This window comes from Acinetobacter sp. YH12219 (assembly GCF_013417875.1).
Lineage (GTDB): Bacteria > Pseudomonadota > Gammaproteobacteria > Pseudomonadales > Moraxellaceae > Acinetobacter > Acinetobacter amyesii.
In genome coordinates this window covers 115,123-172,793 of the sequence record NZ_VPDC01000004.1, presented here as the reverse complement: position 1 = coordinate 172,793, position 57,671 = coordinate 115,123, and the positions used below count along the sequence as shown (strand labels likewise).

The 57,671-nt window shown below is 42.0% G+C and carries 50 protein-coding genes and 1 riboswitch (2 of these 51 only partly in view); of the genes, 19 read left to right on the top strand and 31 right to left on the bottom strand.

Annotated elements, in window-relative coordinates:
* From FTV04_RS04215 to FTV04_RS04205, 3 genes are all read right to left on the bottom strand, one after another.
* Nucleotides 1-809 carry the 5' portion of a cyclopropane-fatty-acyl-phospholipid synthase family protein gene (locus tag FTV04_RS04215; protein WP_180088785.1) on the bottom strand. The gene continues 19 nt to the left of window position 1, outside the view, so 809 of the gene's 828 nt are visible here — the first part of the coding sequence; the start codon lies at nucleotides 807-809; its stop codon lies off the left edge, out of view.
* A 1-nt stretch (nucleotide 810) separates the two neighbouring features.
* The gene (locus tag FTV04_RS04210) at nucleotides 811-2,109 is read right to left on the bottom strand and encodes an FAD-dependent oxidoreductase (protein WP_180088783.1); all 1,299 of its coding nucleotides are present in this window, start codon (nucleotides 2,107-2,109) and stop codon (nucleotides 811-813) included.
* 430 nt (nucleotides 2,110-2,539) lie between these two features.
* Entirely contained in the window at nucleotides 2,540-3,418 is an 879-nt protein-coding gene (locus FTV04_RS04205; RefSeq protein WP_180088781.1) for a pirin family protein, read from the bottom strand.
* Nucleotides 3,419-3,740: 322 nt separating this feature from the next.
* On the opposite strand from FTV04_RS04205, the gene ycaC reads away from it, so the two are divergent.
* Together ycaC and FTV04_RS04195 are read left to right on the top strand one after the other, a co-directional pair.
* Nucleotides 3,741-4,373, top strand: a complete 633-nt coding sequence (gene ycaC, locus FTV04_RS04200) for an isochorismate family cysteine hydrolase YcaC (protein WP_180025950.1) — start codon at nucleotides 3,741-3,743, stop codon at nucleotides 4,371-4,373.
* Between the two features lie 107 nt (nucleotides 4,374-4,480).
* On the top strand, nucleotides 4,481-5,404 hold the full coding sequence (locus FTV04_RS04195; RefSeq protein ID WP_180088779.1) for a LysR substrate-binding domain-containing protein: 924 nt from the start codon (nucleotides 4,481-4,483) through the stop codon (nucleotides 5,402-5,404).
* A 67-nt stretch (nucleotides 5,405-5,471) separates the two neighbouring features.
* Here FTV04_RS04195 and ahpC read toward each other — a convergent pair whose 3' ends face one another.
* Nucleotides 5,472-6,035, bottom strand: coding sequence for an alkyl hydroperoxide reductase subunit C (gene ahpC / locus FTV04_RS04190; RefSeq protein ID WP_078190520.1), 564 nt, complete (start codon nucleotides 6,033-6,035; stop codon nucleotides 5,472-5,474).
* Nucleotides 6,036-6,197: 162 nt separating this feature from the next.
* Entirely contained in the window at nucleotides 6,198-6,836 is a 639-nt protein-coding gene (locus FTV04_RS04185; protein ID WP_180088777.1) for a TetR/AcrR family transcriptional regulator, read from the bottom strand.
* Nucleotides 6,837-6,968: 132 nt separating this feature from the next.
* Here FTV04_RS04185 and FTV04_RS04180 point away from each other — a divergent pair, with 132 nt between their 5' ends.
* A complete protein-coding gene (locus FTV04_RS04180; RefSeq protein WP_180088775.1) occupies nucleotides 6,969-7,433 on the top strand; it encodes a hotdog fold domain-containing protein in 465 nt (154 codons plus the stop codon).
* Between the two features lie 123 nt (nucleotides 7,434-7,556).
* Here the strand turns inward: FTV04_RS04180 and ssb are convergent, their stop codons facing one another.
* From ssb to FTV04_RS04165, 3 genes are all read right to left on the bottom strand, one after another.
* Nucleotides 7,557-8,144, bottom strand: a complete 588-nt coding sequence (gene ssb, locus FTV04_RS04175; protein ID WP_078193176.1) for a single-stranded DNA-binding protein — start codon at nucleotides 8,142-8,144, stop codon at nucleotides 7,557-7,559.
* Nucleotides 8,145-8,195: 51 nt separating this feature from the next.
* Nucleotides 8,196-9,560, bottom strand: a complete 1,365-nt coding sequence (locus tag FTV04_RS04170) for an MFS transporter (RefSeq protein ID WP_111884498.1) — start codon at nucleotides 9,558-9,560, stop codon at nucleotides 8,196-8,198.
* Nucleotides 9,561-9,715: 155 nt separating this feature from the next.
* Nucleotides 9,716-10,801 (bottom strand): DUF475 domain-containing protein, encoded by a 1,086-nt coding sequence (locus FTV04_RS04165; RefSeq protein WP_078190525.1) that lies wholly within the window; start codon nucleotides 10,799-10,801, stop codon nucleotides 9,716-9,718.
* Nucleotides 10,802-11,008: 207 nt separating this feature from the next.
* Here FTV04_RS04165 and tenA point away from each other — a divergent pair, with 207 nt between their 5' ends.
* On the top strand, nucleotides 11,009-11,674 hold the full coding sequence (gene tenA / locus FTV04_RS04160; RefSeq protein ID WP_180022380.1) for a thiaminase II: 666 nt from the start codon (nucleotides 11,009-11,011) through the stop codon (nucleotides 11,672-11,674).
* Between the two features lie 111 nt (nucleotides 11,675-11,785).
* Here tenA and FTV04_RS04155 read toward each other — a convergent pair whose 3' ends face one another.
* The 3 genes from FTV04_RS04155 to FTV04_RS04145 all read right to left on the bottom strand — a co-directional run bounded on the left by FTV04_RS04155 (nucleotide 11,786) and on the right by FTV04_RS04145 (nucleotide 13,554).
* Nucleotides 11,786-12,508: a hypothetical protein gene (locus FTV04_RS04155; protein ID WP_180002745.1), complete on the bottom strand. Its 723-nt coding sequence runs from the start codon at nucleotides 12,506-12,508 to the stop codon at nucleotides 11,786-11,788.
* Nucleotides 12,509-12,697: 189 nt separating this feature from the next.
* Nucleotides 12,698-13,036: a GlpM family protein gene (locus tag FTV04_RS04150; protein WP_180002743.1), complete on the bottom strand. Its 339-nt coding sequence runs from the start codon at nucleotides 13,034-13,036 to the stop codon at nucleotides 12,698-12,700.
* 134 nt (nucleotides 13,037-13,170) lie between these two features.
* Complete coding sequence (locus FTV04_RS04145; protein WP_180002741.1) at nucleotides 13,171-13,554, bottom strand: hypothetical protein; 384 nt, start codon at nucleotides 13,552-13,554, stop codon at nucleotides 13,171-13,173.
* Between the two features lie 179 nt (nucleotides 13,555-13,733).
* Between FTV04_RS04145 and uvrA the strand changes: the two genes are divergently transcribed.
* Both uvrA and FTV04_RS04135 read left to right on the top strand, forming a co-directional pair.
* Nucleotides 13,734-16,565 carry an excinuclease ABC subunit UvrA gene (gene uvrA, locus FTV04_RS04140; RefSeq protein WP_180088773.1) on the top strand — a complete coding sequence of 944 codons (2,832 nt, stop codon included), beginning with the start codon at nucleotides 13,734-13,736 and terminating at the stop codon, nucleotides 16,563-16,565.
* Nucleotides 16,566-16,765: 200 nt separating this feature from the next.
* Complete coding sequence (locus FTV04_RS04135; RefSeq protein ID WP_180088771.1) at nucleotides 16,766-17,137, top strand: hypothetical protein; 372 nt, start codon at nucleotides 16,766-16,768, stop codon at nucleotides 17,135-17,137.
* A gap of 245 nt (nucleotides 17,138-17,382) precedes the next feature.
* Here FTV04_RS04135 and blaOXA read toward each other — a convergent pair whose 3' ends face one another.
* Entirely contained in the window at nucleotides 17,383-18,234 is an 852-nt protein-coding gene (gene blaOXA, locus FTV04_RS04130; RefSeq protein ID WP_373683022.1) for a class D beta-lactamase, read from the bottom strand.
* A gap of 201 nt (nucleotides 18,235-18,435) precedes the next feature.
* Here blaOXA and FTV04_RS04125 point away from each other — a divergent pair, with 201 nt between their 5' ends.
* On the top strand, nucleotides 18,436-19,245 hold the full coding sequence (locus tag FTV04_RS04125; protein ID WP_180088769.1) for a toxin-antitoxin system YwqK family antitoxin: 810 nt from the start codon (nucleotides 18,436-18,438) through the stop codon (nucleotides 19,243-19,245).
* A gap of 59 nt (nucleotides 19,246-19,304) precedes the next feature.
* Here the strand turns inward: FTV04_RS04125 and FTV04_RS04120 are convergent, their stop codons facing one another.
* Nucleotides 19,305-21,011 (bottom strand): diguanylate cyclase, encoded by a 1,707-nt coding sequence (locus FTV04_RS04120; protein WP_180088767.1) that lies wholly within the window; start codon nucleotides 21,009-21,011, stop codon nucleotides 19,305-19,307.
* Between the two features lie 1,105 nt (nucleotides 21,012-22,116).
* On the opposite strand from FTV04_RS04120, the gene omp33-36 reads away from it, so the two are divergent.
* Nucleotides 22,117-23,019 carry a porin Omp33-36 gene (omp33-36, locus tag FTV04_RS04115; RefSeq protein ID WP_180088765.1) on the top strand — a complete coding sequence of 301 codons (903 nt, stop codon included), beginning with the start codon at nucleotides 22,117-22,119 and terminating at the stop codon, nucleotides 23,017-23,019.
* A gap of 58 nt (nucleotides 23,020-23,077) precedes the next feature.
* Here the strand turns inward: omp33-36 and FTV04_RS04110 are convergent, their stop codons facing one another.
* The gene (locus FTV04_RS04110; protein ID WP_180008803.1) at nucleotides 23,078-23,773 is read right to left on the bottom strand and encodes an ion channel; all 696 of its coding nucleotides are present in this window, start codon (nucleotides 23,771-23,773) and stop codon (nucleotides 23,078-23,080) included.
* A 251-nt stretch (nucleotides 23,774-24,024) separates the two neighbouring features.
* Here FTV04_RS04110 and FTV04_RS04105 point away from each other — a divergent pair, with 251 nt between their 5' ends.
* Nucleotides 24,025-24,399 (top strand): hypothetical protein, encoded by a 375-nt coding sequence (locus FTV04_RS04105; protein ID WP_180088763.1) that lies wholly within the window; start codon nucleotides 24,025-24,027, stop codon nucleotides 24,397-24,399.
* Between the two features lie 88 nt (nucleotides 24,400-24,487).
* Here FTV04_RS04105 and FTV04_RS04100 read toward each other — a convergent pair whose 3' ends face one another.
* Together FTV04_RS04100 and FTV04_RS04095 are read right to left on the bottom strand one after the other, a co-directional pair.
* Nucleotides 24,488-26,203, bottom strand: a complete 1,716-nt coding sequence (locus FTV04_RS04100; RefSeq protein ID WP_180002715.1) for a cation acetate symporter — start codon at nucleotides 26,201-26,203, stop codon at nucleotides 24,488-24,490.
* A 1-nt stretch (nucleotide 26,204) separates the two neighbouring features.
* Entirely contained in the window at nucleotides 26,205-26,537 is a 333-nt protein-coding gene (locus tag FTV04_RS04095; protein ID WP_078190540.1) for a DUF485 domain-containing protein, read from the bottom strand.
* A gap of 181 nt (nucleotides 26,538-26,718) precedes the next feature.
* Here FTV04_RS04095 and FTV04_RS04090 point away from each other — a divergent pair, with 181 nt between their 5' ends.
* Together FTV04_RS04090 and FTV04_RS04085 are read left to right on the top strand one after the other, a co-directional pair.
* Nucleotides 26,719-30,207, top strand: coding sequence for a PAS domain-containing hybrid sensor histidine kinase/response regulator (locus tag FTV04_RS04090; protein WP_078190541.1), 3,489 nt, complete (start codon nucleotides 26,719-26,721; stop codon nucleotides 30,205-30,207).
* Nucleotides 30,208-30,636: 429 nt separating this feature from the next.
* Nucleotides 30,637-31,404 (top strand): hypothetical protein, encoded by a 768-nt coding sequence (locus FTV04_RS04085; protein ID WP_180088761.1) that lies wholly within the window; start codon nucleotides 30,637-30,639, stop codon nucleotides 31,402-31,404.
* A gap of 425 nt (nucleotides 31,405-31,829) precedes the next feature.
* Here FTV04_RS04085 and FTV04_RS04080 read toward each other — a convergent pair whose 3' ends face one another.
* Complete coding sequence (locus FTV04_RS04080) at nucleotides 31,830-32,480, bottom strand: response regulator transcription factor (protein ID WP_078190543.1); 651 nt, start codon at nucleotides 32,478-32,480, stop codon at nucleotides 31,830-31,832.
* 374 nt (nucleotides 32,481-32,854) lie between these two features.
* On the opposite strand from FTV04_RS04080, the gene msuE reads away from it, so the two are divergent.
* From msuE to FTV04_RS04060, 4 genes are all read left to right on the top strand, one after another.
* A complete protein-coding gene (gene msuE, locus FTV04_RS04075; protein WP_078190544.1) occupies nucleotides 32,855-33,586 on the top strand; it encodes an FMN reductase in 732 nt (243 codons plus the stop codon).
* A gap of 39 nt (nucleotides 33,587-33,625) precedes the next feature.
* A complete protein-coding gene (gene sfnG, locus FTV04_RS04070; RefSeq protein ID WP_180088759.1) occupies nucleotides 33,626-34,732 on the top strand; it encodes a dimethylsulfone monooxygenase SfnG in 1,107 nt (368 codons plus the stop codon).
* Between the two features lie 495 nt (nucleotides 34,733-35,227).
* Nucleotides 35,228-36,646, top strand: coding sequence for a deoxyribodipyrimidine photo-lyase (locus FTV04_RS04065; RefSeq protein ID WP_180088757.1), 1,419 nt, complete (start codon nucleotides 35,228-35,230; stop codon nucleotides 36,644-36,646).
* Between the two features lie 125 nt (nucleotides 36,647-36,771).
* The gene (locus FTV04_RS04060; RefSeq protein WP_180088755.1) at nucleotides 36,772-37,386 is read left to right on the top strand and encodes a riboflavin synthase subunit alpha; all 615 of its coding nucleotides are present in this window, start codon (nucleotides 36,772-36,774) and stop codon (nucleotides 37,384-37,386) included.
* 72 nt (nucleotides 37,387-37,458) lie between these two features.
* Here the strand turns inward: FTV04_RS04060 and FTV04_RS04055 are convergent, their stop codons facing one another.
* Both FTV04_RS04055 and acs read right to left on the bottom strand, forming a co-directional pair.
* A complete protein-coding gene (locus FTV04_RS04055; RefSeq protein WP_180088753.1) occupies nucleotides 37,459-38,637 on the bottom strand; it encodes an acyl-CoA dehydrogenase family protein in 1,179 nt (392 codons plus the stop codon).
* A 305-nt stretch (nucleotides 38,638-38,942) separates the two neighbouring features.
* Nucleotides 38,943-40,886 carry an acetate--CoA ligase gene (acs, locus tag FTV04_RS04050; protein ID WP_180022761.1) on the bottom strand — a complete coding sequence of 648 codons (1,944 nt, stop codon included), beginning with the start codon at nucleotides 40,884-40,886 and terminating at the stop codon, nucleotides 38,943-38,945.
* Nucleotides 40,887-41,170: 284 nt separating this feature from the next.
* On the opposite strand from acs, the gene FTV04_RS04045 reads away from it, so the two are divergent.
* Both FTV04_RS04045 and FTV04_RS04040 read left to right on the top strand, forming a co-directional pair.
* Nucleotides 41,171-41,749: a DUF805 domain-containing protein gene (locus FTV04_RS04045; protein ID WP_180088751.1), complete on the top strand. Its 579-nt coding sequence runs from the start codon at nucleotides 41,171-41,173 to the stop codon at nucleotides 41,747-41,749.
* 123 nt (nucleotides 41,750-41,872) lie between these two features.
* On the top strand, nucleotides 41,873-42,844 hold the full coding sequence (locus FTV04_RS04040) for a mechanosensitive ion channel family protein (RefSeq protein WP_078193200.1): 972 nt from the start codon (nucleotides 41,873-41,875) through the stop codon (nucleotides 42,842-42,844).
* Here FTV04_RS04040 and FTV04_RS04035 read toward each other — a convergent pair.
* The 5 genes from FTV04_RS04035 to prfB form a co-directional block, all read right to left on the bottom strand.
* Entirely contained in the window at nucleotides 42,830-43,540 is a 711-nt protein-coding gene (locus FTV04_RS04035) for a 16S rRNA (uracil(1498)-N(3))-methyltransferase (RefSeq protein WP_180088748.1), read from the bottom strand. The genes FTV04_RS04040 and FTV04_RS04035 overlap by 15 nt on opposite strands.
* A 227-nt stretch (nucleotides 43,541-43,767) precedes the next feature.
* Entirely contained in the window at nucleotides 43,768-45,048 is a 1,281-nt protein-coding gene (locus tag FTV04_RS04030) for a 3-deoxy-D-manno-octulosonic acid transferase (protein WP_180088746.1), read from the bottom strand.
* Nucleotides 45,049-45,135: 87 nt separating this feature from the next.
* Nucleotides 45,136-46,224: an alkene reductase gene (locus tag FTV04_RS04025; protein WP_180088744.1), complete on the bottom strand. Its 1,089-nt coding sequence runs from the start codon at nucleotides 46,222-46,224 to the stop codon at nucleotides 45,136-45,138.
* 37 nt (nucleotides 46,225-46,261) lie between these two features.
* A complete protein-coding gene (locus FTV04_RS04020) occupies nucleotides 46,262-46,561 on the bottom strand; it encodes a helix-turn-helix transcriptional regulator (protein WP_078190555.1) in 300 nt (99 codons plus the stop codon).
* A gap of 154 nt (nucleotides 46,562-46,715) precedes the next feature.
* Nucleotides 46,716-47,811, bottom strand: a protein-coding gene (prfB, locus tag FTV04_RS04015) for a peptide chain release factor 2 (RefSeq protein ID WP_111884474.1) whose coding sequence is annotated in 2 segments (ribosomal slippage) — nucleotides 46,716-47,738 and nucleotides 47,740-47,811 — 1,095 coding nt in all. Because the reading frame shifts where the segments join, the coding sequence is not laid out codon by codon here.
* 181 nt (nucleotides 47,812-47,992) lie between these two features.
* Between prfB and FTV04_RS04010 the strand changes: the two genes are divergently transcribed.
* Nucleotides 47,993-48,841: a putative porin gene (locus FTV04_RS04010; RefSeq protein WP_180054191.1), complete on the top strand. Its 849-nt coding sequence runs from the start codon at nucleotides 47,993-47,995 to the stop codon at nucleotides 48,839-48,841.
* 325 nt (nucleotides 48,842-49,166) lie between these two features.
* Complete coding sequence (locus tag FTV04_RS04005; protein ID WP_180088742.1) at nucleotides 49,167-49,952, top strand: putative porin; 786 nt, start codon at nucleotides 49,167-49,169, stop codon at nucleotides 49,950-49,952.
* Between the two features lie 72 nt (nucleotides 49,953-50,024).
* Here FTV04_RS04005 and recJ read toward each other — a convergent pair whose 3' ends face one another.
* The 7 genes from recJ to FTV04_RS03970 form a co-directional block, all read right to left on the bottom strand.
* Entirely contained in the window at nucleotides 50,025-51,728 is a 1,704-nt protein-coding gene (gene recJ, locus FTV04_RS04000) for a single-stranded-DNA-specific exonuclease RecJ (RefSeq protein ID WP_180088740.1), read from the bottom strand.
* Nucleotides 51,729-52,385 carry a pyridoxamine 5'-phosphate oxidase gene (pdxH, locus tag FTV04_RS03995; protein WP_180088738.1) on the bottom strand — a complete coding sequence of 219 codons (657 nt, stop codon included), beginning with the start codon at nucleotides 52,383-52,385 and terminating at the stop codon, nucleotides 51,729-51,731.
* An 18-nt stretch (nucleotides 52,386-52,403) separates the two neighbouring features.
* The gene (gene glmM / locus FTV04_RS03990) at nucleotides 52,404-53,735 is read right to left on the bottom strand and encodes a phosphoglucosamine mutase (RefSeq protein ID WP_180088736.1); all 1,332 of its coding nucleotides are present in this window, start codon (nucleotides 53,733-53,735) and stop codon (nucleotides 52,404-52,406) included.
* 118 nt (nucleotides 53,736-53,853) lie between these two features.
* A complete protein-coding gene (gene guaB, locus FTV04_RS03985) occupies nucleotides 53,854-55,320 on the bottom strand; it encodes an IMP dehydrogenase (RefSeq protein WP_078190562.1) in 1,467 nt (488 codons plus the stop codon).
* A gap of 219 nt (nucleotides 55,321-55,539) precedes the next feature.
* Nucleotides 55,540-55,905, bottom strand: coding sequence for a YkgJ family cysteine cluster protein (locus FTV04_RS03980; RefSeq protein WP_168379406.1), 366 nt, complete (start codon nucleotides 55,903-55,905; stop codon nucleotides 55,540-55,542).
* Between the two features lie 99 nt (nucleotides 55,906-56,004).
* Nucleotides 56,005-56,802: an MBL fold metallo-hydrolase gene (locus FTV04_RS03975; RefSeq protein ID WP_078190564.1), complete on the bottom strand. Its 798-nt coding sequence runs from the start codon at nucleotides 56,800-56,802 to the stop codon at nucleotides 56,005-56,007.
* Nucleotides 56,803-56,996: 194 nt separating this feature from the next.
* The gene (locus FTV04_RS03970; protein ID WP_180088734.1) at nucleotides 56,997-57,575 is read right to left on the bottom strand and encodes a TMEM165/GDT1 family protein; all 579 of its coding nucleotides are present in this window, start codon (nucleotides 57,573-57,575) and stop codon (nucleotides 56,997-56,999) included.
* Between the two features lie 74 nt (nucleotides 57,576-57,649).
* A riboswitch (yybP-ykoY riboswitch) is annotated at nucleotides 57,650-57,671 on the bottom strand; it runs 121 nt beyond the window's last position.

The window sequence follows — 57,671 nt, the reverse complement described above, 5'->3', positions numbered from 1 at the left end:
ATCTGCACATAACGAATCAGCCCGTCTCGATACAACTTTTCGCACAATTTTGCCGTCATCTTGATTTTGAATTGATCCACATGACTCAGGCTCATCTGACTTTTTTGTTCTTGAATATAATCAGCAAAACCCTGAAATACGAATTCGCTGATATCTTCAATCTGGATATTTTCGAAACCTGCCTGTTGCACTTGGTGTTGTAAATTTTGCTTTGAATTTAAATTTTTCAAATTCACATCTGCTGCTTTCAACAGACTTTGATATTGCAGTCGCTGTAATGAATTTAAATTCAAAAACGTATCGGACAACATTAAATAGTGAAAAGCAAAGCGTCCTTTTGAATTCAAAACATTAACAACTGATAAAAGCAATAAATTCAAATCACTATGATACGCAGCATCAATACACAGCACCGCATCCATACAGTTTTGTGGATAAATATTTTTTAAATTCAAAAATGAATCTTGTTGTATTTTGATTTTTGAATTTAAACTTTTTTGGATTTTTTCCACACATTCGGTTTGCAATTCGACTGCGGATAAGTTTTGAATTTGAAAATGTTCCATCCAAAAAACCAAGCTCGCGCCCTGCCCACAACCAAGGTCTAAAACACGATCTGTAGATTTTAATTGAATGGATTCGGCAAGATGGAAAGCGAGTTTTTGACAGGCCGCAGGATAGGATGATTTTGCATCATCCCAATAGCCCAAATTGCTCCAAGCAAGTTCCGCATCATCTCCGAGTAGTCGACTGTTAATCGCATATTTATGGCTAGGGATGTGCTGACGAATTGCTTGAAGCCATTTCATGTTAGTAACCGAGTTGAGGGGCAACCTCCACTTTAGGTTTTAAACCCACAAACGGCAATGGTGCACCAAAAATTTCTGCAATATGCATAGCAGACGTTACCGCAGACTCTAAAATCGGCAGACCATCGCAAGACCATGAGCCACAAAAGAAGACTTTACGCTCAGGGGATAAATGTCGTTGCTGTAACTCTTTATTCAGCGCCACCGTATGTGAATCCACCACTGCGCGTGTCAAACTGACCGAAGAGATCACTTTTTTAGGATCAATCGGAGTCACTGGCTGCCAGGTTTGGAACACTGGGGTTTTACCCACCAAGCTCGGCTCAATGGAGTTCAGCCACACGGTAAATTGCTGACGGGTAAATTTACGGTCCATCATATAACTTAGTACAGACCAATCTTTACGCTTCGGTGGCATCACGGTTTGATCAGTGTGGATCACCAACTGACCTTGCTCAAATTTAAATTTCTTTAAGAGCTCAATATCGTCAGCAAACTGAGTAGAATCTAAAAATTCTTCCGTTTTGGTGGTTGGTGTCGCGACTACAACACGATCGAATAGATGATGTGTTCCGGCCTCAGTTTCCACCAAGACTTTATCGTCTTGCTCGTGCACTTTGGTAATTGCCGTACCACTTTGAATATTTAAACCTTCAATCAGTTTATCAACCAACGCAGGTGTACCACCTTGGATACGCAGCAAGGCATCGCCATTGGTCAATTGACGCAAGAAAATCAACAGCGGTTTAGCAGGCCATTCGCCAATCGTTTTCGGGTTACAGGTGCAAATGGTATACAACACTGGCATGACCGCACCATGCCAAAATACTTCTTCAATTTCATTTTTATTAATGAACTCGGCAAGCGTGATGTCCTGATTTTTTGATTTAAAAAATCGAGTGATCGCGGCTTTGAGTTGCAACATTCCTTTGACTAAACGCCAGCCATATTGTTGTAAGCCTTTACGGTTATTAATAATTGGGAAATTACCAATACGGCTACGACTGGTGGTCAACCACGTTTCTGTACGATCTTCGAATAGCCAACTGCATGCCATATAGGTACGGACGGGGAAGGTTTTAATCCCTAAATGGGTCGCCAAACTTAAGGTATTTTTCCAGAGGTGTGGATTCATCACACGCAAAGGGGCATCGATCAAGCCGCCTTCAAACTCAGTGCTGTGGCTATCCATACCACGACCAGGCAGAGCTTCGAAAATTGTAATGTTATGCCCTGCGTCTTTAAGAATTCTTGCGGTAGCCAGCCCAGCCATGCCACTACCGATGACTGCAATTTCCAATTTTCTTTTCCATCTATAAAACACAGTTTAAAAGTATGACTGATCAGAAGTTAAAAATAGCTATTAAAAAATACCAGATTCGCATTTTTTGTATGGATTTCAGTACAGCCGTTTTTAAGTTAAATTTACAAATATTTACAGTCAAAAAGCACACAATTTAAGCTTTGTTTTTTAAATATATTTTTCTTTAAAATTTTAATTACTCTATAAAACCAAACAATTAAATTAACCGTTTTTATAACTTTCGGTTTACTTTAAAGCCAAGTACCGCTAAGATGCGCCACATAAGAAAGTGATAAATTCATCACAATTTATAAAAAGTAAAATGATATTTAAATCATGACAACAATAAATACTACAGCGCTCAATAAAAAAGCCTCTGACTGTTCAGAGGCTTTTTTTTCGGCTATTTCAACGGCATGATTTTCACTTAAGCTTCATGCGCCACTGCAATTTCACCAAATTTTCCGTTATTGAAATCATCAAAGGCTTGAATGATTTCAGCTTTGCTATTCATCACAAATGGGCCATAACCTTGAATCGGCTCATTTAGTGGCTCACCGCTAAGTAACAGAAATTGTGTGTCCTGCAACGCTTGTAGCTGAATGGCGATATCATCTTTGGCAAACATGACCATCGAACTGTCTTGAACTTTATGGCTTTCATTCACCACAACCTCACCCTTCAAGACCACCAAAATGGTGTTATGCCCTTCAGGTACATGTAAGGTGGTTTCATATTGAGCTTTTAACTCACCATCCCAGACATTCACTGGACTAAAGGTTTGTGCAGGCCCAAGGTGACCACCCATTTCACCAGCAATCACCCGAATATGCCCTGCACCTTCATCCATGTCTATGCGAGGAATATCTTGGCGTGTGATCGCTTGATAACGAGGCTGGGTCATTTTGTCTTTTGCCGGTAAATTCACCCACAATTGAACCATCTCAAAAAGACCACCTGCTTGAGCAAATTCAGGCGAATGAAATTCTTCATGTACCAGACCCGACCCTGCGGTCATCCATTGCACATCGCCTGTTTGAATTGTGCCGCCACCACCACTTGAGTCCTTATGAGTCACTTCACCGCTGTAGGCGATAGTCACCGTTTCAAAACCACGATGTGGATGTGAACCTACACCATGCCGTGCAGTGGTGGGATCGAACTGATAAGGTGCCGCATAATCCAAAAGCAAAAATGGGCTAATCGCCTGACCTAGACGATCATAGGAAAATAAGCTTTTGACTGGAAAACCATCGCCCACCCAGTGCATTTGCTGATTACGATAAACACCAATTACTTTTTTCATTTCTTAGCTCCTATATTCATACGATAGGATGAACATAGCGCTTATTTTAAGCTTTGAAATACTTACTGACCATCTTCCAGATAGCATTCTATATCTCAAAATTAGAACAATACTCAGACATAAAATCTGCACCTCACTCAAAACCAAGCATTAATTTCGAAATTCTAAGGTTTAAGACATATACAACGATGAATTATCCCAATTTTATGATTGAGCTTCTCATTTAAACCCATTTCATTGTCTCATTTTTACAACTATTCTAAATCTAGTTAACACGCAGATTTCATCTGATCCTGCGTAGTTGCAAACAGGAAAGAGGACAATAAAATGGGGCAAACCTTACGTTCGTTTAGACAAAGATAATGCCGCGGTACTTTTAGTTGACCATCAAACAGGTCTACTTTCATTGGTTCGCGACATTGATCCAGATAAATTTAAAAATAATGTGCTCGCACTGGCTGCAGCTGCAAAATATTTTAATCTTCCAACGATTCTCACCACCAGTTTTGAACAAGGTCCAAACGGTCCATTGGTTCCAGAACTAAAAGAGATGTTCCCTGACGCACCTTATATTGCACGCCCAGGTCAAATTAATGCTTGGGACAATGAAGACTTTGTGAAAGCCGTCAAAGCAACAGGCAAAAAGCAATTGATTATTGCCGGTGTAGTGACTGAGGTTTGTGTTGCATTTCCAACCTTGTCTGCTTTAGAAGAAGACTTTGACGTCTTTGTGGTGACCGATGCTTCAGGTACATTCAACCATTTAACCCGTGACTCAGCTTGGCAACGTATGACGCAAGCGGGTGCGCAGCTTATGACGTGGTTTGGTACCGCGTGTGAATTACACCGCGACTGGCGTAATGATATTGAAGGTTTAGGTGCGCTTTTCGGCAACCATATTCCAGACTACCGCAACCTCATCAACAGCTATACGCAAAATACTGAAAAGAAATAATCCTTCAGTAGTAAAAAGCGGCTCCGAGCCGCTTTTTTTATACCTGATATATAAATTGACGTATGATAATTTGAATTGAAATAATTTTTCACTGCATAAGGTGATCCATGCATTCATTTGATGACTATTACTACTTTTACTTGGTGGTGAAACATGGCGGTTTTAGCGCTGCAAGTGAAGCATCGAATATTACAAAATCAAAATTAAGCCGACGCATTTTAGATCTCGAAGCCAAATATAATGTCACCCTTATTCAGCGTTCTACCCGACACTTTAAGGTCACGACATTAGGCCAAGAATTGTATGAAGAATGCATAAAAGTAATCGAACAAGTCGAATGTGCGCATCAGGTACTCCTGAAGCAAAAAAGTGAACTTGAAGGCTTGGTTAAAATTAGCTGTCCACCGGTCATGATGGAACATCAAATTCGCCCCTTGTTAAATCAATTTTTAAAAGATCATCCCAAAGTTCAGGTTGAACTCGAGCTGTCCAGCCGCCGTGTAGATGTCTTGCATGACGACATTGATTTAGCGATTCGTACCAATTTTAGTAAGAATGAAGACTCGAGCATTATTGTACGTGACGTGATTAAAACCGTGCATTGCTTAGTGATTAGTCCTGAACTTTTACAAGGGCGCGAGTTAAAGCATATTACGGAATTAACAGAATTTCCGAGTATCGTTTTAGGTACACAGAAAAACCGCTATCAATGGCATTTGCATCATACCGGACAGCAAGAGCAGATTGAAATTGCCTTACAACCTCGGATTAAAAGCAATGACTTAGCCGGTGCTTATTATGCAGCACTCGATGGTTTAGGCATTGCAGACTTACCCTATTTAACCGTGCAAGCAGATATTGAGGCAGGTCGTTTAATTCACCTCTTCCCCGAATGGTGCTCAAATGTCGGTACGGTGCAATTGGTATATGCTTCGCGCAAAGGTCAACGCCTAGTCATGGAAAGATTAATTGACTATTTAGTCGATGGAGTTCGTGGCTATGCTCCAGAACATGATGGCTATTTAGTCTAATGATCTAAACCACAAAAAAGCCAGAACTGAGTTCTGGCTTTTTTAAATCTACGGTTGGATCACCAAATTAGATTTTACCCACTAGGTCGATCGATGGTGCAAGCGTCGCTTCACCTTCTTTCCATTTTGCAGGACATACTTCACCTGGGTGTGCATGTACATATTGAGCAGCTTTTACTTTACGCATCAATTCAGAAGCATCACGACCAATACCACCTGCATTGATTTCAACGATTTGGATTTTACCTTCAGGGTCAATTACGAAAGTACCACGGTCAGCAAGACCATCCGCTTCAATTAAAACATCAAAGTTTTTCGCAAGTGTCCAAGTTGGATCGCCAACCATTGGGTATTCGATTTTCTTAATTTCTTCAGAAGAATCGTGCCAAGCTTTATGCGTAAAGTGTGTATCAGTAGATACTGAATAAATTTCTACGCCCATTTTTTTGAATTCAGCATAGTGATCAGCAAGATCGCCTAATTCTGTTGGACATACAAAAGTAAAGTCAGCAGGATAGAAAAACACCACAGACCATTTACCGTAGAAGTCTTTTTCTGAAACTTCAATAAATTGACCGTCTTGGTAAGCGGTAGCGTTAAATGGTTTTACTTCAGTATTAATTAAACTCATTTGATATTCCTCTAACTCATTTCAGGGATTGCTTATCTGTTGAAGCTAGAATACGACTTATCAAATCATAGGTAAAACCGAACTTTTTTATAAAAACTATCGGATTTTTAGATTTATTATTTAAATCAATCTTTGCCTTTCCATCGAGCAAACCAATCAATTTCAATGAGAGCAAGGCTTTATATCCATACAGAGGGCCTGCCAAGCAGCCTGTATAAACTGTTGTTTATAGTGTGATGGTGGCGTTTTGACTTTATGCGATAACCATGCCCGACAATAATTTTCCGTTGCCCCTAAGACCAAAGACATCATTAATTCTTTGGGTAAATGCTCGATCAAATGCCAATCGGATTGTGCGGTCAACCAATCCAGCAGCGCGGTATTGCGTTGTAGATTATGTTGTTTTAACTCGGCTTGTAGCGTTTCCTTACGCATACTAAACCCTGCAGCATATAAGAATTCTGCAAAATCAGGATAGGCTTCGACCCAGTCTATATACGAGCACAAAATGGCTTGAATGCCTTCCTGCAGCGATTGGGCCTGTGTCAAGGCGTCTGCCCTTTTCGCAAATTGATCTTGCAACGCCGCAAAATACAATGCCGCCACTAAACCATCTTTATTTTTAAAATGATGGTAAATCGCACCAACACTGGTCTCTGCACGGTCTCTCACATGTTCAATCGTCGTCGTTTCAATCCCTTGCTCTAAAAAACATGCAAGGGCTTCTCCTAAGATCTGCCGTTTAAGTTCCGCTCGGCGACCACTGTAAATTCGTTGCAATAATGCTTGATTTGACGACATCGATACTTTCCTTTGCTCGGGTCATTTTAAAACAATGTTGGCTTTTTTTAATAGCTGTGACGTCATTTACGCCATTAACAGAATATTATTCCGTATTAGAATTATATTCTGAATAATGAAGGATAATTAAGCATGAGCCAAGCATTAAAATTATGGAAGGCCTTCCAAAACAAACCCGCAGGGAAATGGACTTTTTCAAAATTGCTGTGTTTGAAAGCACCGTATTTCAGCAGTATTTCGCCTGTTTTTGATGAATTAAAGCCCCAATACTGTGAACTACATATAAAAAAACAGCGCAGCGTGCTGAATCATATTGGCACTGTCCACGCGATTGCCATGTGTAATATGGCTGAATTGGCTGGCGGAACCATGACCGATGTGACCGTTCCGAGCAGCCATCGTTGGATTCCCAAAGGCATGACTGTGGAATATTTGAAAAAAGCCGATACAGATTTAACGGCCATTGCCACGCCTGTCGATGTTAATTTTACGTGGAATGCAGGGTGTGATTATTTGGTGAATGTCGTGGTGAACAACACACGTAATGAAGTGGTTTTTAAAGCCGTAATTACCATGTGGGTATCAGCAAAAAAATAAGTCATCGACTCAATTGCAGCATGAAACTGATCTTTCAAAATAAGCCATGCATAAAAAAGCCCTCAAGATTGAGGGCTTTTTTTGATGATGATCTACCGTTTTAAACGCTGTGTTTAAGGTTTATTAAAACGGTAAGTCGTCATCTAAATCTGCTGCAGCTGGAGCCGGTGTCGGTGCAGGCTGTTGTTTGGGTGCAAAACCACCTGGGTTGTTATTGCCATAGCTATTGCCTTGAGCCGGTTGGTTATTGCCATAACCGCCTTGGTTTGAGCTATTACCGTAGCCACCTTGGTTTTGGTTATTGTTATAACCACCTTGTTGATTATTAAAACGAGGCTGACCAAAATCACCGCCTTGACCTTGTTCGCCTTGTTGGCGATTATTGTCAAGCATTTGCATTTGTTCACCACGAATTTCAGTCGTATAACGCTCTTGACCGCCTTGATCTGTCCACTGACGAGTACGTAATGAACCTTCAATATAAACTTTAGAACCTTTGCGCAAATATTGCTGTGCAATTTCACCTAAGCGGTTATGTAACACAATACGGTGCCATTCTGTTTGCTCTTTACGTTCACCTGTATTTTTATCTGTCCATGAATCACTCGTTGCAATTGAGAACTGAGTGAGAGAACCACCATTTGGGAAAGTTTTTGTTTCAGGGTCACGACCCAAAGTACCAACTAAAATGACCTTATTTACACCACGCATCAGACGTATTCTTCCTATTTGTTTCTATTATTTACTTTATAAGAGTTATGCTTAAATGGCTACCTCTTTCCCTAACAAGTGCGTTAAATGTTGTCGCGCAGATTCATCCATCTGCTGCTTATCCACTTTTACATAAGCCACTTGCTGGTCAGACATCACCACAACTTCTTCAATACCACGAATTGCTAAAAGCTGAGAAGTCCATTCATCCGTTTCTTTATCTTCAGGCAAACTAAACACCATAGACGATAAATAACGCGGCTGAGCCAATCCAAAACTAATGATCAACCATAAAATAGCTAGACCTGTCAGGATGCCCCATCCCATTGCCGTATCATTTAGCAACAATAGTTGCCCGCCAATCATACCACCAAAAAATGCCCCCAGAAACTGACTGCTGGCGTTCACCCCCATGGCAGTCGCTTTGGATTGAATTGGAGCTGCTTTCGATAACCATGACGGTAATAATGCCTCCATCACATTAAATGCGATAAAGAATAAACCTAAGCCTGTCAGCAAAATATATTTTGATTCGAAACCAAAAATTAAGATGCCCAATCCTAAAATAATGCCACCAATGGCGGTCAAGAAAATGCCGCGCATTTTGCGATATTTTTCCGCCAAAATAATACTTGGAAATGCAAAAAACAGGCTCACGACCAAAAGCGGCAAATATACCAGACCATGTGAATGTAATGGAATATTGGCAAAGTCAATCAACTGAGACGGCACATAGATAAACATCGCGGTGAGCAGTAAATGCAATGAAAAGACTGAAACATGTAAACGATTTAGATCAGGCATTTTCAGTACTTGCTTTAACTGCGTCAGATAACCTTGTTGAAAATTTTTATGATGACGCGTTACTTTCGGTACCAATAGCAACATCGCAATCGCGGCAAGTCCCATGATGGTGGTCACCCAGAATAAACCCGAGATACCGACTAAACCTGTGAGCCAAGGTCCAAGGCTAAATGCCACCACAAAGGACAGACCGATACTCATCCCCATCATCGCCATGGCTTTAGTGCGCTGTTCTTCACGTGTGACATCGGCTAGCAAAGCCATCACTACCGCAGACACAGCGCCACCACCGGCTATCGCACGCCCGATAATTACGCCATAGATACTATCGGACATCGCCGCAATTGCACCGCCTAAAGCGAATAAAAGTAGCCCGATCACCACCAACGGTTTACGGCTATAACGGTCTGCAATCAGACTAAACGGGATCTGTAAAATCGCTTGGGTCAACCCATAAACACCCACCGCCAAACCAATGAGTGCCGGTGTTGCCCCTGCATATTGCTGACCTGCCACAGAGAAAACAGGAATAATCATGAACAGCCCCAGCATACGTAAGGCGAAAATACTACTCAAAGCAAAAGTTGAGCGTCGTTCAAGAGCATTCATCATAGCTGGTTAAAAATTCATTAATCTTGGAATGGGATTATAGGACATTCAGCTTAAAGCGAAGCAGGATTTTTATTGATTTTAAATATCCTGATGATTGGACAAATAAAAAGCGCAGCTGATGCTGCGCTTTTTGGGAGATATTAGGCAAATTTAAATTAGCCTAGACTTTCTTGGCGCTTTTTATATTGAATTGAGGCAATCACCGCCCAAACAATAAATGCCACACCAATTAGACCCGTTACCACTTCAGGGACATGCAGACCCGTGCCACTCGCCAACATAATGAAGGCCAAAGCACCAATCGCATAATGCGCACCATGTTCAAGGAAGATATAAGCATCTAAGGTGCCTTTATCTACTAAGTAAATGGTCATCGAACGCACGAACATTGCACCAATAGCAAGACCGAGCATAATGATCACGACATCAGAGGTAATCGCAAATGCACCAATCACTCCATCAAAACTGAATGAGGCATCGAGTACTTCAAGGTAAAGGAAACCACCAAAACCTGCTTTGATCACGCCTGTCGGTACGCCATTTGCATCATGTCCAACCGCATTACCGTTTTCATCGACTTCAGGTTCGCCACCCAATAAATGACTCAGTACTTGGACACCGATATACACCACGATCCCCCAAATACCCGCCATGACTACCGCTAGACGAGAGGCTTCAGCCACGTTTGCCGCCATCACCAATAACGCAATTAGGGCAATAAACACGGACATCGCAGGAACGTTTGCAAGATTGGCCAAACGACGCTCTAACCAACGGAACCAATGGGTATCTTTCCCTTCATCTAAGAAGAAGTTCAGGAACACCAATAATAAGAAAGCACCACCAAAGGCCGCAATTTCTGCATGATGTGCCATCAATTTAGCTGAATACTGAATTGGATCATTCAACGCCATTTGAACCACTTCCATTGCACCCATGTCTGCAGTTACAGCCACGATCACAATTGGGAAAATCAGACGCATACCAAAGACAGCAATCACGATCCCGACAGTTAAGAAAATCATTTTCCAAAAATGGTCCCAACCACGGAGTACCGATGCATTGACAACGGCATTGTCAAAAGACAAAGACACTTCCATCACCGCTAAAATGGCAGTAATGGTCAGTGCTGTCAGCATGGCTTGCACGCCTGCATTTGGGCCATGATTCAGACCCCAATATGCAGAAATAGCAAGACACACGATCGTAAATACGATTGAGAAACCAAAATGTTTCATCATGAGAGATCGACCTATTCATTCAATAAGATTTCAAAATGAGGGAATACCCAGTTTGAAGCTAAGTTTATGGCGCAATTATGCCGCTTTTCAGGATTGAAACCAAAAATTATTCGTTACATTTTGAATAAACACTCTAAGATGGAGGCTCTCAATTACATCGCATCATGGTGTAGACCCGTCTTTCATTTTTAACGACAGGAATGTTCAATGCGTTTTTCTGAAGAAGTTTGGCAACGTAATACCGCGTTATATCAGCAGATTCTCCATCTACCGTTTAATCAGGAATTGGCTCAGGGCAGTTTAAGCCGCGACGCCTTTTGCCACTATGTCATTCAGGATGCCCATTATTTATTGGCCTATGGTCGTGCGCTTGCGGTGTGTGCAGCCAAGGCGTTTGATGCCGACGATGTGATTCAGTTTTCTGAAGCCGCAAAAATTGCCATCGTGGTGGAACGCAGTCTGCACAATGACTTTATGCAAGGTTTCAACATCAGCAAAGAACAGTTTGAAAATACCCCACTGACCCTTGCCTGCCATCATTACACTTCGTTTCTAACAGCGACAGCATGGTCAGAAAGTTACCCTGTGGTCCTTGCCTCACTCCTGCCTTGCTTTTGGATCTATGCGGAAGTCGGCAAAGCCATTGTCAGCCAATCTGTGCCGAATAACCCTTACCAAGCATGGATCGACACCTACTCAGGTCAAGACTTCAACAGCGCTGTACAAAATGTGATTCAAACCATTGATCGAGTGGCGGCTCGCTGTGATGCAGATACACGTGAAAAAATGCATGCGGCTTACACGAACGGCGCAAAATTAGAATGGATGTTCTGGGACAGCGCGTATCAACAGCGGACTTGGCCCATTGAATAAACCTGTGATTTAAGCTGTATAAAAAACTAAGGATCTAAAATTGCTTTTAGATCCTTTTTTAATATGGTTAGATTCGGTTTTTAGAATGACCATGCACGATCATTTCAGGCATTAGCGTTTAAAACGATACCATCCGAGAAAAATCCCCATCGCGATAATCACCAAAAAAATCGCAAAACGTGCTTCACGCAACTCACTGCGTGCTGCTTTGCGTTCCTGCATCTCTTCTGAATGAAATTGTGATTTGACCATCGGATCTAGTTGAGCAATAGCCAATAAATCTTTGGGCTTTTCACCTTTGCCTAAAATGAAATAAAGCCCTTTGACTTGCATTTCATTGAGTTTTCCCAGTTCAATATTCAGTTGAGTAGCTTGTGCATTATAGTCAGGCACCCAATCTTCTACGCGGGCATATACATGGGCACGACTAATATCAAAGATTGATGCATCCTGCACTTTCTTGCCAGTTTGATCTTCCAGTTGTTCACTCAAATCTGAGAATTGGGACAGTACATAGTCTTTTTTCTGTGCCAACTGTACACCATCAAAAGCATACTCTTGTATTTTTTGTGCAGGATTATTTTTCAACAATAAACCTTGCGGAACGACTTTAAAGTCCAGAACAGTATTGTCAGGGACTTGGTTGGTTTGCAGTACCATATAGACCACAGACCATAGCTGTTCATTTTGCCCGACCGCAGGCACGCTCACGCTATAACGCTGCTCGGCTACCGGGTCAATAAACTGTTCAAACGCGAGGATTTGACTGTCTTCAGCCCACAGGATTTGACTTGAAAACATGAGGCAGATGATCACCCAAAATTGTTTTAACATTATTTGCTCTTATCATGATTATTTTCTGTTCTGGCAGAATTATAATTAATTATTCAAATACTTACATTTTAAATCACACATTTAGTGATTGGAAATTCATCATAATTTAATACAAATCTATTGTTTTATAAATGATCTAGAACCGATAAAAAGTTAATCTGAAACAGCATCGATATAGGCTTTTGATGCTTACTGAAAACTCTGCCATGCATAAATCAAAACAGCCGCAGCAAGCACCCAACTCAAAGTTGCTACACTCAAACATGCCGTTAAGCTCAAACGTGTTGCGAGCAGGTACACCATCAATAAATAAATGAAATATGGGATGAGAGACCAGAGTCCAAACAGCGCAGTTTTTTGTAATGCGGCTGCACCCTGATCATTTGCCACAATTACATGAGCAATCAACGCAAAAGTCGGAAACAATGGAACCAAACCTGCAATATAAAACACCTTACTTTTAGACAGCAAAGCAATTAATACCACAACAAAGGCACCCATTAAGCTTTTGAGAAATAAGGACAACATGGCATTCTATGGTTTCGATAAAACTGCATTTTACGCCTTTTCTGCGATAGTCCTGAGATTTTCTAATGCATTTTTATGCGCATAGCACAGGAGATTTAAACGATGAACTTAAAACAGTCATAGTGCCGTGATCTTTATGCACCTTTACACCATAGGCTAGATGTAAAGCGCGCTTTTTGTTGCTCAGCCATTTGCTTAAACTGCGCTTGAACTTTTAAATCTTCAGCACTCATCAAATGTTGATTGTTTTCAACAATTGCCAAAACCAAATCAAACTGTTGAGGAATTTTTTCGCAAGCCAGATGCTTTTTTTCAGCTTCTGTTTTGGCTTGACCTAATTTCGCAATATACAGATCAATTTTTTCACTTTCGGTATTCAGCGCCAAAGTTGCTTGTTCTAAGCTGTCATAATTTTGCGCTTTCGGTGTTTGGTTCGGGGTACATGCACTCAAAAACACACTACACATCAATAAACCCATCACACCTAATGTTGGATTGAGATGAAGTTGCCATTTCATGTTAAAAGTCCTAGATTGCTGATTTGCGGATGTTTTAGGGCATCGGCACAGACAGCTATATTTTGATTCGGCCATTTTTCTCACAAAGTCACGCATAAATCTAGGTTTAAATTACACTTGAACATTTTTCATGCGCTATCATATATAGGTTTTTCGATGAATCTTTTAGGACCCCTTGCATGAGCCAAAGCCATATCCGTATTCGAGGCGCACGTACCCATAACTTAAAAAATGTGTCACTCGATATTCCACGCGACAAGTTTGTGGTCATTACGGGTCTTTCTGGTTCAGGGAAGTCCTCTTTGGCTTTTGATACCTTGTATGCTGAAGGTCAACGTCGCTATGTTGAGTCCTTATCTGCCTATGCACGCCAATTCCTTTCGCAAATGGAAAAGCCCGAAGTTGACTCGATTGAAGGCTTGAGTCCCGCGATTGCCATTGAACAAAAATCAACTAGCCATAACCCACGCTCGACGGTGGGGACAATCACCGAAATTTACGATTATTTACGTCTGCTCTATGCCCGTGTCGGCACGCCATACTGTCCTGAACATGATCTACCGATGGTGGCTCAGACTGTGTCTGAAATGGTCGATACCGTCAAAGGTCTAGAAGAAGGTACGGCGCTTATGTTGCTTGCCCCTGTGGTCCGTGACCGTAAGGGTGAATACACCAACTTATTTGAACAATTACAAGGTCAGGGTTTTGTCCGTGCCCGTGTCGATGGTGAAGTCATTGATATCGACACACCACCCGAATTAGACAAAAAGAAAAAGCACACCATTGAAGTAGTGGTCGACCGTTTTAAAGTACGTGATGACCTCGGTAACCGTATTGCAGAAAGCTTTGAAACTGCACTACGTATGGGTGGCGATATTGCCATTTTGTCGTGGATGAAAGGCGAACAAGAAGATCGCGTATTTTCTGCGAAACACTCTTGCCCTGAATGTGAACGTGCCGTTGGTGAACTTGAACCACGGCTATTTTCCTTCAACAATCCATTCGGTGCATGCCCTGTTTGTGATGGTTTAGGCACACGCAGCCATTTTAGTGCTGACAAATTGATTCCCAATAATGAAGTTTCGATTAGCCAAGGGGCAATCCGTGGTTGGGACCGTCAACGTCCGTATTACTACAGCATGATCCAAAAAGTTGCCGATCATTTTGGTTATTCTCTAGACACACCGTGGAATGAACTCGATGCCGACACCAAAAAGAAATTCCTTTATGGTACAGGCAAGGAAAAAGTTGACCTGAGTTATATCGATGAACGTGGTCGTTCGCACAAACGTGTGCAAGCCTTTGAAGGGATTCTACCTCACCTAGAACGTCGCTACCGTGAAACGGAGTCGAACTATGTGCGTGAGGATTTAGCACAGTATTTATCCAATGCCGCATGTGATGCTTGCGGTGGCTCACGTCTCAATGAAATTTCACGTCATGTCCGAGTTAAAGATAAAACCATCGCGCAAATCACCAAGATGTCGATTGGCGATGCTGAAAGCTATTATCAAGACCTCAACTTAAGCGGTGCCAAAGGCGAAATTGCTGACAAGATTTTCAAAGAGATTCGTGAACGTTTGCACTTCCTAGTCTCTGTCGGTTTGAACTATTTAAGTTTATCGCGTTCGGCAGAAACACTGTCGGGTGGTGAAGCTCAGCGTATTCGTTTGGCTTCGCAAATTGGCGCGGGCCTGATGGGCGTAATGTACGTGCTGGATGAACCCTCTATTGGTTTGCATCAGCGTGATAATGACCGCCTATTGGAAACCCTAGTACGTTTGCGTGACTTAGGTAATACCGTATTAGTTGTAGAACATGATGAAGATGCGATCCGTGCCGCCGACCATATTATTGATATTGGCCCCGGTGCAGGTGTGCATGGCGGTCATGTGATTGCCGAAGGGACGTATGATGAAATTTTGGCAAATCCAGATTCATTAACTGGTCAATATCTATCAGGAAAGCTCAGTATTGATGTGCCGAAAACACGCACACAACCGCCAAAACCTGAAGAGCAAATTAAGTTAATGGGCGCTGCGGGTCATAACCTGAAAAATGTCGATTTGACTATTCCTTTAGGTGTGATGACCTGTGTGACAGGTGTATCAGGTTCAGGTAAATCGACGCTGATTAACCGGACATTATTGCCGCTTGCAGCGACTCAATTGAATGGTGCAACCACATTAACGGCTGAGAAATTTGATTCGATTGATGGCTTACAGTTCCTCGATAAAGTCGTTGATATTGACCAAAGCCCAATCGGTCGTACACCACGTTCAAACCCTGCAACATATACCGGTTTGTTTACCCCTATTCGTGAACTGTTTGCGCAAACCCCTGAAGCCAAAGCACGTGGCTATGCTGCAGGTCGATTCTCGTTTAACGTGAAAGGCGGTCGCTGTGAGGCCTGTGAAGGCGACGGTATGATTAAGGTTGCAATGCACTTCTTACCTGATATGTATGTGCCTTGTGATGCCTGCCACGGCAAGCGCTATAACCGCGAAACGTTAGAAGTTGGCTATAAAGGTCGTAACATTTCTGATGTCTTAGAAATGACGGTTGAAGATGCGATGCATTTCTTCGATGCCATTCCTGTGATCCACCGTCGTTTGGAAACCTTGAACCAAGTGGGCTTGGGCTATATCCGTTTGGGTCAGTCTGCAACCACACTTTCAGGTGGTGAAGCGCAGCGTGTCAAATTGGCTCGTGAGTTGGCGAAGCGCGATACAGGCAAAACCTTGTATGTGCTTGATGAACCAACAACTGGTCTACACTTCCATGATATTGCCAAATTGCTCGACATCCTGCATGAGCTGCGTAATAAGGGTAATACCATCGTGGTGATTGAGCATAATTTGGATGTGATTAAAACTGCGGATTGGATTGTGGATTTAGGTCCTGAAGGTGGTGCAGGTGGCGGTATGATTATTGCTGAAGGTACACCTGAAGTTGTTGCGAAGAATAAAGTGTCGCATACAGCGAAATTTTTAAAGCCGATGTTGAAATAAGATTCTCTTTCCTTTAAGTGCATGATAAAACGGTGATTCATTCACCGTTTTTTATTTATATGACTTTATTAGAGATAATTGATACAGCCGTAAAAATTGGTTAAGGAGCACTGCTAACTGGCGTAATTACCTACTTAAATCAAAAGGCAAATATTTCAGCATCAGTTGCAAAAGATAACCTTCTATATAATCGTAATTTATTGACCAATATTTCCAAAGATCTCGAGGAAATAAATCATCTCGTTTTAAAAATTTGGGCAATTTTTGAATTTGAAACTAAACAATCTCAACTAGCTCTTAATGAGATTTCAGACAGACTTAAACCTCTAAGAGACGCACTTTTTAATGACTTTAATTTGCTTAGCAAAAATGAAGGTTTACTTCTTTTACATGGATATATTGAACAACAAGAAAAGCTAAGAATTTATGGCGAATTACTCGGAAAATTTAACGCTTATACACTTTGTAAAAATGGAGCTATCAATGTTGAAACAACTGCTCAATATAGAGTTGAAATTTTAGAAGCTAGAAAATCACTTTATACGAGCTTAAACAAAGCCATTTCTAAATAAATTCTTGTACTTCACTACATTCAATCACATGACGGCGACATGGATGTCGCCTGTTTGACTGGGGCAGCACGGATGTACCCTCAGTCAAACAAAAGCATTTTGCTTACTTCTGTGCTTTCAAAAATAGGAATCTCCCACGTAATGGAAACTCAAACCCAATCTACAGTGAAGACATGCAAATTCAAAATTCAAAATTCAAAATTCAAAATTCAAAATTCAAAATTCAAAATTCAAAATTCAAAAAATTAACGTAAATAATGAAATACACCTAACTTATCTAACACATCCAACGTCAACTGCTTACGCTCCGCCACATCATCCCCTGCTGCCATCTGCATATTCAAACTAAACGCTGTAATCTTGCCATGACCATCATCTACCCAACCGGTATACCACCCAACTTGCGGCTCTACATCCATACCCCAACCACTCTTGGCATATAACTTCGCATCCCCACGGCTTTCAATATAAAGCATGTCTTTGACTTGCTTTTGTACCGCGACATCAAACGGTAATTTCTCTGTCGCAAGCTGATACGCAAATTTGACTTCTTGTTCAGGCGTAATCTTTAAGGGCCCTACCAACCAAAAATTATCCACCTGTTTGCCAATATTGGCATTGCCAAAACCGACCCGTTTGACTTCTTGTTGCATTAACGCCAAACCTATTCGCCTTGCCAGTTCCTGATATACAGGAACTGCAGATGCTTGCATGGCTTCACCCAAAGTCAGGTCTTTTTCCCATGACGGAAAAGCACGTTTTTCACCTTTCCATTTAAAAACTTCAGTGGTTGTCGCCTTCTGATGCTGCAAACCAATTAAAGCATTTAACATTTTAAAGGTAGATGCAGGAATGTATGCTGTCTGGGCGCGCTGTAAGTCATTGCCATAATGGCTCAAACGCTGACCATCAAATGTGACAAATACCGCCTGTGTCTGTGCTTGATTAAATAGACACGGAATTTCACTCACCCGTGAATTTTCTAAATTGGCTTGAGTGGTTTGTTTTAAGTGTTGAGATGAATCCAACATGCCTTCGTTTGTTGTACATGCTGTCAAACTGAGGACAGTCATCAAAGATAGATATATTTTTTTCATTGCACTATTTTTATGGTGTTTAAAATCCATAGTATAAGATGAAGTTCAAATCTGAATTGTTTACTTTTCAACAGTCTTCTATCTGTTGCAAACTTAGCGCATCCACTATTTATTTTTAAACAAAACATCCTTATGATGACGCCTATCGTGGACTCAACAACGAATAATTTTTAATTTTTTAAATATAAAAGCATACTAACAATGAATAAATTTATCTTAAGTTTCAGCCTCTTATTATGTCCAATATATAGCTTTGCCGATGGCTATCTAAACGAATACATGGTGCTGTTTGTCTCACAAGAAGACCCCGATCTTAGCCCATGGAAAGATAAGCCGCAATGTAAAGCCCTCAGTACCCCGACTTCACACAAAGGGATCTATGAAAATCAATATGTCTATGCCAATGGCAATGCCCTGACCACCATCTTTCTGAGTAATAGCAAAATTAAAAACGGTGAATGTGAACATCTCATTCACTTTCCAGATGGTATTCAAGGCTCAGGCGTATTTGAAAGTTTCTTCCCCAACGGCAAACCCCGTAGCCGCATTGCTTATAAAAATGGGGAGCACGAAGGCAAACTCGAGTTTTGGTTTGCCAATGGGATAAAAGAGCAAGAAAGTAGCATCATCAATGGTGAATCTCAGGGGGATTACAAAATTTGGCATCCGAATGGCCAACTGGCTTTTTCTCAAAATTATAAAAATGGTATCGAGCATGGCCTGCGCCAACGCTGGTACAGTAATGGTAAACCGTGGACCTATGCCAATTTTCAAAACAATAAATTGATTGGCGAGCTGAAAATGTGGTTTGAAAACGGCAAACTAGAACGCCAAGGTTATTATCGTAATGGCGTTCGTCATAACAGTTATAAAATTTGGTATGACAATGGGCAACCTGAAGCGGTGCTTCAGTACGATTTAGGCAAAATTACCCAAGCCCAGTGTTGGAATGAAGATGGTAGTCAAATGAACCAACAAGCCTGCAATAAATTATATAAAGATGAAGATTAATTGATTTTTCTAGCTAACTTTATGAATCTGCCAAGATATTTATGAATATCAAGCTGCGTTTAGGCTGAAACACGGTCACGCCCCGCAGCTTTGGCTTTAAATAATGCTTGGTCTGCGCGCTCTAATAAATCGATCCAGCTTTTGGCACCCACTGCAACACCAATACTCACCGTCACGATGAGATCTGCTTCGTCTTCTGCCAAATTGAAATTCACATGCTGAATATCATGCCGTATGGTTTCGGCAATGTGCTGGGCTTTGAGCATATCAATCCCCTCGATCAGGACTAAAAACTCATCTCCACCATATCGCACCACCAAGTCGGATGAACGAATATGTTGTCGTAATTGATTGGCAACATGTTGAATCACCAAATCGCCGACAATATGCCCATAGCGATCATTCACCTGTTTAAAGTGATCAATATCAATCACGATCAGTGCTGTATGTAAAAAGCCTGAATTTTGGCTGTCGCGAAATTTAATATATTCATCTAAGGCAAAACGATTGGCGACATTGGTGAGTGAGTCAGTATTGGCAATATGTTTAAGCTGAAATTCAAAGGCATCACGTTGTTCCAACATGTTTTCAATATGCTGAATGGCATCAAATAAACTGAGATAACCTACTTTGGCAGGTTCAATCACGCCTTGATCCATTTGTCGGTGCCGAGCCAGTTTAAATAACTGATTACGAGCACGAATTAAAGGTTCAAACACCCATTTCTTGGCATAGAACATCGTTAATAATGCAGTCAGTAATGACACGAGCGAGACAAAAAGCGTGAAAATCAATTTATTTCGCGCTTCACGTCGTTCGTCCGCAGCTACTTTTAGACTGTAATCTAAAATATAACTTTGCAATTCCACCACTGTGACAAATTTCTCCACCATCGCATCAGTGAGCTGGGTGCCATCCATGTGATAACGCTGATGTTGAAGACTTTTTTGAGCCAAACCATCAATAATTGGCAAACCTTTATCTAAAAATTCCGTTCGTACCGCATGATGTAACTGTTTAAACTCGGGTGTTTTGTCATGTTCGGACTGCACGACATTAATCAACTCCCACAAATAGCGTGTTTGACGCTGGGTTTGTAAACTCCGCGCTAAATTTTGTTCAGGAATTTCCTGTTGAAACGATACTGCAGCCATAATATTGGACGCGACTCGTCCTGCCTGATCACGTAATTCTGCCAGTAATAAAATCAGCGTGTAATAATTCGATACACGGGTATCTTTACCATGTGAATGATTGACCAATTTCTGCATGGCAATATAGCTTTGATCCCAAGCTTGGAACATCGCCAAAATGGCATGATCCAATTTTTTAGCGTCACGCTGTTGTGTCGGCAGCGCAATATATTGATCGACCGTTTTGCGACCCTGCAACAAATATGGATATAAATTGGACTCTAACTGCTGGGCGATCGGTGCAAAGCCCGTTTCTTTTAAAACTTTCAGTGTATCTTGATATTGCCGATCAACGCCTTGACGATATTCAGCCAACTCAATAATTTTTTGCTCACGCTGAAGACCTTGACTCGACATTGCACTGTTAGCTGGCGCACGTTCACGAGAAATTTGGTTGGTTAAATCTGCCACCATTTTTAGCATCTGAATTTCTTTCAGCGCTTGAGCATTTTTGAGGTAGTTTTGATAACTGCTCACAATCAGTGGAACACTAATAAATACGATAGACAAGACGATTACTAGCATCGCAAGTTGCAAGCGCTTACTAATATGCTCTGTTCGTAATGTTTCCATCTATTTTATGCCCCACACTTGTTGCATACCCCAACCCACTTATCAACTAAACGCGGGAATATTTAAATTAATGATCAATAATTTATTAATTTATTAATTTATAAAATGAACATTTATACAGCTAAATTCTATACAAATGTGTTGAATCTGTCACATTTTTATCATTTTAAAACGAGATAATTTGCTAAAAAACAGCAACATATTTGAAAGGAATAAATTTTTTTATGAACTTGCTTAAATAAATATTTACAATTGCAATAAATTGGTGCAGAATGCACCGTATTAGGGCACACTAAATTTCTTCCTCAGCAGAATATTTTAGTTTCCCGAAAATTTTGGCTAAAAAATCCTGATTTTCCATGAAAATCAGGATTTTTTTTGTCTGGACCTACTGAACTCGATGATAAATTCAATAATATATGCACCATAAAAGGGCATTTATTTTTATTCCATCTCCGTTTTATCTATAATCTTTGCGGTAAAGTTCCATTTTTAGACAAAAAAAAGCCCAACCTTGGGGAAAGCTGGGCGAATAAAAAACAAATGATGGAGAATCAGGGTCAAAGTCACACTTTTAAACTGTGTGACGACTCGATTGGCAAATTATGAATCAAATAAAACCTGATGTAAAGCCAAGTATTTCACAAGGATATTAAATTTATCACTAAGATATTCATTTAAGTGAATTAGACCTCATATTTAAAACAAAACGTCCATTTACTATGCAAATAAACAGTTTTTGCCCAACAATTCGGCAGTCAAAGCCGCAATTTATCGCTTCAAATGCGTGAAAAGCGTTAGAATTTGCCCTTCGTATTAAATGTTATTTTGAATTAAAATAACAATAATAATTGTTATTTCAGATTGAAAAGTTGTGTATTTTTTCAAGTGTATTTTTTTAATTAAGAATTTAATCAAACTTACTTAATTGTTCTCAATGATTTTTTTTCAGTGACTTATTAGTTAGAGTAAAAACTGAATTTCTTATTATGAAATAAAGATCTGAGTCAGAGACTGAATAATAACCTTTAGGATCATTGACTTAATATATTGTTACAATACAATGCTCAATGTTTAATCCATTTGTAACAACTGGTAGAAAATCATGAAAAAACTCGGTTTAGCCACTGCTTTATTATTAGCCATGACCGGTGCTCAAGCTTACCAATTTGAAGTTCAAGGCCAAGCAGAATACATCGACACAACTACAAATGACAAAGATTTCATTGGTGGTGTTCAAGGTACTTACTACTTCAAAAATGTTGACTCTACAAAAGGTCCTTTAGCAGAAGCTGCATTCTTAAACCAAGCTTCTAACGTAGCTGTTGCTTACAACTACGGCGAAGTTGGTTCACAAGGTGTTGACGTAGTTGCTCATAACTTTGGTGCTAAAGCTGAAGCTTATGTTCCAACTAAAGTTGTTCCTGTATATGCAAGCGCGTCTTACAGCCACACTATTTTAGATTCTAAAAACCAAGTATCTAAAGAATTAGAAGGCAATGGCGACCGTTATGCATTAGAAGTTGGTGCGCTTCCAACTCAAAACTTCTTAGTTGCTGTTGGTTACACTAGCGTTGCTGACCAAGCTGCTGTTGACGCGTTCAACGTTATGGGTAACGGTGTTGCTAAAGCTGCTGCAGAAGCTGCGACTATTGGTCAAGACCAAGACGCAATCACTGCACGTGCTAAATATGTTGGCGCAATCGACGACACTAACATGGCAATTGGTTTCGAATCAGGCATCATCTACGGTGATGACACTGCTTACCAATTCAAAACTGATCTTTTCGTAACTCCTAAATTAAGCGTTGGTGCTTCTTACGCTGAATCTAGCTTTGCTGGTACTCCAGACTCAGCTTGGGGCGCGAACGTAAACTACTTCATCACTCCTGCTGTTGCAGTTGGTGCTAGCTATGTAAATGCTAACTATGAAGCAGCTAAAGCGACTGAAACAAGCTTTATCGGCGACACTCAAACTGTTGGCGTAAACGCTAAATTCCGTTTCTAATTCATATTAGATACTGAATACCAAAAAGGACGCATTTGCGTCCTTTTTTTTCCTGCCATTATTTGTCTTTGGGCTCATGGCGTTCCGGTAAATGGGCAATATATTGCAATGCAATTAAGCGTGAAACGATGAGAGCCAAATACATCACCCCACAGAACATTTGAAGCATAGCCAAGACCCGTGCAGGCGCACTCACAGGCATGAGATCCGACAAGCCCGTGGCAGACTGCAAACTAAAACTTAAAAATAATAAATCTAACCACGACTGCATGCCCGGCTCTGCAGGATTTACAAAACTATCCGGATAAATCAGCTGACAAATACTATAGAGAAAAGCAAAACCCCATGCGATGAGGGTAAATACTGCCCCTGCTGCAAAAAGTTCATCTTTGGTTAAATAGCGATCGGCAAACATATAGCGTAATAAGCCATAGGCTGCACTAAAATACGCACAGGCTTCAAAACCATGCGCAATAATTTGAATATTCGGATGATTTACACCGAGCATAATCAAAGTAGAAAACAATACGGCGCAGCCAACAAAACTCAGTCCTAGAATCGTAAACATTGGAGTTTGGCGAATCACTTTGGCAATGATCAATAGTACCGACACCCCAAGTACCCAAATTAGCGCACGAAAAGACAGACTTTCTCGGGTAATCGCGGTTAAAACCAAGATCAGAAACTGCACCAGTAACAGCCATGCTGAGGGTAAAAGTCTAAAGCTTTTCCAAAAATCTACAAAACCTTGCATTATTTTCAATCTCTATATTTTTTTCATGCGCTGAAATGATTGATCTGAAGCATCATCAACTGATTGATTTTAAATTAGCACGAAGTGAGTTTTTTTTATTGCAAAAATTTGTTGATCTTAATCTGAAAAAGCATCCATATGAGCACTGTTCTAGCTGGGTTTCTTATTACCAAAGAGGTTCAAAAAACCTACTGTAAGTTTCAGTTTTCAGGCACATATTCAAAGGAATCTCCTACGTGGTAGATTTCATTATGAAAAAACATCTCGTATTTGCACCCCTCTGTCTGCTCATGCTCTCTGCCTGTATACAAAACAGTCCGCTCCTCAAAGGCCATGAAAATTATGTGGGGACTTGGCAAAACAACCACAGTGAATTAGTGATCAAATCGTCGGGCGAAGTGACGTATTACCATCAAGAACATACTGAAAAAAGTATTGCCAACCAAACCTTCAGTGGTGCTGAACAGTCGCGAATAAAAGCCCATTTGAGCAGTTTTGGTGATCAGAGCTTTAGCATCGGTCAGGATAATTTCTCTCAACAATTCACTATTCAGCGCTCGCCTTATCAAGATGATCAAGGCCATTGGAAAATGTCGATCAATGGAGAAAATTATACACGCAAATAGGACAGAGATTTGTCTACAAACCTCTGCGTCATATCATTCACTAAATATAAAAAAAGCCCCTTATTAGGGGCTTTTTAGGCGATTCAGATTAGTGATCTGAAGCACCAGAGATACCAATACCAGTTTGTGAACGTACATACTGTGCATCGAATGCTTTACGCTCAGCTTGTGCTTGTGCTGAATTATCAGTCACAGAGAACAACCAGCAGCAGATGAATGCCAATGGCATTGCAAAGATAGCAGGACCATTGAATGGGTTAATTGGTGTTTCAGAGATTGCGAATGTATCTACCCAAACTGCTTTAGATAAGATAATTAGGGTCACTGCTGTAAGCAGACCTACTAAACCGCCAATCACTGCGCCGCGAGTGGTCAAGCCTCTCCAGAACATAGACAATACAAGTACTGGGAAGTTTGCACATGCTGCTACAGAGAACGCCAAGCCAACCATGAATGCAACGTTTTGTTTCTCGAACAAGATACCTAAAATCATCGCGAAGATCGCAAGACCTAAAGTCGCGATTTTAGACATACGAAGTTCAGATTCTGGCGTTGTTTGACCTTTCTTGAATACGTTTGCATACAAGTCATGTGAAATAGCTGAAGCACCAGACAATGTTAGACCTGCAACAACTGCAAGAATCGTTGCGAATGCCACCGCTGAAATGAAGCCCATGAACAAATCACCGCCTAATGCATCAGATAAATGCACCGCAGCCATGTTGTTACCACCAACAAGCTCTAGCTTGCCAGTTACCGCCATTTTTGCAACATCAAGGAATTGTGGGTTGTTTGAAACGTAAAGGATCGCACCAAAACCAATGATGAAAGTCAGTAGGTAGAAGTAACCAATGAAACCTGTTGCTACAACCACTGATTTACGCGCTTCTTTGGCATCTTTAACCGTGAAGAAACGCATTAAGATGTGTGGTAAACCTGCTGTACCGAACATTAATGCCAGACCTAGAGAGATCGCATCAATTGGGTTCGCAGCCAATTTACCAGGCCCCATAATATTGCCCGCTTCTGCCAAAGTCACTTCGTGAACTTTAGAGAAAACTTGAATAGATTGTGAGAACATTTCAGAGAAGCTGAAGCCCACGCCCTTCATGACCATGAATGCCATGAACGTTGCGCCAGAAAGTAGCATCACTGCTTTAATGATCTGTACCCAAGTCGTTGCCAACATACCGCCGAAGATTACATACGCCATCATCAGCAAGCCAACAATCACAACCGCAATGTTGTAGTTTAGACCGAATAACAATTTGATTAACTGGCCTGCACCTACCATCTGTGCGATTAGGTAGAACGCTACAACCACCAGCGAGCTCATTGCTGCCAATGTACGTACTGGTTTTTCAGCCAAACGGAACGATACAACGTCAGATAAGTTGAATTTACCTAAGTTACGCAGACGCTCTGCTACTAAGAACAATACAATTGGCCAACCCACCATAAAGCCCAATGAATACAGCAAGCCATCAAAGCCTGAACTGAATACCATTGCGGAAATACCGAGGAACGATGCTGCTGACATATAATCACCGGCAATCGCTAGACCATTTTGGAAACCTGAAATACCACCACCAGCAGTATAGAAATCTGCAGTGTTGGTAGTTTGTTTTGCAGCCCATTTAGTAATTAGCAGCGTAAAACCTACAAAGATGGCAAACATGATAATTGCGTGCCAGTTGGTCGCTTGCTGCTGTGCTTCACCTAAATCTGGTCCTGCCATTGCCATGCTTGACATGAGCAGAGCGGGAGCCGCCAGTGCTGTTGCTTTCAATGAATTCCATTTCATCTTAGTGAAGTCCTTTTTCTTGAGTAATTGCTTCTACTTCACGCATTGCTTCTTCGTTTAATGCATCTAATTTATTATTTGCAATGTACGAATACACACCACAGAGCAGGAATGACAATACAATAATGCTCAAACCTAATGGCATACCAATCGTGGTTACACCACCACTCACGGATTGCATCAAGAACTCTTTGTTATAGCCCACAAGTAGCATGAAGCCGACATAGACCACCAACATGATGATCGTCAAAGTCCAGCTCAACTTACTTTTACGGCTAACCATTTCCTTAAATTTTGGATTCTGTAGAATTTGTTCTACCTGTCTCTCATCCATAATGTTCTCCTTACGCCGAACCTTGGCGCGCAATTTTCTAATTCGAATTATTTCGAAGCTAAACTTACCAATGTTCCTTATCTCTTGTAATTTAGACTTTGGTCGTTAAATTTTGAGCAATAACCTCCCTAAGCCTATGGATGCGTTATCATTAAGCGAGAATTAATATGCTGCAGGCTCTATGAATAGTTGGCTTATCGTTGGGGTATTGGCCCTTTACATCGCATTACTCTTTGTATGTGCATTCTTTGGTGAAAAGCATGCCAGCAGGCTCAGTACTCGCGGCAGAATGCTTCTCTTTAGTCTAACTTTAGGGGTTTACTGTTCATCTTGGACGTTTTATGGCGCAACAGGTGCCGCGGTTCGTGAGGGCATTATTTTCCTGCCGATCTATCTAGGACCGCTGCTATTTGTTGCGCTCGGCTATGATATTTGGCGACGTTTAGGCCGTGTCCGTCAGCATCATGCCATTTCATCGATTGCCGACTTTGTAGCAGCACGATATGGTAAAAGTGGCCCCTTAGCGTCATTAGTCACGATCCTTGCAGTGATTGCCATTATTCCCTATTTAGCCTTGCAACTACGTGCAATTGCCCTAAGTGCAACGGTCATTTTAGAACCGACCGCTGGTCTGACCGGCACCACCAATAGTGTGCTGTTTTTGACTGGTGTATTGGCGATTTTGGCGATGATGTTTGGGACACGACAGATTGCCAATACTGAACAGCACGGCGGCTTAATGTTGGCTGTGGCATTTGAGTCTTTCGTCAAGCTGTTTGCACTACTTGCAGTCGCATTTTTCTTTGTTTTTGAATCACCTGAAAACATGGCTCAAATCAGCCATGACATCAACACCACCTTTAAAGATGTTCAGCTCAAAGGTGTGCCAGAAAGCTTTTGGATTCAAACTTTATTGGCTGCATTAGCGATTATTTGTCTACCACGTCAGTTCCATGTCGCGGTGGTTGAACTGCGAGATGAAAAGCATATCCGTGGTGCTCGTCGTTGGTTTGCCATTTATCTGATTTTAACTATTATCGCGATCATCCCGATTGCCAGTTGGGCGCTGCATGCAGCACCTGCCTACTTGGCAATCCCCGATGTTGCTGTGCTCTCACTGCCTTTGAGTTATAACCAAGACTGGTTGACCTTACTTGCATTTCTCGGTGGTTTTTCAGCTTCGACAGGTATGCTGTTGGTGTCGTCAGTGGCCTTGTCGATTATGCTCAGTAATGACTTGATCATGCCTGCACTGTGGCGTACACGCTTATTGTCACGTCATGACAAACGCCTACCACTCGTACTGAAATTCACACGTCGTGTATGTATTTTAGCGGTCATGTTATTGGGCTTCTTGTTCTTCCATTTCTTCAATGACATTGACCAATTATCGGTATTTGGCCTATTGGCCTTCAGTGCTGTGGCACAGTTTGCACCGGCGTTAATTGGTGGTTTATATTGGCGCGGCGGAAGTAAGCAAGGCGTATATGCAGGTCTGTTGGTCGGCTTTGGCATGTGGGCTTATACCCTGTTATTACCAACCGTATTGCGTAGCCTGCCTGAACAATTTAAAACATTTACCGAAAATCTTTTAAGTCAGGGTCCGCTAGGCTTGAGTTGGTTACGTCCTGAAGCACTGTTAGGGTTTGAATCTTTCGATCCACTTACCCATGGCGTAGTTTGGGCACTCGGTTTAAATATCACCCTCTATATTTGGATTTCCCGCGTCTTCCGTCCAAGTGTTGCCGAGCAAATTCAGGCCGAAAGTTTCTTTTATTATGAAACCAAGCCCCTCCCGGCTCAAAGTACATCAAACGACATCAGCTATATTCACCATGATGTGGCACGCTTAAAAGTAGGTGATCTGATTACTTTGGCAAAACGCATTACCGGTGAAGGTCCAACTATGCGCGCCTTCAACCAGTTCTGCGCACAAAACAATGTCGTTTTGAATGAAAATAGCAGCGCCAACGGCATGTGGTGGCGTTTTACCGAACAGTATCTTGCCGGCACCATCGGTGCGGCATCTGCCCGTACCCTACTCACCACAGCCATGGTCAATAATGGTTTAGCACTCGGTCAGGTCGCAAATATTCTTGACCAAGCCTCACAGTGGCAGCGCTTTAACCAAAACCTGATCATGACCATGATCGACCATATGACTCAAGGTGTGTCCGTGGTTGATGAAAATATGTGTTTGGTGGCATGGAATAATCAATACCTCAAACTGTTTGATTATCCAAAAGACATTGTCTATGTCGGTTGCCCAATTTCAGACTTGATTCGTTATAACGCTGAACGCGGCGAATGTGGTCCCGGTTCAGTCGAGGAACATGTGCGTAAACGCATGCATTGGATGCAAGTCGGCAGCGCACACGAATTTGAACGGATTCGTAAAGATGGCCGTGTAATTCAGATGCGTGGTAATCCGATCGAAGGCGGCGGTTTCGTGACGACCTTTGCCGATATTACCGCATTCCGTGAAAATGAAGCCTTGCTTGAAGGGCGTGTGCAAGATCGTACCCAACAGTTGGCAGATGCCCTGTCCGAACAACAATTGGCACGTGAACAAGCCGATAAAGCCAATATGTCGAAAAGCCGCTTTATCGCTGCCGCAAGCCATGACTTATTGCAACCGATGCATGCTGCGCGTCTGTTTAGTACCGCCCTCGAGCAAAGCGTACAAAATGACGATGATCGTAAAACGCTTCAGCAACTAGATCGTGCGCTGCATGGTGCGGAAAGTATGCTCTCTGCCCTATTGGACATTGCACGACTCGAAGGTGGAACCATTCAACCAAAACGTCAGCCTTATCCGCTGCATGACTTACTCAGTGATCTTGAACTTCAATTTAAATCGATTGCGGCACAGCGTAATATCAAACTGACCGTACACGATGCTCAGTTCTGGATTGACACCGACCCACAGTGGATTCGTCGTATTATTCAAAACTTCGTCAGCAATGCCCTACGCTATACGGCACGTGGTCGTGTGGTTGTCGGTGTGCTACGTTCAGCACGTCCAGGACATATTCGTATTGGCGTTTGGGATACAGGTCCTGGGATCGCGGAAGAACAACGCATTAAGTTGTTCCAAGAGTTCGAACGCTGTGGACATACCTCTCCATGGGGCGAACAAGGTCTGGGCTTAGGTTTAGCCATCGTGCAACGCATGACCAGCCTACTCGACTATCCGGTGCATGTGTTCTCAGAACTTGGTCATGGTTCGTGCTTTATGATTGAAGTGCCTGTGGTCGCTGCGCCAAAAGTGGTCGCTGCACCGACCCAAGCGGTTCCGTTGAAAACCAAAGCCTATAAGATTCTGTGCTTAGACAATGATGAAACGATTTTGGAAGGGATGTCGACCTTACTGACCAAATGGGGCTATCAAGTCTTTAAAGCCACTGAACCTGAACAGGCCATGGAGTTGATTCAACAAGAAAATATTCAAGTTTGGTTGGTTGACCAACATTTGAATAACAACAAGATCGGTCTCGACTTTATTTTAGATAACCGTCAGGAAAATGTCCCTGTGGCGCTGATTACCGCAGATTCTGATCCTGAATTACCGCAACGTCTAAAAGAGTTAAACATCGTCTTACTGAAAAAACCGTTGAAACCGGCTTCACTCCGTTCATGGTTATCTGGTTTGAAGATTTCAAATCAGTAGCGCTGTTACATGACATCGCTCTGTGAAAAATAGCCCATTTCATTCACATGAAATGGGCTTTTATTTACCTTGTTCTTACTTAAACTTACCTAACTGGCAAAAAAATTTGTCTCAGCGGCAAGATCATTCAAAATAGCCCCGACATTTCGTCTATTTATTAGCCATAAATATCAAATTTAGATTGCCTATGGCAAAAGATATCGAATGCATGAGTGAACACTTGTACACTTAGTTACAATTAAAAATATATTTGATTTAAATAAGATTTTTACAACCAAAATTAAAAACTAAAACTTTAGTCGTATATTTAGCTGCCGCCGTTCGTTTTAAAAATATTCATAAGAAGTTGATCAGTTTCAAGCCAATTCAAGAAGCGTCATAACTCAACACTTGAGAAGCTGATCTCCCCCGCATATTAGGAGTGATCTTGTGAATATTTCAGAAACAATGCCGCATGGTTTTGATCAAAATCTACAGTTTCATCGTCAGTATGGTGCCAATGCCATTTTGCCAGAGATCGACTGGCGTCAATTATTTAAGTTCAGCAAATTAAGTGATGTGCAAGTCGAAGCGTTGGAAACACTCTATCGCAGTGCCGTTCCTCTTGCGTTACAGGTATTTGACGAACTGAATTTTGATGTCTTTGCACCAAATGCTTACAAACCCCAAGGTCTTGGCTTATTCGATCGACTGGCAGAGCAAGAAGACCTACTGCTGCAAAATTTAGAAGCAGAATCCAATAGCTTAGGTTTGGACACCCGTCATCAGATTTGGAGCATGCTACTGCGTGGTGGTGCGGTCTTGGTATTTAAAGCGTGGCTTGGTAAAGTCAAAACCGACAAAAACCAGCTGGATAAAACACAGTTTGATGAATTATCCGATTTACTGTTTATTAAAACAGCGCCATTTGAATTGGCACAACGTTTAAATGTCGATGCCAACTCCAAGCAATACCATATCTTTCTGATGTATGACAATGATGTCTATCTGGACCGTTTTAACAGTTTAGAAACTGCAGCCCTATTTGTGGATTTGGGCGTTTATGACGCTGCCTTTTTGAGTTTACGTGATGACCGTGTCGCGGATTATCTCAAAGCGCGCGGCTATGTGACCGATGAACAAATTGATGAATTGCAATGTGCGCTCAACCCTTTGTACTGTACCGATCTGACGCCTAAGCAAGACTATATTGCTTAAGTTATTGTTGAAGTTGTTTATATAAGGTATTAACTGATGTTACGCAGTAACATCAGAAGCACAATTTGATTCAAATAAAAGAACGATACGCGGTAACGTCATCCGCAAGTGTTTGAGACAGGACGACTTCTAATCACAAATGTTTTTGCGATACTTTGAATAATTTGGCGCAAGTGAACGAGTTTTGCGGATGACAATGGTTTTGGGTACTTTTGCCGAAACAAAAGTACCTCCAGCCGAAGGCTGATCCCTTTATTTAATCCCTAGATGTAAGACTCCGTCGAACTGACTTAAAAATCATTTTAAAAATGCGAAATTACTTTTAGGTGCGTAATATCAGTTATTGGTTTAATTCGCATTGTTCTATCGCTTAAACAGCATAAAAAAAGACCTCCACGATGGAGGTCTTTTTTTTGAAAAAATCCTTAGATTTTCTTTTCTTCAATATTCAATGCATTAATTGCCAATACAGCTTGAGTTCGGTTTTGTACGCCCAACTTACGGAAAATCGCCGTTACATGCGCTTTAATGGTTGCTTCAGACACATCCAACTCATAGGCAATTTGCTTATTCAACAAACCTTCCGCCACCATCATTAACACACGGAATTGTTGCGGTGTTAAAGACTGAATACGTTCTGCCAATGCTGTTTCATCTGCAGCACGTGGATCAAAGTTCATATTGGCTGGTAAATTTGGTGGTAACCAAATCTCGCCTTCTAAGACTTGACGAATCGCTTCACCAATGTGGCTTGGATGCGCAGATTTTGGAATATAACCCATCGCACCATGTGCAATCGCACGTTGGATAATCGACGCTTCTTCATGCGCAGAGACCACAATGATTGGAATCGATGGATATTGTGCGCGAATATGCACCAAGGCAGAAAAGCCTGAAGCACCCGGCAAGTTTAAATCCAATAACACAAGATCAGGCTCAGGGCCATTTTCAAGACGTTCATAGCATTCATTGACTGCTGCAGTCTCATGAATTTGCGCCTGAGGCAAACTATAACGAACCGCCTGAATTAAAGCATGACGAAACAGCGGGTGATCATCAACGATTAAAATATTCATAAGCAACGTGAGAGATCTTGTGCACAATGACCCTATTCTAACCACACATGCTATGTGAAGGATATGCAAGAACTTATTTTTTTGCATTTAAAATGTAGATTTTCACCTAAAATGCGTCTTTTTTCACATTTTCTATAAATCTTTAAATCTAATCATATTTTCATATAAATTTTATCAACACAGTAAAAATGCTTATATCTAAGCATTATATGTTGAAATATCAACAGTTTAAAATTCGAAATTTCACGAATCTTGTGATTTTTCCAATATATCTAAAAATCAGATAACTTTTCTGATTTTCGTTATTTTACAGTGATCCACCCATCGGGATTAATAAAAGGCATTCCGAGAAACCACACTTTTAGGTTTAAAAAATGTCTCAAGTTAATCTACAAAAACCCCTGAATATTGTTGCTGTGTCAGGTGGCCTAAACAATCCATCTAAAACCGAAGCTCTGGTACAAGCCATTGTTGATGAGCTCGGTGATGCGACTCCAATCAATGTGCATTTTATTAAGTTTAGTGAAATTGGCAATTTATTAGGTGGCGCGATTTACCGTAACCAATTGCCACAACGTGTACAAGATGACCTTGCTGCTGTTGAAGCTGCTGATGCACTGATTGTTGGAACACCCGTTTACCGTGCTTCATTTACAGGTCTGTTTAAACACTTCTTTGACTTTGTCGAACAAACTGCATTGGTGGATGTACCTGTCTTGCTTGCAGCTTCGGGTGGTTCTGAACGCCATGCTTTAGTGCTTGAACATCAACTGCGTCCATTGTTCAGTTTCTTTCAAGCGCAAACATTACCAATCGGAGTCTATGCAACAGATCGTGATTTCACCCCTGAATACACCATTCATAGTGAATTACTCCGTGACCGCATTACTTTAGCTGTAGCACGTGCGCTGCCGATTTTGGAATGGGCTCCAGCCAAAGGTCAGCGTGCTGAAGTGGTGAAAGCCAAGTCTCAACAAGCCAACCAAAACTTGGGCATTAATAAGCAAATCGAGCAAGAAGAAGTCCTTCCTTCTGCAGCTGTTCCAAGTTTGGATGCCGCTGAAGCTCGACTGCATAGTAAAAAGCCAAAAACGCAAGTGGCCTAAACACCACAGCTTAACAATTCGATCCCGAGGGTTTGCAAAATGTCAGTACAAGAAAAAAACATTACATTTGCGTACTGGGTACCAAACGTCAGTGGTGGTTTGGTGGTCAGTAATATTGAACAGCGTACCGATTGGAGCTATGACTATAACGTGCGTTTGGCACAAGCTGCAGAAAAAAGTGGCTTTGATTATGCACTGACTCAAATTCGTTTTACCGCAGGCTATAACGCGGAAAATCAACATGAGTCGGTGAGTTTCAGTCATGGTATTTTGGCCAAAACTGAAAAGCTCAAAGTCATTGCCGCGATTTTACCCGGCCCTTGGAAACCAGCTCTGGCTGCGAAACAATTGGCGACCATCGATCATCTCACCAATGGCCGTATTGCGATTAATGTCGTGAGTGGTTGGTTCCGTGGTGAGTTTGATGCGATTGGAGAAGAATGGCCCGAGCATGATCAACGCTATGCGCGTTCTGAAGAATTCATTCGTAGCCTAAAAGGCGTTTGGACGCAGGATAACTTTAGTTTTGATGGTAAATACTATCAATTTAAAGACTACACTCTATCTCCGAAACCGGTGCAAAAACCGCATATTGAAATCTTCCAAGGTGGCAGTTCACGTGCAGCACGTGACATGGCATCCCGTGTTTCTGACTGGTACTTCACCAACGGCAATACCCCTGCTGAGTTGAAAAAGCAGATCGATGATATTCGTGAAAAAGCCAAGGCCAATAACCATCAGGTCAAAATCGGGGTGAATGCCTTCATCATTGCCCGAGATACTGAGGAAGAAGCCCAAGCGGTGCTTCAAGCTATTATCGACAATGCCAATACTGAAGCGGTCAATGCCTTTGGCGATGCAACTCGTGAAGCAGGTGCATCCACAAAAGAAGGCGAAGGTAACTGGGCAAAATCTACTTTTGAAGATTTGGTTCAATACAACGACGGCTTTAAAACCAATCTGATTGGCAGGCCACAACAAATTGCCGAACGCATTGTGGAACTCAAAAGTGTAGGTGTCGATTTGGTTCTCTCAGGTTTTCTCCACTTCATTGAAGAAGTGGAATACTTTGGCGAAAAAGTGTTGCCACTGGTTCGTGAACTGGAAGCTCAACAGCAGCAAGTTGTGCAGGCTAAATCAGCATAATTGTTGATGCAGTCACAGCTCATGTAATCAGCATAATAATCACAACCGGCTCACTTCACTTTCCTCCCCTAAGGCTCGGCTTAGGGGATTTTTTATCTCGAGTCCCATTTAAAGATATGCTTTGATTCTAGAAAATGAGCTAACCTATAGACAAAGAAAAAGCCCGACATCCTGTCGGGCTTTTTCTATATGGATACTTAAGCATGACTCCTGTCTTGCTTCACAGTCCTGATGGTGAACACTTTGTTATTGTTTTATGTTCCGGAACGTCCTGTTCCTGTATGAGTTCATCTTAGGTAAAATTTAAAAGCACGCATAGCGTCTAAAAACTTCGTTACTTGTACGCTTAAGCTGATAGGATTGTGCGCAATCGGTTAAGTTAAACCATAGATATTATATGGTTTTTTTATAGAAATCTATTTTTTAGATAATTTCATTACCAATAGATACCCCCGTAATTCTGGTGTTATTTCCAACAAAAACGAGGCAATAAATATGCAACTGGTTTGGTTTCGACAAGATTTAAGACGACATGACCATAGCGCACTGTGGCAGGCGACACAGTCTGGTCCAACGGTTGCCTTTATTGCGCTTTCTCCTGAACAATGGGCAAGGCATGATGATGCCCCCGTTAAAATCCATCGCTATCTTGCCCAGCTGGAACTTTTGCGACAGCAATTGGCGGAACTAAATATTCCACTGATTATTCGGCATATTCCGGATTGGTCAGGCATCGCCACTGAGCTTTTAAGCATATGCACTCAGCTCAATGTACACACTGTGCATGCACATATTGAACACGGTGTGAATGAACTCCAACGAGATCGCCAAGTACAACAGTTATTAGAACAGCAGCAGATCTCTGTCGAGTTGTACCATGACCGCACCCTGTTTCCTGTTGGCAGTATTCGCAATCTATCTGGACATCCTTATCAAGTTTTCGGTGCATTTAAGAAAAATTGCTACGAGAAACTGAGCATCAGTGTGCCCAGTTGTTATCCTGCGATCGAAGCCCAAACGGCTCTCGCCCAGCATCCTCTGTGGCAAACCGAATTCGATCTTCGTCCTTTTTATCCCGCAGGGCTGTTAGCAGCTCAAATCGAGCTTTGGCCGATTGGGGAAAATCATGCACAGCAGTGCTTAGATGAATTTATAGAACAACATCTGAGTCGTTATGCTGATGATCGGGACTATCCAGCGCTCAATGCTACCAGTCGAATTGGCATGTATCTCAACTTGGGCATCTTGTCTATTCGCCAATGTCTGCAAGCCCTGTTTCGTGAACAAGGTGGCTATTTCCAGATCGACCACAGAGGGCAACAAACGTGGCTCGATGAGCTACTTTGGCGTGAATTTTACCAACACATTTTATTTGACTACCCGCAGGTATCTCAGCACCAGCCGTTTCAAACCAAAACCTTAAAAATAAAATGGCGCCATGCACCACAAGACTTGGCTGCATGGCAGCAAGGTCAGACAGGCATTCCAATTGTCGATGCAGGGATGCGTCAACTACTGGCTACGGGTTGGATGCATAATCGGGTGCGGATGATTTGTGCCATGTTCCTCAGTAAGAATCTACTGATCGATTGGCGGTTGGGGGAGCAATGGTTTATGCAGCACCTTGTCGATGGTGACTTAGCAGCCAATAATGGCGGTTGGCAATGGTGCGCCTCGACGGGTACAGATGCTGTACCTTATTTTCGGATTTTTAATCCGATCAGCCAATCTCAGAAATTTGATCCGAACGGGGATTATTTACGTCAATGGCTACCTGAACTGGCAGATTTGGATGCCAAACAAATTCACCAACCCTTTGCCAAAAATCCTCAACTGGAATTGAACTACCCTCAGCCGATTGTCGATTTAAAGCAGTCTCGCCTAGCGGCAATTGAAACATTCCGAGCATTGTAGGCCATTGCCAAAATCGAACTGCGACAGATCAAAATGCTGTACTGAAATGGTCACTCTAAGGCATAGCCGAGCGTTCGTTTTGTCCCTACAATACAGAAAACGCAAATCATTTTAGAGACGCTCACATGTATACAGGCATCGTGCAAGGTTTAGAAAAAGTCTTAGAGATTCGTCAAGGCAATGGCTTCACAACCTTGGTGATTTCAAATCATCAGAATTTTTTTCATGATGTCTTTATCGGGGCAAGTGTGGCGATTAATGGCGTGTGTTTAACGGCTACACATATTGATTTGGCAGCCAACCAAGTGCATTTTGATGTCTCTGATTTGACCAATCAACTCACCACGCTGAAAACTCTCAAAGCTGGTGATGAGGTCAATGTCGAACGCTCAGCCAAAGTTGGAGCAGAAAATGGTGGTCACAATCTATATGGTCATATCGAAGGCACAGCCACGATCAAAAACTTAGAGCATCGCGGGGAAACCTTTCATCTCGATATTCACATTCCAGCAGGCAATATTAAATATTTCTTTCTCAAAGGTTTTATTGGGCTCAATGGTTGTAGTTTGACTGTGAACCGTGTTGATCGTGCCAGCAGTGAAATTTCAATCGATCTTATTCCTGAAACACTGCGCCTCACTACATGGAAAGATGTCCAAGTCGGTGATGCCGTGAATTATGAAATTGATCAAACAACGCGAACCTTAGTTGATACCTTAGAAAATATTCATCAGCGTTAAGATCGACTGAAATTACATTGCAAAAAAGCCTCCAAAACGGAGGCTTTTTATTGGCTCATGTGCAATATACGTTTAAGAATAAAAACTTGGATCTGGCACTTTGGCTGTAAGCACCCATTCACCGACCTCCTGATATTTATAATCAATCGGATCGTGTAAGGTCTGGGTACGTACATTGCGCCAGAAGCGATCTAAATTCAATTTGGCCGTCGTGGCACGTGCGCCCATCACTTGGAAAATATTTTGCGTAATGTACAGCGCACTATTGGTGGCCGCAATTTTGGCTGTTGCAATCGCAATAGAAACTTCTCCACGTTGTTCCGCCGTTAAAGCTGCACCAATCTCCCAAGCCCATTGCAAACGCTGAACCGCTTTATCTGCCAATAATCGTACACTTTCTAATTGCACATAAAACTCAGCAAAATGCTTTTGAATGAAAGGGTCATTCACTGCATTTTCAGCCAATGATTTTGACCACGCTTTTTGGTTTTGAACCGTCTGTTGTGCTGTTTCAAAAGCCCCTTCTGCCACCCCCAAAAACATATGCACAAAGATCAACTGTGCAATCAACGGACGTAAGCTTGAATACGGTGTACTCAAAGGCCCCGGGTTCAGTAGTAATTCATCTTTGGAAATTTTAACTTGTTCAAAATGGCTACTTCCACTGTCGGTTTGACGTTGTCCCATATTGTCCCAATCGCCGAGAAAACTGACGCCTTCACGTGCTGTAGGAATCACCCCGATCAATAATTTTCCATCTTCATTGAAGCCAGAACACAGCAAAATGTCTGAATCCATGGAACCCGAACAAAAACTTTTATCGCCATGAAACACATATTCATGTTCAGACAATTGCGTTGCTGTAGTACGACGGTCCAAAGGGTTTAAGGTATTACCCCAAAATAAATGCTCACGTGCAGTCTGTTCAAACCACGGGCCATATTGCTCTGGCTGCGCGAACAACTGTACCGTTGCAATCAATAAATGATGGAAACCATAAACATGCGCCAATGAGCTATCCACTTGGGCAATGGTTTGAATGGTTTTAAAAATCGTCTGCCAATCTGCACCCTGTCCACCATATTGCTGTCCAATGGACAATGCAAGCAAACCACTTTGACGAATCAAATCACGTTCAGCTTTGGGATTTCCCCCCTGCTTATCACGCTGAGCAGCCGTCGTGGCAAATTCTGCCGCCAGTTTTTTGGCAATGTCGATCGGATCTTGAGTCAATGGAATTGAAGCGTTCATATATCTGTCTGATTATTCTGTTACCGTTTTAGCTTAACAAAGTAGAGGCATTCAGCTTATCTCAATGCCTGCAGTCTATATCTGTAAAATCTATATCTCATGAAATCTAAGTCACCAAGATTCAGGCGACTTATAATTTGATCATTTTATACGTCGTATTTAGGATGGATAAAATCCATCATGAACGTCCCTTCATCCTAATCAACTTTTATAGGAGAAAGGACGTTCATTATTGCTTTAATAATCCTTCATATAAGCCATAGTGAACTTTCATCAGAACGTGATCACTCACGCTCAAATTGTTCTTATGACTTCGGATAAACCGTAGCAATCAAATGTTCAACCACTTGAGGTTCTGCCAAGGTCGAGGTATCACCTAAAGAGTCCAACTCATTGGCCGCAATTTTTCTTAAAATACGGCGCATGATTTTACCAGAACGGGTTTTCGGTAAGGCCGGCGCCCAATGCAATGCATCTGGCGTTGCCACTGGTCCAAGGACTTTGCGTACCCAAGCCACCAGTTCCTGACGTAACTCATCCGTCTCTGCTGTCCCTGCTTGTAAGGTCACAAAGGCGCAAATCCCTTGCCCTTTAATATCATGTGGCATACCCACCACAGCAGACTCTGCCACAGCATCATGTGCAACCAGTGCACTTTCAATTTCAGCCGTTCCCAATCGATGCCCTGAAACGTTCAAGACGTCATCCACACGACCCGTAATCCAATAATAGCCAGACTCGTCACGACGTGCGCCATCACCTGTAAAATACGTCCCCGGATAAGTGGAGAAATAGGCTTCAATAAAGCGCTCAGGATCACCCCAAATGGTTCGCATTTGTCCCGGCCAAGAATCCTTAATCACCAAATTGCCTTCTACGGCACCTTCAAGCTCATTGCCTTCAGCATCCACTATCGCAGGTTGTACACCAAAGAATGGACGCGTCGCTGAACCCGGTTTTAAATCGGTTGCTCCCGGCAATGGCGTAATCATAAAACCACCCGTCTCTGTTTGCCACCATGTATCCACCACTGGGCAGCGACTTTCACCTACCACGGTGTAGTACCAATTCCATGCCTCTGGGTTAATCGGTTCACCCACCGAACCCAGTAAACGCAGACTGCTGCGGTCACTTTCTCGGACAAAGGCATCCCCTTCTCGCATCATGGCGCGAATTGCAGTCGGTGCCGTATATAAAATAGTGACGTTATGTTTATCGACAATATGTCCGGTCCGAGCCCAACTTGGATATTGCGGCACCCCTTCAAACATCACGGTCGTGGTGCCATTCGACAATGGCCCATACAACACATAAGAGTGTCCCGTAATCCAACCAACATCGGCAGTACACCAAAACACATCATCTTGTTTTAAGTCAAAAACTTCACGGAAAGTACAATTCACATAGGTTAAATAGCCGCCTGTGGTATGCAATACACCTTTCGGTTTTCCAGTTGAACCTGATGTATATAAAATAAACAGCGGGTCTTCGGCATTCATGGGTTCAGGTGGACAAATATCATTAACCGACATGATTTCCATGTGATACCACAAATCACGATCTGCTTTCATTTCGATCGGGTTACCTGTACGGTGCACCACAATGACATTTTGAACCGAAGATGTGCCTTCGATGTCGAGTGCAAGATCGACATTTTCTTTGAGTGGAATCGGCTTACCACCACGCATCCCACAATCCGCAGTAATCACGACTTTCGCCTGACTATCATCAATACGACTTGCCAATGAGTCTGGTGAGAAACCACCAAAAACCACGCAGTGTACTGCACCAATTCGGGTACAGGCCAACATCGCAATTGCCGCTTCGGGCACCATTGGCATATACAACACCACACGGTCGCCTTTGCCCACGCCATGTTTTTTTAACACATTGGCAAAACGGCAAGTTTCATCATGCAGTTCTTCAAAAGAAATAATTTTATGCCGTGAAGGATGATCACCTTCCCAAATAATGGCCGGTTTATGTGGATGTTCTTTTAAATGTCGATCGAGACAGTTAGCACTGACATTCAATTCACCGTCAGCAAACCACTCGATCTTAAAATCATCTTGCTTAAAATTTGTATTTTTAACTTGGGTAAACGGTTTGATCCAATCGATCTTTTGCGCTTGCTCCGCCCAAAACTCATCTGGTTGTTCAATTGATTTTTGATAACGCTCAAAGTACTCCGACTCATTGATGCGCGCGGTTTTTTTGAAACTTTCAGGTACTGGATAGATCTCTTTCATATTGTATTTTCCTTGATCTGATTCATCTCATCACGAGATGCCATGCCACATTTCTACTTTTATAATTCCTGCATCACAGCAGTATGACGATTAATTTTTAATCGCAGCAATCATGCTTTGGTCGTATTATTCTTTCCCATTTAAAGCATATTTTTAAGCAAAATTTCAACAAAAACATGTTTCAATTCAGTATCTGACCAGTTCAATTAAACCTATACTGCAAAGGTAATTTTACTCAGCACTCCGCTTTTTTATTCTTTCATATACGTTGAGTTGACCCAAGCATGAATACCAATGACTCTTCTTTCTTTTCCCGTCAGACGACCACTACATCGGACAATCCCCTGAAACCTGATGGACGTTTTGGTCGACTGAGCATGATTGGTTGGTATGGCTTTCTCAATATCATCAGCTTTTTTGCCCTAATCGCTTTAAGCCTTGCCGTGGGTATTTTCAACATCAATACCATGGCGTTAAATGAGCAATTTGTTGGTATATTCACTGGGATATCTGGCCTCGCCTATTTGGCGATTATGATTCTTTACATTTATTTTTATTGTGTCTTTGTCGTGCGTCGGCTGCATGACCTCAATAAAGCCGGTTGGTTGCTACTATTATTATTTATTCCCGTGATCAATTTGTTCTTTATCCTATATTTATTATTAGCCTCAGGCACACCGACCGTAAATCAATACGGCGCGCCACGCCCTGCTGCCGTTTGGGAAAAAATTCTGGCATGGTTGATGATTTTAATCAGTGTCTTGTCGCTCTTGGCTACAGGTAGCATCACCTCGTATATGATGGGTAGCGGTGAAATTGAATCGCCGACAGAAATCATTCAACAAGGCACTGAATATTTCTAAGCCACTGACTGAATCTGAGCCTGTCTGAATTTTGATACATCTGTTCGCCAGCCTGTAAATGAGGGTTATTTTCGCCACTAATTTCAGGCAAAATAGCGAAAAACCGGAACATTTGGAAAACTCGTGGCTGAAAAAGAAAATGCCCTGAGTGATGTCACTCAAGGCACGACTCAACTTTTGCAAGAGGCAACAGAAAAAACCGCACAAACCGTGCTGGAACATACCTCTAAATATAATGACGCATACTCAACGATCGATAAATTTGTCGATGGATTTTGGGAACGCCTGCCATATATTTGTATCGCATTAATTGTTTTTACGATCTTCTATCTACTGTCTAAACTCTTTAGATTCTTTGTTCGTAAAGCGCTCACTGACCGTTCTTACTCAAAACAAAATCTAGTTTTGGTCCTGAACCGTGTGGGTAGCTCAGCCATTATGTTCTTCGGTTTCCTAATTGCAATGGTCATTGCGATCCCTGGGTTCACACCGGGTCAGCTCATGAGTGCATTGGGGATTGGTTCGGTCGCAATCGGTTTCGCGTTTAAAGATATTTTCCAGAACTTACTGTCGGGTATTTTGATTCTCCTCGGCGAACCGTTCAAAATCGGTGATGACATTATTGTGTCAGGAATGGAAGGTACGGTTGAAGATATTCAGATCCGTGCAACCTTCCTACGTTCTCCCGATGGTCGTCGTATCGTGATTCCAAACGCGACGGTTTACACCAGTGCGGTAACGGTGAATACCGCTTATCAGCGTCGTCGTTGTGAATTTGTGGTGGGTATTGGTTATGAAGATGACATTCAAAAAGCTAAAAATATTGTTTTGGCTATTTTGGACAAAGACCCAACCATTTTGAGCCAACCTGCGTTTACCGTAAACGTAAATGCTTTGGCTGATTTCTCAGTCAATCTGAATGTCCGTTGGTGGGTAGATACCACTGAAACCACCACTGCGAACTCAATCAGTGAAGTGCAAGAACACGTTATCCAAGCATTCAATCAAAATGGTATTTCAATTCCTTACCCTGTACAGGAAGTGAAAGTTTACCGCGGTGATCAAGCTGAGACAGAAGCGTCAACAGCTAAATAATCGCCCTAAAACGTATGGAATCACAGTTTCTGTCCGGATAATTCGGTTGCCTAAGCTGACTGCTTGGCAACCGTTTTTTATGAGTAAATCGACCTCATAAGGGATAAATCCACCTTCAGGCCCAATAATGATCGTACATCCATGTTGAATCCCTGCAGGCATCACATCTTCGACATAAGGGTGCGCCACATAAGCCGGATAGGCCGAGGAGATCATGCTCGGCAAAACATCCTCCACAAAGGGTTTAAAGCGTTTATACAATTCAATTTTGGGCGCAATGGTGTCACCTGCCTGCTCCAAACCCAACGTCACATAGTGATCGAGCTGCTGTAAAAATGGTGTCTGCCAATAGCTTTTATCCACGCGATAACTGTGCAGCAAAATGATTTTTTCTACGCCTAAGGTGACGGCATCCATGATCAGACGGCGCAACACTTTCGGACGAGGCATTGCCACAATTAAAGTCACCGGATGCTTTGCAGGTACTTCTTCTTCTTGTAAGGGTTTAAGTTGAATGCCATTATCCGTAATACTGACGATTTGGGTTAAATAACGCTTTCCTTCCCGAATCCCGACTTTGAGGGTATCACCCACCTGTACATCAAGATGGTTTTTTAAATGCTCAATTTGGCGTTTGGCGCTAATACTCCAAAGTTCAGATTCAGTTTGACGAGGATCAAGCAAGACGATGTTCATAAATAACCATATCAATTCACGCAAAGCATATGTCATTGAGGACAGGCGACATGGATGTCGCCTGTGCGCTGAGGTACAGGAAGTACCTTCAGCGTACAGAGGATTTTTGCTACTTTTAATCCTTTAAAAGTAGATTATGCCTACGAATAGGATGTTCAACGATCACCATAAAATAAGGCCGTGATAAAACTTGCCTAATAAAAATTAATGTATCGCAAAATTAAAACTTAAAGGTACTGATCAATCACTTGAATATGTTGAGCCAATGACCCTGTATTCTTTTGCATAATCAGCTGAGCTGCATCATTTAAAGCCTGAGCTTTCGCAGTATTTTGAATGATGTCAACCAATGCACTGGCCGCCTGCTCAAAATCCCGCACAACCACAACCGCATGGGCCGCTACAAACTCATCCACAATGGTTTGAAAATTAAAATAATGCTGACCTAATACTGTCGGGACATGTAACGTAATGGGCTCCAAAATATTATGCCCACCACCCGGTTCATTCAACGAACCACCGACAAAACACGCTTGGCTCAAAGCCAACCACAGCCACAATTCACCCATACTATCTGCCAAATATACCTGCGTTTCAGGCTGAATCGTTTGCTTTAAACTGCGGCGCTGTGTGCGTAAATTCAGTTTCTGCGCTTCTACAAAAACGTCATCAAAGCGTTCAGGATGACGTGGTACGACGATACATAACAGCTCAGGCTGTTGTTGCAAAATCGGCTGCAGCGCTGCGAGTAGTTTTTGTTCCTCAGGCGCATGCGTACTGGCAATGGTGATGATTTTACGCTCTTGTAAAGCCCAATCTTGACGCAACTGCGCTGCTTGTTGCACAAAGCTATCGGGCGCATGAATATCAAACTTGATACTACCGACGACCTGACTGGTATGCGGGTTTGCACCCAACTCAATAAATCGCGCTAAAGTTGCCTGATCTTGCGCCAATAATTGTTTCAAACTCTTTAGCATCGGCTGCGTCAAACTCGGGACTTTGCTATAACCCTTCGCCGATTTTTCAGATAATCTGGCATTAATCAATAAACACGGAACATTGGCCTGATCGGCTTCAATCATCAAATTTGGCCAGAGTTCAGTTTCGACTAGAGCCAACATTTTCGGTTGATATTTTTCGATAAAACGACGGACTAATTTTTTTTGATCTGCCGGCAAATACACGGCCTGAAACAGTGATTCATACGGTGCTTTTAAAAATAATTGTTTCGCACGCGCTTGTCCGGTTTTGGTGGTATTGGTGACTAAGACCGGATGACCTGCTTTGAGATAATGTTCAATCAGCGGCTGTGCAGCGTTGGTTTCTCCTACGGAAACCACATGAAACCAAATTGCATCGCAGTTTTTAACCGGCTGAAATGGCCCAAAGCGCTCAAGACACTCTTGCTGATATAGTTGGAGATCTTCAGCACGTTTTTTGAGGCGCCATTGATATAGCGGCTTAATCAGTGCCAAAGCTGCGTTATACCAAAAAGGAGTAGTCAAATTATTACGCTCAAAAACGGTTTGAATCGGCAGAATATATCAGAGCATTATCCACATGTTAATGGATAATGCGTATTCAAGTGTCGATTAATAGGTTGAACGACCTGAACCAAATTTATTTTTCATGCTTGGATAATCAATATAGCCTTCGGCAACATCTGTTCCAATCATGTTTTCCAACTGCAATTCATTCAGTGCAGCATTCGCCAGCAAACGTTCAAACAAATCTGGATTGGCAATATAAGCTTTACCAAAAGATACCGCATCGGCTTTACCTGAGGCTAATAAATCAACAGCATCTTCACGGCTTAAACGCATATTGGCAATGTACGGCACACCATTTGAGCGCTGTTTCAGATAATTACTAATACTGTCATCCGCCAGATATTCACGGGTAAAGAAAAATGCAATCTTCCTCTGCCCCAACTGCTCTAAGGCATAGCCAAAGGTTTCACGTGGATCATGATCGCCCATGTCGTGTTCATCACCACGCGGCGCAAGATGCACACCTACACGACCTGCCCCCCACACTTCAATCAGCGCATCCACCACTTCAAGCAATAAACGTGCGCGATTTTCGACAGAACCACCATACTCATCTTCACGTAGGTTGGTTTTGCTTTGTAGGAATTGATCGATCAAATAACCATTGGCCGCATGCAATTCCACACCATCAAACCCCGCTTCTTTGGCTTTGATCGCAGACTGTTTGTATTGTTCTACAATGCTTTTGATTTCTGCAATCTCTAATGGACGTGGCACGACATATTCGCGTTTTGGGCGAAGCAGACTGACATAACCCGCCTGTTGTACCGCACTGGCAGAAACTGGTGTATCACCATTCAAAAGATCGGGATGTGAGACACGTCCGACATGCCACAATTGTGCCACAATTAAACCTTGCTGTTCATGTACGGCTTGGGTCACCAATTTCCAGCCCTTAACTTGAGCATCGGTAAATAAACCCGGCGTCTGCAAATAGCCATTAGCTGCTTCTGAAATGACTGTTGCTTCTGAAATGATTAATCCAGCACTTGCACGCTGTGCATAATATTCAGCCATCATCGGCGTTGGAACACGGTCAATGGTTGCACGACTACGGGTTAGTGGCGCCATTACAACGCGATTTTTGAGGTTTAAATCACCCAAAATGAGAGGAGTATTAAGTTCAGCCATATATGTCTCGCCTGACACTTCAAATGCGAAAAATGATTTAAAGTGAGTTCTGCAGATAATCAATATATTGCTGAATGAGTTCTTCATTGCGTGAAAAATACGACCATTGACCATATTTCTCGGCTTGAATTAAGCCCGCCTGTTGTAACACAGACAAATGATTAGACATCGTAGACTGCGAAACATTACCGAGTTTTTCGATATTGCCAGCGCATACACCACGATTAAAGCCGCCACATTGTTCTTCTGACAAAAATTGTTCAGGTGTTTTTAACCATTCCAAGATTTGACGTCGAGTCGGATTGGCAAGTGCTTTAAAAATTAAATCAATATCCATAATTTAAACGGGTTTAATTAAATAAAAATTTGGACAACAAAGTTCTATTCAGCATCTTGAATACAATATATCGTATTTTTTCGATTTTTATATCGATTTTTTTAGATATATCGATCAAGAACAAATAGAACTTTGTTTTATATATAAATTTAAATTACAAACCTTGTTTGAGGCTGGCTTCAATAAACTTATCTAAATCGCCATCAAGCACTGCACCGGTGTTTGAACTTTCTACACTAGTACGTAAGTCTTTAATACGCGAGTCATCTAAAACGTATGAACGAATTTGACTGCCCCAACCGATATCGGACTTGGTGTCTTCCAACGCTTGTGCCGCATCATTACGTTTTTGCATTTCAAGTTCGTACAATTTTGCACGTAACTGTTTCCATGCATGGTCACGGTTGGCGTGCTGTGAACGTTGGTTCTGACATGCCACCACAATCCCTGTTGGAGCGTGAGTTAAACGTACCGCAGAGTCTGTTTTGTTAATGTGCTGACCACCCGCACCAGATGCACGATAGGTATCAGTACGAACATCAGCTGGATTTATTTCAATTTCAATATTGTCATCAATTTCAGGGGATACAAAAACCGCTGAGAATGAAGTATGGCGACGGTTACCCGAGTCAAAAGGTGACTTACGGACTAAACGGTGTACGCCAGATTCTGTACGTAACCAACCATATGCATACTCACCTTCTACACGGATCGTTGCAGACTTGATCCCTGCCACATCACCATCAGACTCTTCCATCACTTCTGCTTTAAAGCCATGACGTTCAATCCAACGTAGATACATACGCAGTAACATCGATGCCCAGTCCTGTGCTTCAGTACCACCTGAACCTGCTTGAATTTCGACATAGCATGGGTTCGGGTCCATCGGATTACTGAACATACGACGGAATTCTAATTTCGCAAGTTCTGCTTCCGCTGAAGTTAACTCTGCTTGCACATCTGCAAGTAAGCTTTCTTCCTCTGCTTCAACCGCAAGATCCAACATCGCTTGGGCATCTTCTAGTTGAGTTGAAAGCCCTTCGAGCACGTTAATGACGTTTTCGAGTTCACCTTTTTCTTTTGCCATTGCTTGTGCACGGCTTTGATCATTCCAAATTGCTGGGTCTTCCAGCTCACGTAGAACCTCTTCTAAACGCTCTTTTTTCAGATCGTAGTCAAAGATACCCCCGTAATGTTTGACCACGGTCGTTTAAGTCTTTTAGCTGTAATAGATACGGATTAATTTCCACGTGAATTACTCTCAATCAAAAAATTTGGCTTAAATAGCCGCCTATTATATCACAGAGCATTTGCACAGTTTCAGCCAGATTGATCATCCAAATCATTGACTTCAATGCACATAATATGAACAATACGCTCGCATTACTATTTATTACATTTTATTTACAACAATATTGTTTCGAGGGTTTTATGAAAAAGACATTACTTGCACTAGGGTTAGCTGTTATCACTTCATCAACTTTTGCTTATGATGGTCAAGTTGATGGCGGTTTTACTTATACAGATTGGGACAATGACATCGTAGATTCAAACGGATTGTTCAACTTACAAGGCACGTTATATTTAGACTCAGTAAACCCTAAAAATGGCCCATTAAACGAAGCTGCATTTTTAGGCCATAACAGCAATATTTATGCTAAATATAGCTATCAATATTTAGATACAAAAACAGTTGATGTATCAGATTATTTTCCTGTTTCAGGTCCGCTTGCAGGCAAAGCAGAATATGACAGCCACCATATTTCATTAGGTGCTGAATACTTCTTTGAACAATTCTACTTTAATGGTGAATTAGGCTACAAAGAAGAAAAAGCTGAAGTAAAAGTTGCTGGTATTTCAGCAAGCGAGGACTATGATTCAACAACATACCGCGCATTAGTAGGTTATTTACCTGTCTCTAACCTTTTACTTGCTGTTGGTATTGATGGCTATCAAGGCGACAACGATGAAGACGAAGACAACCGTTTTGCTGTCAAAGCAAAATATGTTGCGCCTTTGAACAATGGTCAATACATCAACCTGGAAGCAGATGGTGCTTTTGGTGATTTAGATTCTGTTACGATTGGTGCAGACTACTACTTCGACCAAGCTTTTAGCATTGGTGCATCTTACAACATCGAAGATGATGGTGATGAAGACACGGATTACTTCGCTATCCGTTCAAAATACTTCCTTAACCCGAACCTAGCAATCGGTGGTCAAGTTGGTTTTGGTGATGACGTTCAAGCGTTCAACATCAATGCAACTTTCCGTTTCTAATTTCATTTGAATTAGAAATTTGCATAAAAAAGCACCTCAATTTTGAGGTGCTTTTTTCTTTTGGATGTAATATTTACTTTAAAAAAAGTCGAGTTATTGACCAAATAATCTACAAATTCATAATATCTACACAGTTTTAATAAAACAAAACATTAATAATAATTATATATTTTTCAATATCTTAAATTACTAAAATTACATAAAATTACCGAATACACAGTTCTGCAACTTTGCAGCGATTGACCATCTTTAAAAATTCTCTAGACTAAAACTTGTAACAAAAAATGTATTAAATTTAGCCAAACAATTTAGAGGGGTAGTTTCCATGAAAAAACTCGCAATTGCTTCAGCACTTCTTTCTGCACTTGCTATTACAGGTACAGCTCATGCTTATCAAGCAGAAGTAGGCGCTTCAGCTGGTTACATCGACCCAGATAATGGAAGCTCTGGCAGTGAATTTGGTGTAAACGGTACTTATTACTTCAACCCTGTTCAAACTCGTAACGCTCCTCTTGCAGAAGCTGCATTCTTAAACCGTGCAAGTAACGTAAATGCACACGCAACTTTCGCTGACCGTGGTGATGTTGACGACAATACTTATGGCGTTGGTATCGAATACTTCGTACCAAACTCAGATTTCTATGTATCTGGTGATGTAAGCCGTAATAATGTCGAAGTTGACACTCCATTCGGCACAGTAGACAACGATACAACTTACTACGGCGCTGAAGTCGGTTATCTTCCTGCACCAGGCTTCTTAGTTGCAGTTGGTGTGAAAGGTTGGGATAACGATGAAGATGACGGCGTAGATCCAACTTTACGTGCTAAATACGTAACAACTTTAAGCAATGGTAAAGACATCAACCTTGAAGCGGGTGCAGCATTCGGTGATCTAGATGAATTCAATCTAGCAGCGGACTACTTCATCGACAAAACATTCAGTGTTGGTGCTGACTACTACAACAACGATGTCACTGATCGTAACGAAGTAGGGATCAATGCACGTAAATTCTTCAACCAACAAGTGAGCCTTGAAGGTCGTGTTGGTTTCGGTGAAGTTGGCAACAATGACTACAATTCATTTGGTGTAGCAGCGAAATACCGCTTCTAATCCATTGAAGTCAAAAACATAAAAAAAACCGCTCTTCTGAGCGGTTTTTTTATTTGCCTGTAAAAATAGAATTTATTGAGCCAAGTGTAAAACTCTCAATTGAACACTGACATTTCCTCTAAATTCATTTTTATCGAGTTCGTAGACCAAACGGATTTGATCTTGCATTGGATTAAATTCATACTTTTCTGCCGCATTAAATGCAATTGCGTCCACCATTAAGCCATTCTCTAAAGCAAGTTTTAACTTCAGATGCAGGTCTTTCAACCAACGATAATCTAAAACTTTAAATAGACCTTCATAGACTGGTGCAGGAAATTTTTGTCCCCATGGGCTTAAATTTTGCAGCAGATCGACGGTTTCGACATTAATGGCTGAATCAGGCAATTCACCATCTGTCCAAATAGTCGCCTGAAATAAACTTTCATCTTGCGCAGCGATCAGTGCCTCAAAGGCAGTTTTAAATTCAGAAAAATGCTGCTTTTGAATGGTTAGTCCTGCCGCGGCAGCATGCCCACCAAAATGACTCACCAAATGCGGATATAATTCAGCAATACGCTCAATACTGTCTCGAATATGAATACCTTCAATCGAACGCGCAGAACCTTTAATATGTACGCCATCTTCATCTGCGGCAAAGACGATTGCAGGTCTATGGAATTGTTCTTTCAAACGCCCTGCAACAATCCCAATTACCCCTTGATGCCAATGCTGTTCAAACATGATCAAGGCTGCAGGTAAGTTATCCTGATCAAGCTGAATATGTTCTAACTCAGCCAGAGCTTCCTGTTTAATCTGCCCTTCGACTTGGCGTCTTTCAATATTGAGTTGATTCAACTGCTGCGCAATCGGATAAGCCGTACTTAAATCTGCCGCAATCAGACACTCAATCCCAATATCCATAGTCTCCATACGCCCAGCTGCATTGAGTCGTGGGCCAACTACAAAGCCCAAGTCCTGTGCTTTTAACTGTGCAGGATCACGACCGGCAATATCCAATAATGCACTGATCCCTGGACGACATAATCCTTGCTGTATCCGCTTCAAACCAGCATCGATCAAAATCCGATTATTCAGATCTAGACTTGCAACATCCGCATAAGTGCCTAAGGCCACCAAGTCCAAATATTGGCTGAGGTTGGCTGTGGATTTAGCATTTTTTTTACGCATACTGGCCAAATTTGCCAACACATAAAATGCAACCCCTACGCCAGCCAAGGCTTTACTTGGAAATTCACATCCCAATTGATTGGGATTTACCACCGCTTCTGCTTGTGGTGTTTCCTTTGTGGTCAGGTGATGGTCGGTAATGATCACCTGCATACCATGCGCCTGTGCCTGTGCTACACCAGCATGGCTCGAAATACCATTATCGACCGTAATCAGCACATCTGGAGTAAAGCTCACGAAGGCCAAATCAGCAATGACAGGTGTCAGACCATAACCATATTTGAAACGATCTGGAACCAGATATTCAACATCCGCGCCCATATCACGTAGTGCCAAGACCATCAATGCAGTACTGGTCGCACCGTCGGCATCATAATCACCAACAATGACGATTTTCTTTTGAGTATCAATTGCTTGATCGATTATTTCAATCGCTTGCTCTAAACCCTTTAAGTTTGGCGCATGTAAGTGCTTAAGCTTCAATTCCAGCTCTTGTGCGGAAGAAACCCCGCGACGTGCCAATAAGTCCGCAATAAACGGGGCAACGCCCTGAATATCTTCAGGGCGCGTCAAATAGGGTCTTTGTTGAATTAAAAGTTTAGACATTTATGGCATCAGTCGCTGTAAAACCCATTGACCATCCTGTAGTTTATAACTCAAGCGGTCATGTAAACGATTCGGACGGCCTTGCCAAAATTCATAATAATCCGGAACTAAACGATAGCCACCCCAAAACTCAGGTTTCGCCAATACCTCTTTGCTTTCCACTTGATCATGCAAATTTTGGAATCGCTGTTGTAATTCTTCACGGCTGGCAATAACACCACTTTGTGGGGTGCTAATGTGCGCTGCAATTTGGCTATCACGCGGTCGCTTATGGTAATAATCTGTCGATTCTTCGAGAGATATCTTTTCCACACGACCACTGACCCGAATTTGACGTTCCTGCTCTTGCCAATAAAACAATAATTCTGCATAAGGATTATCGAGCAGATCATTGCCTTTTTGACTGTCATAGTTGGTGTAGAAGTCATAACCTGCATGGGTCGCACCGCGCAACAAGACCGTCCGCACGTGTGGACGACCTTGGGCATTTGCCGTAGCCAAAGACATAGCATAGGGTTCATGCAATTGTGCTTCTAAGGCATGGTTAAACCATAATAAAAACTGCTCATGTGGATCACGGTTCACCTGATCTTCATGCAACTCACCTTTTTGATAAGTTAAACGCAGTTCACTTAAGTCCTTAATCACATCATTCATGCAATTTCCCCTCTTGATTTAAGCTGCATTGGCACGAACAGCATCGGCCAAATGATTTGCCAATGCGGTGACTTCTTCAAGGTCATTACCTTCAACCATGACACGAATGACCGGCTCTGTGCCTGATTTACGAATCAAGATGCGACCACGCCCTTTAAGCTGAGCTTCAGCTTTTTCAAACTCGCTCACCAGTGCAGGTACGGCGTAGGGATCAAACATCGCAGCCAAGCGAACATTCACCAAGACATTTGGTAATAACTCAAACCCTTCCACCAATTCATGCAAAGCTTTACCTTGCTCAACCATCACCGTTAACACCTGAAGTGAAGCAATGATCGCATCACCTGTGGTGCTCTTGTCCAAAGTCAGAATATGACCTGATGGCTCACCGCCCGTTACCCAACCCTTTTCTTCTAGGCCTTGTAATACATAGCGGTCACCAACTTTGGCACGAAGCAAAGGCACATTGGCTTGATCTAAAGCAATTTCAAGCGCCATATTACTCATCACAGTACCCACGATACCCGCAGGCTTTTGACTCGCTTGAGTGGCTAAAATATACAGAATATGGTCACCAGTAATTTGCTGACCGTTTTTATCGACCATAATCACGCGGTCAGCATCACCGTCAAAAGCAATCCCTAAATCCGCCTGATGTTCAACAACGGCTTTTTGTAAAAATTCAGGATGCGTCGAACCACAGTCTTTATTGATGTTTAAACCATCCGGTTCGTTAAACAGCGCAATCACTTTTGCACCCAGTTCACGATACACCGAAGGGCCGACGCTATAGGCTGCACCATTGGCACAGTCCACCATAATTTTTAAGCCTGTCAGGTCAAAATGGTACGGGAAGGTTGATTTACAAAACTCGATATAACGACCATTGGCATCTTTTACACGCACACTTTTACCTAAGTTTGCAGGGTCTTCAATCACCAAGTCATTTTCAAGTTCTTTGTTTATGGCTTCTTGAATTTCATCCGGCAATTTTTTACCTTCGCTCGAGAAAAACTTAATGCCGTTGTCAAAATAAGGATTATGCGACGCCGAGATCACGATGCCTAAGCTGGCATGTAATGCACGGGTTAAATGGGCAATTGCAGGTGTAGGTAATGGACCCAACAAATGAACATAAACACCTGCTGCGTTTAAACCGGCTTGTAATGCTGACTCTAAAATATAGCCCGATAATCGGGTATCTTTACCTAGTACAACGATGGGCTTTGCTTTTTTACTGTATTGTTTTAATACTTTACCTGCGGCAAATCCTAGTTTTAATGCAAATTCAGGGGTAATAGGCAATTCACCGAATTTGCCACGAATGCCATCTGTACCAAAATAACTCATGTTGTACTCACTTCTTAATGGTGATCTTAATCATCACTTTTTACTGCAAATACTTTACACCAAAAACAAAAAGGCCGTCATATTAATGACGGCCTTTTCGGCTAAAAGCTACTAAATATCAACCAACACGGTAGTTTGGTGCTTCTTTAGTAATAGTCACGTCATGTACGTGAGATTCAGACATACCTGCCGCAGTAATTTTGACAAACTGTGCATTTTTACGTAAGTCATCGATCACCGCAGAACCGGTATAACCCATAGATGAACGTAAACCACCCATCATTTGATGAACGATGTTACCCATTGGGCCTTTGTAAGGTACGCGACCTTCAATACCTTCTGGTACAAGTTTTTCAGCGCCTGCTTTTGAGTCTTGAAAATAACGGTCAGCAGAACCTGTTGCACCTGCCATCGCACCCAATGAACCCATACCACGATAGGCTTTGTAGTAACGACCTTGGAAGAATTCAACTTCGCCCGGTGCTTCTTCCGTACCCGCCATCAATGAACCTACCATGATGGTACTCGCGCCTGCACCAATCGCTTTTGCCATATCACCAGAGAAACGGATACCACCGTCTGCAATCAATGGAATTTGATCTTTTAGTGCATTGGCAACGCTGTCAATCGCAGAGATTTGCGGCATACCAATACCAGCCACAATACGTGTAGTACAGATTGAACCTGGGCCAATACCCACTTTCACTGCATCTGCGCCAGCATCTAATAATGCAAGTGCTGCATCACCAGTCGCGATGTTACCGCCAATCACTTGAACTTGTGGATAGTTGGCTTTTACCCAACGTACACGTTCAATTACACCTGCAGAGTGACCATGTGCTGTATCAACAACAATCGCATCTACACCCGCTTCCACCAATGCTTCTACACGGCTTGGTGTTTCTGCACCTGTACCAACTGCAGCACCAACGCGTAAACGACCTAAGTCATCTTTGCAGCTGTTTGGATAGTTTTCAGCTTTACGGAAATCAGTAACCGTGATTAAACCTTTCAGTTCGTTGTTGTCATTTACAACAAGGACTTTTTCAATACGGTGCTTTTGAAGTAATGCTTGGATGTTTTCTTTTGATTCGTTTTCACGAACAGTCACCAAACGATCATGGCCTGTCATGATGTTACTAACAGGTTGCTCAAGATTGGTTTCAAAACGAGTGTCACGACCAGTAACAATACCCACCACTTGACCGTCTTTCACCACTGGTACACCGCTGATGTTATTTGCTTGAGTTAAAGCAATCAACTCACGTACAGTCGTTTCTGGTGTAACGGTAATTGGGTCTTTCACCATACCTGCTTCAAATTTTTTCACGCGGCGAACTTCTGCAGCTTGTGCAGCAATATCCATGTTTTTATGCAGGATACCGATACCACCGTTTTGCGCCATTGCAATCGCCATACGTGATTCAGTCACAGTATCCATCGCAGCAGAAACAAGTGGAATATTCAAATTGATGCCACGTGTGAAACGTGTCTTAAGAGAGACATCTTTTGGGAGAACAGTAGAATAGGCAGGGAGTAATAAGACATCATCAAAGGTTAGGGCTTCTTGAACGATGGTCAACATAACAGTCTCGCTGGTAATTTCCGTGAGCCATTATATACAAATTTCCGTTCAATTTTCATTTTAATTGCGGCAATTCTTTACAGAGTTTTCAATATTAACCATCGAATATGCTGTTTTCAGCAAGAATACACTGAGGGTTAGTCAGCAACTTGTTCAATACAGGCAGAATCCGAAGACTCTACCGCTTAATTTCAATAAATTTATTCTGGAACTAAAGCCTTAACTGACTTGATCGAAATCTTCATCATTTTCAGCGTCATGCAGTGGAATACTGATCAATGGAATCATTTGATGCGCGATGCGTGCTTTATTACATTGCTCATCAGCTATCTGCACACTTTTACATGTGGAACTCCGAGCCTCGTACACCCTACAACTCACTGCTTGCCCAATTTTCCCACCCAAAGCGATACAACGAGACTGTGTTTGATTGGTGCCCGCCATACATGAATACACGGCATTAACCGGCTCAGTATAATGTTCGGGCATATTCAGCCCTTCTGCCCAATAAAAAGAAACGCGATAGTGGGCACAACATGCTCCACAGGTTAAACATGCATCCTGAGTCGGTATTTGAGACAACATTTTTATCTATTCTCGTCATCTAAAAGCTTATTTTATGGACGAAAAATACTAAAAAATGTTATCTGCAAACTCAATTATTTTTTCTGAATTTTCAAGTCATTATACTGGGCAAGTAAAGACTGTTTCATCCATTAAATCGACACCACACTGCAAGGTTTCGATCCAATCTAAGAATTGGTTGATCTGTTCTTTACCAATAAATGGCGTGCCGTGCTGCGGTACGATCATTTCCACATCCATCGTCCGTACCATGTTGACCCACAGACGGATCACTTTGTTCGAACACATGTAGCGCTGATGGAAGCCTTTCATTTTAGGAATATGAGCGGCAAAATTTTCTAAAGGTTTAGAGGCATCATCCACCATAGATGCGCCCATATCCCCTGAGAATAAAATTTTGGCAATCGGGTCATAAAATTGGAAGTTACCAACCGAATGTAGGAAATGTGCAGGAACAGCCACCAAATGACTGTTGCCTAATGGAATCACCTGACCATGATCTGGCAGTTCGATCAGACGATCTAGCCAGTTGCCTTTCATGCGGTCACTCATAAATGCAGAGTTTAAATGCGGTAAGAAACGCGCCCACAGTTTAGATGCCACCACTTTGGCGTCGGTATAAACCAACCAACGCGGCATCGAGGTAATAATGTCTGGGTCCTGATGCGAGGCCATCACATAGTCAAGATTGGTCAAACGGGTATATTTATTCAGTTCCATAGTCAGTGGGACATAGGTCAAGTCACCACCTGGATCAAGCACTGCTGCGCGCTCATTATCCAAAATCAGGAACTGGTTCGCCTGTACGCCCTCGCCTTTTACCAAGCTGGTAAAGCTAATACATTTATGCTTTCCATCATCATAAAGTACCTGTGATGTTGTGCGTTCGAAAGCCATTCCCATTCCCCAAATTTTTTATCAAAAAAAATATATTCTATAGGTGAATAACATATATTTATTTAGGGAAACTTACAATAAATATTAAGTCAATATTATCTGAAATATCAGTGAATTGGGTCTCATTTATTGGCAAAGAATCCTGAGTTTTTAACTCAGGATTTCATGTATTTTTAATATGGTGAGATCATTATTTAAAATAAATAGTGTTGTGCCAACGCAGCCAAACCAATCACCAAGAATACTAGGGCGCCAATTTTATGAATCAGTGAAATCGGTAGTTTTTCAGCTAGCTTGTTCCCAATAAATACCGCAGGCGCATTAACCAACATGATGCCTAATGTCGTCCCCAAAGTCACCCAGCCAATACTGTCAAAGCGTGCAGCCAGTGCAACAGTGGCAATTTGGGTTTTATCTCCAATTTCAGCCAAGAAGAACAAAACGAAAGTGGCGCCGAAAACCCCATATTTTTGCCACTTATTGATACTTTCAGATTCATCATCCAATTGATCGGGGATCAACATCCACACCGCCATAGCAATAAAGCCCAGAGAAACGATCCACAATAAAACGGCTGGACTTAAAACAGTGGTAATCCATTGACCCAGCACAGCAGAAACCCCGTGGTTCACCACAGTCGCGAGGAAAATTGCAATTAAGATCGGAACGGGTTTACGAAAACGTGCAGCAAGCAGTAAGGCAAGTAATTGTGTTTTATCGCCCATTTCTGACAGGGCAACAACAGCAAGGGAAATGAAGAAAGCGGTTAACATGGTGCATTTCTCTGGCTAGCAATAACATATACCGATGACTTATCCCTCCTGCTAGCCAATGTGCAGAGTGATAAATCAAAGGTCTTGCCAACAAAA

Bases quoted from the DNA above. Each gene is read 5' to 3' on its own strand.
- ssb (WP_078193176.1), bottom strand. From the start codon at position 8,144: ATGCGTGGTGTAAATAAGGTCATTTTAGTTGGTACTTTGGGTCGTGAC.
- FTV04_RS04185 (WP_180088777.1), bottom strand. From the start codon at position 6,836: ATGTCGTCAAATCAAGCATTATTGCAACGAATTTACAGTGGTCGCCGA.
- pdxH (WP_180088738.1), bottom strand. From the start codon at position 52,385: ATGAATGATGTGATTAAGGACTTAAGTGAACTGCGTTTAACTTATCAA.
- FTV04_RS04035 (WP_180088748.1), bottom strand. From the start codon at position 43,540: ATGAACATCGTCTTGCTTGATCCTCGTCAAACTGAATCTGAACTTTGG.
- FTV04_RS04095 (WP_078190540.1), bottom strand. From the start codon at position 26,537: ATGGATGAGAGACAGGTAGAACAAATTCTACAGAATCCAAAATTTAAG.
- blaOXA (WP_373683022.1), bottom strand. From the start codon at position 18,234: ATGAAAAAAATATATCTATCTTTGATGACTGTCCTCAGTTTGACAGCA.
- FTV04_RS04055 (WP_180088753.1), bottom strand. From the start codon at position 38,637: ATGAACGCTTCAATTCCATTGACTCAAGATCCGATCGACATTGCCAAA.
- FTV04_RS04165 (WP_078190525.1), bottom strand. From the start codon at position 10,801: ATGATGAAACATTTTGGTTTCTCAATCGTATTTACGATCGTGTGTCTT.
- msuE (WP_078190544.1), top strand. From the start codon at position 32,855: ATGTCTCAAGTTAATCTACAAAAACCCCTGAATATTGTTGCTGTGTCA.
- FTV04_RS03970 (WP_180088734.1), bottom strand. From the start codon at position 57,575: ATGTTAACCGCTTTCTTCATTTCCCTTGCTGTTGTTGCCCTGTCAGAA.
- FTV04_RS04110 (WP_180008803.1), bottom strand. From the start codon at position 23,773: ATGCAAGGTTTTGTAGATTTTTGGAAAAGCTTTAGACTTTTACCCTCA.
- FTV04_RS04155 (WP_180002745.1), bottom strand. From the start codon at position 12,508: ATGTTAAAACAATTTTGGGTGATCATCTGCCTCATGTTTTCAAGTCAA.
- tenA (WP_180022380.1), top strand. From the start codon at position 11,009: ATGCGTTTTTCTGAAGAAGTTTGGCAACGTAATACCGCGTTATATCAG.
- uvrA (WP_180088773.1), top strand. From the start codon at position 13,734: ATGAGCCAAAGCCATATCCGTATTCGAGGCGCACGTACCCATAACTTA.
- FTV04_RS04100 (WP_180002715.1), bottom strand. From the start codon at position 26,203: ATGAAATGGAATTCATTGAAAGCAACAGCACTGGCGGCTCCCGCTCTG.
- FTV04_RS04060 (WP_180088755.1), top strand. From the start codon at position 36,772: ATGTATACAGGCATCGTGCAAGGTTTAGAAAAAGTCTTAGAGATTCGT.
- FTV04_RS04145 (WP_180002741.1), bottom strand. From the start codon at position 13,554: ATGAAATGGCAACTTCATCTCAATCCAACATTAGGTGTGATGGGTTTA.
- FTV04_RS04090 (WP_078190541.1), top strand. From the start codon at position 26,719: ATGAATAGTTGGCTTATCGTTGGGGTATTGGCCCTTTACATCGCATTA.
- FTV04_RS04045 (WP_180088751.1), top strand. From the start codon at position 41,171: ATGAATACCAATGACTCTTCTTTCTTTTCCCGTCAGACGACCACTACA.
- ahpC (WP_078190520.1), bottom strand. From the start codon at position 6,035: ATGAGTTTAATTAATACTGAAGTAAAACCATTTAACGCTACCGCTTAC.
- FTV04_RS04020 (WP_078190555.1), bottom strand. From the start codon at position 46,561: ATGGATATTGATTTAATTTTTAAAGCACTTGCCAATCCGACTCGACGT.
- FTV04_RS04170 (WP_111884498.1), bottom strand. From the start codon at position 9,560: ATGATGAATGCTCTTGAACGACGCTCAACTTTTGCTTTGAGTAGTATT.
- FTV04_RS04105 (WP_180088763.1), top strand. From the start codon at position 24,025: ATGAAAAAACATCTCGTATTTGCACCCCTCTGTCTGCTCATGCTCTCT.
- FTV04_RS04205 (WP_180088781.1), bottom strand. From the start codon at position 3,418: ATGAAAAAAGTAATTGGTGTTTATCGTAATCAGCAAATGCACTGGGTG.
- FTV04_RS04005 (WP_180088742.1), top strand. From the start codon at position 49,167: ATGAAAAAACTCGCAATTGCTTCAGCACTTCTTTCTGCACTTGCTATT.
- FTV04_RS04010 (WP_180054191.1), top strand. From the start codon at position 47,993: ATGAAAAAGACATTACTTGCACTAGGGTTAGCTGTTATCACTTCATCA.
- FTV04_RS04025 (WP_180088744.1), bottom strand. From the start codon at position 46,224: ATGGCTGAACTTAATACTCCTCTCATTTTGGGTGATTTAAACCTCAAA.
- FTV04_RS03975 (WP_078190564.1), bottom strand. From the start codon at position 56,802: ATGGCTTTCGAACGCACAACATCACAGGTACTTTATGATGATGGAAAG.
- FTV04_RS04125 (WP_180088769.1), top strand. From the start codon at position 18,436: ATGAATAAATTTATCTTAAGTTTCAGCCTCTTATTATGTCCAATATAT.
- guaB (WP_078190562.1), bottom strand. From the start codon at position 55,320: ATGTTGACCATCGTTCAAGAAGCCCTAACCTTTGATGATGTCTTATTA.
- FTV04_RS04080 (WP_078190543.1), bottom strand. From the start codon at position 32,480: ATGAATATTTTAATCGTTGATGATCACCCGCTGTTTCGTCATGCTTTA.
- FTV04_RS04180 (WP_180088775.1), top strand. From the start codon at position 6,969: ATGAGCCAAGCATTAAAATTATGGAAGGCCTTCCAAAACAAACCCGCA.
- FTV04_RS04065 (WP_180088757.1), top strand. From the start codon at position 35,228: ATGCAACTGGTTTGGTTTCGACAAGATTTAAGACGACATGACCATAGC.
- omp33-36 (WP_180088765.1), top strand. From the start codon at position 22,117: ATGAAAAAACTCGGTTTAGCCACTGCTTTATTATTAGCCATGACCGGT.
- FTV04_RS04150 (WP_180002743.1), bottom strand. From the start codon at position 13,036: ATGTTGTCCTTATTTCTCAAAAGCTTAATGGGTGCCTTTGTTGTGGTA.
- acs (WP_180022761.1), bottom strand. From the start codon at position 40,886: ATGAAAGAGATCTATCCAGTACCTGAAAGTTTCAAAAAAACCGCGCGC.
- glmM (WP_180088736.1), bottom strand. From the start codon at position 53,735: ATGAGTTATTTTGGTACAGATGGCATTCGTGGCAAATTCGGTGAATTG.
- FTV04_RS04195 (WP_180088779.1), top strand. From the start codon at position 4,481: ATGCATTCATTTGATGACTATTACTACTTTTACTTGGTGGTGAAACAT.
- FTV04_RS03980 (WP_168379406.1), bottom strand. From the start codon at position 55,905: ATGTTGTCTCAAATACCGACTCAGGATGCATGTTTAACCTGTGGAGCA.
- FTV04_RS04120 (WP_180088767.1), bottom strand. From the start codon at position 21,011: ATGGAAACATTACGAACAGAGCATATTAGTAAGCGCTTGCAACTTGCG.
- recJ (WP_180088740.1), bottom strand. From the start codon at position 51,728: ATGTCTAAACTTTTAATTCAACAAAGACCCTATTTGACGCGCCCTGAA.
- sfnG (WP_180088759.1), top strand. From the start codon at position 33,626: ATGTCAGTACAAGAAAAAAACATTACATTTGCGTACTGGGTACCAAAC.